Annotated in this window: 61 protein-coding genes and 3 tRNA genes (2 of these 64 running past the window's edge); 26 read left to right on the forward strand and 38 right to left on the reverse strand. The window is 44.9% G+C overall.

Going from position 1 to position 56,172, the window contains the following annotated elements; translation table 11 throughout:
• Positions 1–1,517, reverse strand: the 5' portion of a protein-coding gene (locus tag C2740_RS05295; RefSeq protein WP_215292037.1) for an NADH-ubiquinone oxidoreductase-F iron-sulfur binding region domain-containing protein. The gene continues 286 nt to the left of window position 1, outside the view; only the first 1,517 of its 1,803 coding nucleotides appear in the window; its start codon is at positions 1,515–1,517; its stop codon lies off the left edge, out of view.
• A 175-nt stretch (positions 1,518–1,692) separates the two neighbouring features.
• Positions 1,693–1,911: a hypothetical protein gene (locus tag C2740_RS05300; protein WP_215292038.1), complete on the reverse strand. Its 219-nt coding sequence runs from the start codon at positions 1,909–1,911 to the stop codon at positions 1,693–1,695.
• A gap of 146 nt (positions 1,912–2,057) precedes the next feature.
• Between C2740_RS05300 and C2740_RS05305 the strand changes: the two genes are divergently transcribed.
• Positions 2,058–2,651 (forward strand): DUF1080 domain-containing protein, encoded by a 594-nt coding sequence (locus C2740_RS05305; RefSeq protein ID WP_215292039.1) that lies wholly within the window; start codon positions 2,058–2,060, stop codon positions 2,649–2,651.
• 60 nt (positions 2,652–2,711) lie between these two features.
• Here C2740_RS05305 and C2740_RS05310 read toward each other — a convergent pair whose 3' ends face one another.
• Positions 2,712–3,017: a YciI family protein gene (locus C2740_RS05310; protein ID WP_215292040.1), complete on the reverse strand. Its 306-nt coding sequence runs from the start codon at positions 3,015–3,017 to the stop codon at positions 2,712–2,714.
• A 224-nt stretch (positions 3,018–3,241) separates the two neighbouring features.
• On the opposite strand from C2740_RS05310, the gene C2740_RS05315 reads away from it, so the two are divergent.
• Positions 3,242–3,418 (forward strand): hypothetical protein, encoded by a 177-nt coding sequence (locus C2740_RS05315; RefSeq protein WP_215292041.1) that lies wholly within the window; start codon positions 3,242–3,244, stop codon positions 3,416–3,418.
• Between the two features lie 49 nt (positions 3,419–3,467).
• Here C2740_RS05315 and C2740_RS05320 read toward each other — a convergent pair.
• Positions 3,468–3,558: transfer RNA gene (locus C2740_RS05320), tRNA-Ser, on the reverse strand.
• Positions 3,559–3,604: 46 nt separating this feature from the next.
• Entirely contained in the window at positions 3,605–5,578 is a 1,974-nt protein-coding gene (gene acs / locus C2740_RS05325; protein ID WP_215292042.1) for an acetate--CoA ligase, read from the reverse strand.
• 165 nt (positions 5,579–5,743) lie between these two features.
• Between acs and C2740_RS05330 the strand changes: the two genes are divergently transcribed.
• The 5 genes from C2740_RS05330 to C2740_RS05350 are packed head-to-tail and all read left to right on the forward strand — an operon-like array spanning position 5,744 to position 9,915.
• Complete coding sequence (locus tag C2740_RS05330; protein ID WP_215292043.1) at positions 5,744–7,267, forward strand: fumarate hydratase; 1,524 nt, start codon at positions 5,744–5,746, stop codon at positions 7,265–7,267.
• A 40-nt stretch (positions 7,268–7,307) separates the two neighbouring features.
• On the forward strand, positions 7,308–8,114 hold the full coding sequence (murI, locus tag C2740_RS05335) for a glutamate racemase (RefSeq protein WP_215292044.1): 807 nt from the start codon (positions 7,308–7,310) through the stop codon (positions 8,112–8,114).
• Entirely contained in the window at positions 8,111–8,797 is a 687-nt protein-coding gene (locus C2740_RS05340) for an energy transducer TonB (protein ID WP_215292045.1), read from the forward strand. The genes murI and C2740_RS05340 overlap by 4 nt, the downstream gene beginning before the upstream one ends.
• Positions 8,798–8,806: 9 nt before the next feature.
• Positions 8,807–9,499, forward strand: coding sequence for a MotA/TolQ/ExbB proton channel family protein (locus tag C2740_RS05345; RefSeq protein ID WP_215292046.1), 693 nt, complete (start codon positions 8,807–8,809; stop codon positions 9,497–9,499).
• 2 nt (positions 9,500–9,501) lie between these two features.
• A complete protein-coding gene (locus C2740_RS05350) occupies positions 9,502–9,915 on the forward strand; it encodes a biopolymer transporter ExbD (protein WP_215292047.1) in 414 nt (137 codons plus the stop codon).
• A gap of 25 nt (positions 9,916–9,940) precedes the next feature.
• On the opposite strand, the gene C2740_RS05355 is transcribed toward C2740_RS05350, so the two are convergent.
• Entirely contained in the window at positions 9,941–10,285 is a 345-nt protein-coding gene (locus C2740_RS05355; protein ID WP_251369599.1) for a hypothetical protein, read from the reverse strand.
• Positions 10,286–10,433: 148 nt separating this feature from the next.
• Positions 10,434–10,522: transfer RNA gene (locus C2740_RS05360), tRNA-Leu, on the reverse strand.
• A 134-nt stretch (positions 10,523–10,656) separates the two neighbouring features.
• On the opposite strand from C2740_RS05360, the gene C2740_RS05365 reads away from it, so the two are divergent.
• The 4 genes from C2740_RS05365 to purU all read left to right on the forward strand — a co-directional run bounded on the left by C2740_RS05365 (position 10,657) and on the right by purU (position 14,899).
• Positions 10,657–13,116 (forward strand): penicillin acylase family protein, encoded by a 2,460-nt coding sequence (locus C2740_RS05365; protein ID WP_215292048.1) that lies wholly within the window; start codon positions 10,657–10,659, stop codon positions 13,114–13,116.
• Between the two features lie 123 nt (positions 13,117–13,239).
• On the forward strand, positions 13,240–13,605 hold the full coding sequence (locus tag C2740_RS05370; protein ID WP_251369600.1) for a surface-adhesin E family protein: 366 nt from the start codon (positions 13,240–13,242) through the stop codon (positions 13,603–13,605).
• Positions 13,583–13,981, forward strand: coding sequence for a hypothetical protein (locus C2740_RS05375; RefSeq protein ID WP_215292050.1), 399 nt, complete (start codon positions 13,583–13,585; stop codon positions 13,979–13,981). The genes C2740_RS05370 and C2740_RS05375 overlap by 23 nt, the downstream gene beginning before the upstream one ends.
• Positions 13,982–14,044: 63 nt before the next feature.
• Positions 14,045–14,899, forward strand: coding sequence for a formyltetrahydrofolate deformylase (gene purU, locus C2740_RS05380; protein WP_215292051.1), 855 nt, complete (start codon positions 14,045–14,047; stop codon positions 14,897–14,899).
• A 5-nt stretch (positions 14,900–14,904) separates the two neighbouring features.
• On the opposite strand, the gene soxA is transcribed toward purU, so the two are convergent.
• Genes soxA through C2740_RS05410 form a run of 6 tightly spaced genes read right to left on the reverse strand, consistent with a single transcriptional unit; the run spans position 14,905 to position 19,658 of the window.
• The gene (soxA, locus tag C2740_RS05385) at positions 14,905–15,693 is read right to left on the reverse strand and encodes a sulfur oxidation c-type cytochrome SoxA (RefSeq protein WP_251369601.1); all 789 of its coding nucleotides are present in this window, start codon (positions 15,691–15,693) and stop codon (positions 14,905–14,907) included.
• 7 nt (positions 15,694–15,700) lie between these two features.
• On the reverse strand, positions 15,701–16,030 hold the full coding sequence (locus tag C2740_RS05390) for a thiosulfate oxidation carrier complex protein SoxZ (RefSeq protein WP_215292053.1): 330 nt from the start codon (positions 16,028–16,030) through the stop codon (positions 15,701–15,703).
• Positions 16,027–16,512 carry a SoxY-related AACIE arm protein gene (locus C2740_RS05395; RefSeq protein ID WP_215292054.1) on the reverse strand — a complete coding sequence of 162 codons (486 nt, stop codon included), beginning with the start codon at positions 16,510–16,512 and terminating at the stop codon, positions 16,027–16,029. The genes C2740_RS05390 and C2740_RS05395 overlap by 4 nt, the downstream gene beginning before the upstream one ends.
• Positions 16,513–16,523: 11 nt before the next feature.
• Positions 16,524–16,952 carry a sulfur oxidation c-type cytochrome SoxX gene (gene soxX, locus C2740_RS05400; protein WP_251369602.1) on the reverse strand — a complete coding sequence of 143 codons (429 nt, stop codon included), beginning with the start codon at positions 16,950–16,952 and terminating at the stop codon, positions 16,524–16,526.
• A 29-nt stretch (positions 16,953–16,981) separates the two neighbouring features.
• Positions 16,982–19,198, reverse strand: coding sequence for a xanthine dehydrogenase family protein molybdopterin-binding subunit (locus C2740_RS05405; protein WP_215292056.1), 2,217 nt, complete (start codon positions 19,196–19,198; stop codon positions 16,982–16,984).
• 10 nt (positions 19,199–19,208) lie between these two features.
• The gene (locus C2740_RS05410; protein WP_215292057.1) at positions 19,209–19,658 is read right to left on the reverse strand and encodes a (2Fe-2S)-binding protein; all 450 of its coding nucleotides are present in this window, start codon (positions 19,656–19,658) and stop codon (positions 19,209–19,211) included.
• Positions 19,659–19,811: 153 nt separating this feature from the next.
• Between C2740_RS05410 and C2740_RS05415 the strand changes: the two genes are divergently transcribed.
• A complete protein-coding gene (locus C2740_RS05415) occupies positions 19,812–20,159 on the forward strand; it encodes a CidA/LrgA family protein (protein WP_251369603.1) in 348 nt (115 codons plus the stop codon).
• Positions 20,152–20,880: an LrgB family protein gene (locus C2740_RS05420; protein WP_215292059.1), complete on the forward strand. Its 729-nt coding sequence runs from the start codon at positions 20,152–20,154 to the stop codon at positions 20,878–20,880. The genes C2740_RS05415 and C2740_RS05420 overlap by 8 nt, the downstream gene beginning before the upstream one ends.
• Here the strand turns inward: C2740_RS05420 and C2740_RS05425 are convergent, their stop codons facing one another.
• Entirely contained in the window at positions 20,881–22,224 is a 1,344-nt protein-coding gene (locus tag C2740_RS05425; RefSeq protein ID WP_215292061.1) for an aspartate aminotransferase family protein, read from the reverse strand.
• Positions 22,225–22,299: 75 nt separating this feature from the next.
• Between C2740_RS05425 and C2740_RS05430 the strand changes: the two genes are divergently transcribed.
• Both C2740_RS05430 and C2740_RS05435 read left to right on the forward strand, forming a co-directional pair.
• Entirely contained in the window at positions 22,300–23,289 is a 990-nt protein-coding gene (locus C2740_RS05430) for a tripartite tricarboxylate transporter substrate binding protein (RefSeq protein ID WP_251369604.1), read from the forward strand.
• A gap of 30 nt (positions 23,290–23,319) precedes the next feature.
• Positions 23,320–24,909 (forward strand): gamma-glutamyltransferase family protein, encoded by a 1,590-nt coding sequence (locus C2740_RS05435; protein WP_215292063.1) that lies wholly within the window; start codon positions 23,320–23,322, stop codon positions 24,907–24,909.
• Between the two features lies 1 nt (position 24,910).
• Here the strand turns inward: C2740_RS05435 and C2740_RS05440 are convergent, their stop codons facing one another.
• On the reverse strand, positions 24,911–25,159 hold the full coding sequence (locus C2740_RS05440; protein WP_215292065.1) for a hypothetical protein: 249 nt from the start codon (positions 25,157–25,159) through the stop codon (positions 24,911–24,913).
• Positions 25,160–25,637: 478 nt separating this feature from the next.
• On the opposite strand from C2740_RS05440, the gene C2740_RS05445 reads away from it, so the two are divergent.
• Positions 25,638–25,991, forward strand: coding sequence for a BrnA antitoxin family protein (locus C2740_RS05445; RefSeq protein WP_251369605.1), 354 nt, complete (start codon positions 25,638–25,640; stop codon positions 25,989–25,991).
• A 3-nt stretch (positions 25,992–25,994) separates the two neighbouring features.
• Here C2740_RS05445 and C2740_RS09455 read toward each other — a convergent pair whose 3' ends face one another.
• Positions 25,995–27,323: an ATP-dependent RecD-like DNA helicase gene (locus C2740_RS09455; RefSeq protein ID WP_215292067.1), complete on the reverse strand. Its 1,329-nt coding sequence runs from the start codon at positions 27,321–27,323 to the stop codon at positions 25,995–25,997.
• Positions 27,324–27,326: 3 nt separating this feature from the next.
• Positions 27,327–28,109, reverse strand: coding sequence for an SUMF1/EgtB/PvdO family nonheme iron enzyme (locus tag C2740_RS05455; protein ID WP_215292069.1), 783 nt, complete (start codon positions 28,107–28,109; stop codon positions 27,327–27,329).
• A gap of 116 nt (positions 28,110–28,225) precedes the next feature.
• Here C2740_RS05455 and C2740_RS05460 point away from each other — a divergent pair, with 116 nt between their 5' ends.
• Positions 28,226–28,741 carry a hypothetical protein gene (locus tag C2740_RS05460; protein WP_215292071.1) on the forward strand — a complete coding sequence of 172 codons (516 nt, stop codon included), beginning with the start codon at positions 28,226–28,228 and terminating at the stop codon, positions 28,739–28,741.
• A 29-nt stretch (positions 28,742–28,770) separates the two neighbouring features.
• Here C2740_RS05460 and C2740_RS05465 read toward each other — a convergent pair.
• The 10 genes from C2740_RS05465 to C2740_RS05510 form a co-directional block, all read right to left on the reverse strand.
• Positions 28,771–28,846, reverse strand: a tRNA-His gene (locus tag C2740_RS05465).
• 76 nt (positions 28,847–28,922) lie between these two features.
• Entirely contained in the window at positions 28,923–30,005 is a 1,083-nt protein-coding gene (gene dusA / locus C2740_RS05470) for a tRNA dihydrouridine(20/20a) synthase DusA (protein WP_251369606.1), read from the reverse strand.
• Positions 30,006–30,159: 154 nt separating this feature from the next.
• Entirely contained in the window at positions 30,160–30,420 is a 261-nt protein-coding gene (locus C2740_RS05475) for a hypothetical protein (protein WP_215292072.1), read from the reverse strand.
• Positions 30,421–30,441: 21 nt separating this feature from the next.
• Positions 30,442–30,825, reverse strand: coding sequence for a translational machinery protein (locus C2740_RS05480; protein ID WP_215292074.1), 384 nt, complete (start codon positions 30,823–30,825; stop codon positions 30,442–30,444).
• Between the two features lie 114 nt (positions 30,826–30,939).
• Positions 30,940–31,839, reverse strand: coding sequence for an EH signature domain-containing protein (locus tag C2740_RS05485; protein ID WP_215292076.1), 900 nt, complete (start codon positions 31,837–31,839; stop codon positions 30,940–30,942).
• Entirely contained in the window at positions 31,836–32,672 is an 837-nt protein-coding gene (locus C2740_RS05490; protein ID WP_215292078.1) for an OmpA family protein, read from the reverse strand. Before C2740_RS05490 ends, C2740_RS05485 begins: the two co-directional genes overlap by 4 nt.
• 32 nt (positions 32,673–32,704) lie before the next feature.
• On the reverse strand, positions 32,705–34,303 hold the full coding sequence (locus C2740_RS05495; RefSeq protein ID WP_215292080.1) for a hypothetical protein: 1,599 nt from the start codon (positions 34,301–34,303) through the stop codon (positions 32,705–32,707).
• A gap of 83 nt (positions 34,304–34,386) precedes the next feature.
• Positions 34,387–34,782, reverse strand: coding sequence for a surface-adhesin E family protein (locus C2740_RS05500; RefSeq protein ID WP_215292082.1), 396 nt, complete (start codon positions 34,780–34,782; stop codon positions 34,387–34,389).
• 66 nt (positions 34,783–34,848) lie between these two features.
• A complete protein-coding gene (locus tag C2740_RS05505; RefSeq protein ID WP_215292084.1) occupies positions 34,849–35,382 on the reverse strand; it encodes a helix-turn-helix domain-containing protein in 534 nt (177 codons plus the stop codon).
• A gap of 262 nt (positions 35,383–35,644) precedes the next feature.
• Entirely contained in the window at positions 35,645–37,243 is a 1,599-nt protein-coding gene (locus tag C2740_RS05510; RefSeq protein WP_215292092.1) for an EAL and HDOD domain-containing protein, read from the reverse strand.
• 275 nt (positions 37,244–37,518) lie between these two features.
• Here C2740_RS05510 and C2740_RS05515 point away from each other — a divergent pair, with 275 nt between their 5' ends.
• The gene (locus tag C2740_RS05515; RefSeq protein WP_215274061.1) at positions 37,519–37,908 is read left to right on the forward strand and encodes a surface-adhesin E family protein; all 390 of its coding nucleotides are present in this window, start codon (positions 37,519–37,521) and stop codon (positions 37,906–37,908) included.
• Between the two features lie 25 nt (positions 37,909–37,933).
• On the opposite strand, the gene C2740_RS05520 is transcribed toward C2740_RS05515, so the two are convergent.
• The 5 genes from C2740_RS05520 to C2740_RS05540 all read right to left on the reverse strand — a co-directional run bounded on the left by C2740_RS05520 (position 37,934) and on the right by C2740_RS05540 (position 43,472).
• A complete protein-coding gene (locus tag C2740_RS05520) occupies positions 37,934–39,511 on the reverse strand; it encodes an ATP-binding protein (RefSeq protein ID WP_215292102.1) in 1,578 nt (525 codons plus the stop codon).
• A gap of 61 nt (positions 39,512–39,572) precedes the next feature.
• A complete protein-coding gene (locus tag C2740_RS05525) occupies positions 39,573–39,947 on the reverse strand; it encodes a response regulator (protein WP_215292104.1) in 375 nt (124 codons plus the stop codon).
• Complete coding sequence (locus C2740_RS05530; protein ID WP_215292106.1) at positions 39,944–41,791, reverse strand: ATP-binding protein; 1,848 nt, start codon at positions 41,789–41,791, stop codon at positions 39,944–39,946. Before C2740_RS05530 ends, C2740_RS05525 begins: the two co-directional genes overlap by 4 nt.
• 41 nt (positions 41,792–41,832) lie before the next feature.
• Positions 41,833–42,327 carry a GAF domain-containing protein gene (locus C2740_RS05535; protein WP_215292108.1) on the reverse strand — a complete coding sequence of 165 codons (495 nt, stop codon included), beginning with the start codon at positions 42,325–42,327 and terminating at the stop codon, positions 41,833–41,835.
• A 35-nt stretch (positions 42,328–42,362) separates the two neighbouring features.
• A complete protein-coding gene (locus C2740_RS05540) occupies positions 42,363–43,472 on the reverse strand; it encodes a response regulator (RefSeq protein WP_215292110.1) in 1,110 nt (369 codons plus the stop codon).
• Between the two features lie 127 nt (positions 43,473–43,599).
• Here C2740_RS05540 and C2740_RS05545 point away from each other — a divergent pair, with 127 nt between their 5' ends.
• Complete coding sequence (locus C2740_RS05545) at positions 43,600–43,845, forward strand: DUF1902 domain-containing protein (protein WP_215292112.1); 246 nt, start codon at positions 43,600–43,602, stop codon at positions 43,843–43,845.
• On the forward strand, positions 43,842–44,105 hold the full coding sequence (locus C2740_RS05550) for a type II toxin-antitoxin system HicA family toxin (RefSeq protein WP_215292114.1): 264 nt from the start codon (positions 43,842–43,844) through the stop codon (positions 44,103–44,105). Before C2740_RS05545 ends, C2740_RS05550 begins: the two co-directional genes overlap by 4 nt.
• A 4-nt stretch (positions 44,106–44,109) precedes the next feature.
• Here C2740_RS05550 and C2740_RS05555 read toward each other — a convergent pair whose 3' ends face one another.
• The 3 genes from C2740_RS05555 to flhD form a co-directional block, all read right to left on the reverse strand.
• Positions 44,110–47,370: a hypothetical protein gene (locus tag C2740_RS05555; RefSeq protein ID WP_215292116.1), complete on the reverse strand. Its 3,261-nt coding sequence runs from the start codon at positions 47,368–47,370 to the stop codon at positions 44,110–44,112.
• A 183-nt stretch (positions 47,371–47,553) separates the two neighbouring features.
• Positions 47,554–48,117: a flagellar transcriptional regulator FlhC gene (flhC, locus tag C2740_RS05560; protein ID WP_215292117.1), complete on the reverse strand. Its 564-nt coding sequence runs from the start codon at positions 48,115–48,117 to the stop codon at positions 47,554–47,556.
• Between the two features lie 44 nt (positions 48,118–48,161).
• A complete protein-coding gene (gene flhD / locus C2740_RS05565; RefSeq protein ID WP_096672510.1) occupies positions 48,162–48,494 on the reverse strand; it encodes a flagellar transcriptional regulator FlhD in 333 nt (110 codons plus the stop codon).
• A gap of 257 nt (positions 48,495–48,751) precedes the next feature.
• On the opposite strand from flhD, the gene C2740_RS09440 reads away from it, so the two are divergent.
• Both C2740_RS09440 and C2740_RS05570 read left to right on the forward strand, forming a co-directional pair.
• Positions 48,752–48,880 (forward strand): hypothetical protein, encoded by a 129-nt coding sequence (locus C2740_RS09440; RefSeq protein ID WP_256437844.1) that lies wholly within the window; start codon positions 48,752–48,754, stop codon positions 48,878–48,880.
• 9 nt (positions 48,881–48,889) lie between these two features.
• Positions 48,890–50,149: a hybrid sensor histidine kinase/response regulator gene (locus tag C2740_RS05570; RefSeq protein WP_215292119.1), complete on the forward strand. Its 1,260-nt coding sequence runs from the start codon at positions 48,890–48,892 to the stop codon at positions 50,147–50,149.
• A gap of 4 nt (positions 50,150–50,153) precedes the next feature.
• Here C2740_RS05570 and C2740_RS05575 read toward each other — a convergent pair whose 3' ends face one another.
• Genes C2740_RS05575 through C2740_RS05585 form a run of 3 tightly spaced genes read right to left on the reverse strand, consistent with a single transcriptional unit; the run spans position 50,154 to position 51,723 of the window.
• Positions 50,154–50,762 (reverse strand): FlgO family outer membrane protein, encoded by a 609-nt coding sequence (locus C2740_RS05575; protein WP_215292121.1) that lies wholly within the window; start codon positions 50,760–50,762, stop codon positions 50,154–50,156.
• Positions 50,763–50,815: 53 nt separating this feature from the next.
• Positions 50,816–51,472, reverse strand: a complete 657-nt coding sequence (locus tag C2740_RS05580; protein WP_215292123.1) for a FlgO family outer membrane protein — start codon at positions 51,470–51,472, stop codon at positions 50,816–50,818.
• Positions 51,469–51,723 (reverse strand): hypothetical protein, encoded by a 255-nt coding sequence (locus C2740_RS05585; protein WP_215274076.1) that lies wholly within the window; start codon positions 51,721–51,723, stop codon positions 51,469–51,471. The genes C2740_RS05580 and C2740_RS05585 overlap by 4 nt, the downstream gene beginning before the upstream one ends.
• Positions 51,724–51,897: 174 nt before the next feature.
• On the opposite strand from C2740_RS05585, the gene C2740_RS05590 reads away from it, so the two are divergent.
• The 4 genes from C2740_RS05590 to C2740_RS05605 form a co-directional block, all read left to right on the forward strand.
• A complete protein-coding gene (locus tag C2740_RS05590; protein WP_215292125.1) occupies positions 51,898–52,710 on the forward strand; it encodes a bifunctional 2-polyprenyl-6-hydroxyphenol methylase/3-demethylubiquinol 3-O-methyltransferase UbiG in 813 nt (270 codons plus the stop codon).
• A 94-nt stretch (positions 52,711–52,804) separates the two neighbouring features.
• Positions 52,805–53,668 (forward strand): flagellar motor stator protein MotA, encoded by an 864-nt coding sequence (gene motA / locus C2740_RS05595; protein WP_215292127.1) that lies wholly within the window; start codon positions 52,805–52,807, stop codon positions 53,666–53,668.
• 3 nt (positions 53,669–53,671) lie between these two features.
• Complete coding sequence (gene motB, locus C2740_RS05600; protein WP_215292129.1) at positions 53,672–54,631, forward strand: flagellar motor protein MotB; 960 nt, start codon at positions 53,672–53,674, stop codon at positions 54,629–54,631.
• A gap of 59 nt (positions 54,632–54,690) precedes the next feature.
• Positions 54,691–56,172, forward strand: partial view of a methyl-accepting chemotaxis protein gene (locus tag C2740_RS05605; protein WP_215292131.1) — the 5' portion only. Its footprint extends 456 nt past the window's final position; only the first 1,482 of its 1,938 coding nucleotides appear in the window; the start codon lies at positions 54,691–54,693; its stop codon lies off the right edge, out of view.

The following is a 56,172-nucleotide window of genomic DNA, read 5'->3' on the forward strand; positions in this document are numbered from 1 at the left end:
CAACCATAGGGTTGCAGAGTATCGAAGTCCAAGGGAATGTCATTCATAGTGGCAGGTAAGATACCGCCCGATGCGCCACCTGGTAAGTAACCGTAGAACTGGTGGCCATCTTGCATGCCGCCACAATACTCATCAATCAGCTCTTGAATCGTAATACCAGCTGGGGCCAATTTGACTCCAGGCTTCTTGACGCGTCCACTAACGCTATAACTACGCAAGCCCTTACGATCATGACGGCCATAGGAGCTAAACCATTCAGGTCCACGCTGCACAATATCGCGCACCCAGTACAAGGTTTCAAAGTTGTGCTCTAAGGTTGGGCGTCCAAATAAACCAACTTGTGCAATATACGGAGGGCGCATGCGTGGCTCACCACGCTTACCTTCAATACTTTCAATCATCGCGGACTCTTCACCGCAGATATAGGCACCTGCACCGCGGCGCAATTCAATCGTGGGCAACTTAAATGGAGGATCGGCTTTGAGTTTTTCTAATTCTTTTTCAAGCAACTCACGACAACCGTGATATTCATCGCGTAAATAAATATAGCAAGCATCGATACCCACAACATTAGCGGCAACCAATAATCCTTCTAAGAAACGATGTGGGTCACGCTCTAAATAGGTGCGGTCTTTAAATGTGCCTGGCTCACCTTCGTCAATATTGACGGCCATCAGTTTAGGCGCCACCTGATCTTTCACAATACGCCACTTGCGCCCTGCTGGGAAGCCTGCACCACCAAGACCACGCAAGCCTGAGCTCTCCATAGCTTTAATGATGCTCTCTGCATCACGCTTACCTTCGACAATTTCTTTTGCAAGCGCGTAACCGCCTTGAGCACGGTAGACTTCATAGCCAACATAGTCAGGGGATAATGCTTGATTTACGCCTTGTGGAGAAACGCCCTGCTCTGCTAGAGATGCTGGATCAAAAATGGCATCATCTTTTGCCATCGGCTGAGTAGTCATTTTATTGTTCACTGCCGCTTGCACTTTGTCGGTTGTTGCAAAAAGCACAGGATATTGGTGCACTACCGCTACAGGAGCCTGCTCACAGCGACCCACGCATGGTGCTGCAATCACTTTGACATTTGGGTTGCCCAAAATAGCCGGCAACTTTGCTAATAGATTTTGGGCGCCAGCTAACTCACAGGCAATGCCATCACAAACTCGGACAGTGATATCCGCAACTGCATCATTGCCGCGCACCACTTCAAAGTGGTGATAGAAAGTGGCTACTTCATATACTTCAGCCATCGGCAAATTCATCTCTTTTGCCAGGGCTACTAAATGACGATCATGCAAAGCGCGGTACTCATCATTTAACTTATGAAGATTTTCGATGAGCAAATCGCGACGTTCTGCTGCGGCACCAATGAGTTGTCGCACTTCTGCCAATGAAGCATCGTCCGCTTGACGACCTTTGAGTTTGCTCTTGCGCCGAATGGTCTCCCTCAAATCATCTGCAGTAGCGATAGCAACTGCTTTGACTTCTCCGGAAGGCTTTGGGTGATTCATAGTTTGTAGTCTCTAATTTTTATGCTTGTAATGCTATTTGGGGTTATGCGTTGAATACCCGGACAAGAAAGATTTTGCCCTGCTAGACATGCAAATAATCTTTTGATTTTGGGTTATTTCACCCCTCAAGTCCTTGACGGCGCTCAAGGGAATGAATTAAGGGTTTACCCTAGTATTAAATCACCGATGGGGAAGGTTTGTCGCCTGGAGGGTTGGAGTAATCCAGCTTACGCTCATACACGCGGGCTTTAAAGCAATCTTGATAACCTTTGCTACCAATCTGCCAGCCAATTGAGGTGCAGTCGTCTTGGGCTGCAGATTCAACAGAGCCACAGCCTGAAAGCATGGTCAAAGTAATAGCAGCAATGAAAATGAGTTGTTTTCTTGAATTCATAGCTCAAGTCTACTAGATTCTGACCTCAACATCGAGAGGAGCGCACCCCTTAGCCAACCCTGGGAAATATCTACTTGTGTTGATCGAGCAATATCCATAACAATCAAAAAGATTAGAGAACATTCCATATACCCGCAGGAGACTTTATGAAAAACCTAAAACAATCTATCGCAGCCCTTGGCATCTGTTGCGCCGCCCTCTTGAGCACAAATTCTGCTTTTGCCCAAAATGCAGATGGCTTTGTAGATCTGATTGATGGCGTTAGCCTAGAAGGATGGAACATTGTTGGCACTGCAAGCTGGACTATTGGTAACGGGCTCATTGTGGGAAATAAACCATCGGGCTTTTTGGTAAGCAATAAGACCTATACAAACTTCATCATCAAAGCCGAATTTTGGGCAGAGTCAAATACCAACAGCGGTATTTTTATACGCTGCCAAGACCCCAATAAACCCTCTCAATACACCTGCTATGAAATCAATATCTGGGATACGCGCCCAGAGCAAGCCTATGCTACTGGTGCGATCGTAGACCTTGCTAAGGTAAATCCTGTGCCCAAGGCTGGTGGGCGGTGGAATGTAATGGAGATTGTTGCCAATGGTTCGCACTTTAAGGTCATCCTCAATGGTGAGGTTACTGTGGCCGACGGGCAAGACAGTAAATATGCCAGTGGCCCTATTGCCATTCAATCGGCAGGCGGCGTAGTGAAATTTAGGAAACTCCAAATTAAGCCGCTTTAATTTACGAATACCTAAACACAAAGCCACCGATCGGTGGCTTTTTAATTCTAAATTACTGACTTATTTTTCCGGTGGAAATCCAACCTTCTGTTCCCACATATTATTAAAGACATGGATGACAGGCTTTTCATATACCCCTGCCTTGGTAAATGGCTCATCCTTTAACCAAGCATCAGCGTCCGCTCTACTTGGAAAGTCGATTGCCAATAAGCTGCCAACGACAGTGAGTCCATCCTCCGATGTCAAAGGACCAGCAAAGGCCATACGATGAGAAAGTTTTGCCAGGTAAGCACGATGTTCTGGCCTGACTTGCACCCGCAACTCAGATGTACCTGGACGGTCCATTAATAAGATAGCAAAAATCATACTGCCTCCATTCATTAATCAGTTTTGTTGATATTACGCTAAGCAATAAGGCTGTTGCTTTTCCCCATCAATTGCAGCTTTTTTAACGTTGGCGATAGACATGTCAAATGAAATTCATCAGACTGCGCACAACTTACGGATAAATGGAGCGACATAGTTAATCACCACATCAATGAAATCGCTCTCTGAGTCCTTGGGCCAAAAACCTAAACTCCTTGGAGGTAATGATGAAGATCCACCATTACGTTGCTGAAGATGATGAGTATTTTGATGAGTATGCTGATTCGCTGAAGTACCCTTTGTTAAAAGATCGCCTGGTTTGGCAGCACCATACTCGCAAAGAAATCTACCTGGAGTACAAAATATTTGATGATGACTGTGATTTTGATTACATCAAGTAGCAGGTAGGCTGGCAATAAAAAACCACCCGAAGGTGGTTTAGATACTGCTTGGCGGAAGGGGCGGGATTCGAACCCGCGGTAGGCTATTAACCTACGCACGCTTTCCAGGCGTGTGACTTAAACCGCTCATCCACCCTTCCGGAACCCACAATTATACGGTTCCTAAAAGGGTTTAGCTTCAAAAGCCTACAAAGACTCCTTCAGCTGGTCCAAAATCGCGGGGTTTTCCAAGGTAGAGGTGTCTTGAGTCACCTCTTCACCTTTAGCAATCACTCGCAAGAGACGGCGCATGATCTTGCCGGAGCGAGTCTTTGGCAAGTTATCACCAAAGCGCACATCTTTTGGCTTAGCGATTGGACCGATTTCTTTACCAACCCAATTACGCAATTCAGTCGCAAGCTTTTTAGCCTCTTCACCTGTTGGACGTCCGCCCTTCAGAACCACGAATACGCAAATCGCTTCGCCAGTAAGTTCATCTGGACGACCTACAACCGCCGCTTCAGCAACCAACGGATTAGCAACTAGGCAAGATTCAATTTCCATGGTTCCCATACGGTGACCTGAAACGTTCAACACGTCATCGATACGACCAGTAATTGTGAAGTAACCAGTATCTTTGTTACGAATTGCACCATCGCCCGCTAGGTACAAAGTGCCGCCCAATTCTTCCGGGAAATAAGACTTCACAAAACGATCAGCATCATTCCAAATCGTACGAATCATGGAGGGCCATGGACGTTTGACAACCAAGATACCGCCCTGGCCATTTGGAACATCTACACCAGCTTCGTCAACAATGGCCGCTTGAATACCAGGTAATGGCAATGTGCATGAACCTGGAATCATGGGTGTCGCACCGGGCAATGGTGAAATCATGTGGCCACCCGTTTCGGTTTGCCAGAAAGTATCGGTAATTGGACAACGTGATCCGCCCACATTCTCGTAGTACCACATCCATGCTTCAGGATTAATTGGTTCACCTACCGAACCCAAAAGACGCAAGGAAGATAAGTTGTAACTTTTTGGATGCACTGCTTCATCATTGCTTGATGCCTTAATCAAAGAACGAATGGCAGTTGGTGCCGTATAGAAAATACTGGCTTTATGTTTTTGGATCATGTCCCAGAAACGGCCAGCATTTGGATAGGTTGGCACACCTTCAAATACAATCTCAGTGGCGCCTACTGCGAGGGGGCCATAGGTAATGTAAGAGTGGCCAGTTACCCAACCAATATCGGCGGTACACCAGAACACATCATTTGGCTTGATATCAAAAGTCCACTTCATTGTGAGAATCGCCCACAAGAGGTAACCACCAGTTGAGTGCTGAACACCCTTTGGCTTACCTGTTGAACCAGATGTATAGAGAATAAATAAAGGATGTTCTGCGCTGACCCACTCTGGCTCACAAGTAGTAGCTTCATTAGCTACAACTTCTTGCATCCAAACGTCGCGGCCAGCTGTCATCGTGATATCAGCGCCAGTACGCTTACTAACAATCACATGCTTCACCTTAGGACACTCACCAGTGGAAAGTGCTTCGTCACAAATTGCTTTTAATGGCAATGCTTTGCCACCTCGGAACTGTCCATCAGAAGTAATCACTGCAACTGCACCAACATCCATAATGCGATCGCGCAATGCTTGAGCAGAAAAGCCGCCAAACACGACAGAGTGAATTGCGCCGATGCGGGCACACGCTTGCATGGCAACAATGCCGTCAATGGTCATCGCCATATAAATAATGACGCTATCACCAGACTTGACACCCATCTTGCGCAATGCATTTGCCATTTTGCAAACGCGCTCCAGCATCTCTTTGTAAGTGACCTTAGTAACGGTGCCGTCATCGGCTTCAAAAATGATGGCGGTCTTATCGCCTAAGCCAGCCTCTACTTGACGATCCAAACAGTTATATGAAGCATTGGTCGTTCCATCTTCAAACCACTTGTAGAAGGGAGCTTTGGACTCATCCAACACTTTGGTAAATGGCTTTTTCCAATAGATATTTTCTTTAGCAAGACGCCCCCAAAAACCGTCATAATCTTTGTTAGCCTCTTCACAGAGCTTGTTATAGGCTTCCATACCCGCTATCGCAGCACCCTTGACAAACTCAGCTGGCGGGTTAAAAACGCGGTTTTCTTGCTTTAATGGTTCCATGCTTCACAGCCCTCTATCAAATAATCAATAATCTATTTTTGCCAAAATGTCGCAAAATAATGGGTTTAGACCCTCAAGACCTTAGAAGATAAGTGAAAACACCCGGGATTTGCTCTATGGCAAACCCTTAAAATAAGCCAAACCCGCCAAATTAACTAAAAAACCATGACAAATATCAAACAAAACGACCTCATTCAAAGCGTTGCAGATGCGTTCCAGTTCATTTCTTACTACCACCCTAAAGACTTTATTGACGCTATGGGCAGGGCTTACGAACTTGAACAAGGGGCAGCTGCTAAAGATGCTTTAGCACAAATTTTGACTAACAGCAGGATGTGTGCCGAAGGCCATCGCCCGATGTGTCAGGACACTGGTATTGCTGTGGTGTTTTTAAAGATTGGCATGAATGTGCAATGGCCAGATGCCACGATGAGCGTTTCTGAAATGGTCAATGAAGGCGTGCGTCGCGCTTACCTTAATCCAGAAAATACGCTCCGTGCTTCAGTATTGGCTGACCCTGCCGGCAAACGTAAAAATACTGGCGACAACACCCCTGCCGTAATCCATTACGAAATCGTTCCAGGCGATGGCGTTGAAGTGATTTGTGCAGCCAAAGGTGGCGGCTCTGAAAACAAGGCAAAGATGGTGATGCTAAATCCATCGGACTCGATAGTAGATTGGGTTGTCAAAACCGTTCCTACAATGGGCGCAGGTTGGTGTCCTCCTGGCATTCTTGGCATTGGGATTGGCGGCACTCCTGAAAAAGCCATGTTGATGGCAAAAGAATCTTTAATGGGCCCAGTAGATATTCAGGAGCTCATCGCTCGCGGTCCTAAAACACGCGCCGAGGAACTCCGCCTCGAAATCTATGACAAGGTAAACAAATTAGGCATCGGTGCGCAGGGGCTTGGTGGTTTGACAACAGTGCTCGACATTAAGATCATGGAATACCCAACGCATGCTGCATCTCTACCTGTAGCCATGATCCCAAACTGTGCAGCAACCCGTCACGTCCACTTCCATTTGCATGGTGATGGTCCTGCTAAATTAGAAAAGCCTTCCTTATCTGATTGGCCGGATGTTACCTGGACACCCGATGTTCAAAAATCAAAACGCATTAATTTAGATACCCTCACAGCAGCAGAAGTTGCAGGCTGGAAACCTGGCGATACCTTGTTATTGAATGGCAAAATTTTGACTGGTCGTGATGCTGCCCACAAACGTATCCAGGATATGCTGGCCAAAGGCGAAGAGTTACCAGTCAACTTTAAAGATCGTGTCATTTACTACGTTGGGCCAGTTGACCCGGTGCGTGAAGAAGCTGTTGGACCTGCAGGCCCAACCACTTCAACCCGTATGGATAAGTTCACCGAAATGATGCTTGCGAAGACTGGCCTGATTTCGATGATCGGTAAAGCTGAGCGTGGTCCTGTTGCAATTGAAGCAATCAAGAAACATAAATCAGCTTATCTCATGGCGGTCGGTGGCGCTGCCTACTTGGTATCTAAGGCAATTCAGACAGCCAAGGTTGTTGGCTTTGCTGATCTCGGCATGGAAGCGATTTATGAATTCGATGTCAAAGATATGCCAGTAACTGTTGCCGTGAGCTCTGAAGGTATCTCAATGCACGATACTGGCCCTAAAGAATGGCAAGCAAAAATTGCTGGCATTCCAGTCAACATTGCCTAATCATTTGATACGCCATCTTTAAGCAAACATTGGCACCGCATTGTCACTCATAGGAGTTTTTGATTCTGGCGTCGGAGGCTTATCCGTTTTGGATGAGGCTCTGCGTCAGCTTCCCCAGCACGACTATATTTATCTTGCAGACTCTGCGAATGCTCCCTATGGAGAAAAATCTAGTGCTTGGATTGCAGCGCGTAGTCTAGTCTTATGCAGATATCTAGCAAGCAAGGGTTGTGATGCGATTGTTGTAGCTTGCAATACTGCCACTGCCGAAGCAATTCAACAAATCCGTAGCGAGTTAAGTATTCCGATTATTGGGGTTGAACCTGGAATCAAGCCAGCAGCAATGCAGTCTCAAAATGGCATTGTTGGCGTACTCGCTACTGAAGCAACCCTTAAGAGTGATAAGTTCAATGCGCTATTGGCAACCTTACCACCTAACTGCCGTTTCATTAAACAAGCTGGCGCAGGTCTTGTACCCTTAATTGAAGCTGGCAAAGCAGATAGCGAAGAAGCTCTAGATCTCTTGGGTAAACATCTTGCACCGATTTTGGATGAGGGCTCAGACACTTTGGTGCTCGGTTGTACACACTACCCCTTTCTTAGAAAAGCGATCCGCAAACTCTTAGGTGACACCATCACCTTGATCGACACTAGTGATGCAGTAGTAAGACAACTGAAGCGACAGTTAGAGTCTTTAGATCAATCAGGCAATTCCGATGATCGCGGTGCGGTGCTATTTATCAGTAGCAAGAATGAAATATCACTTCTCGAGATGGCAAAAGACCTTATGTCTAGTGATCTGAATTTACATGCGATTCATTCATCATTGTTGGGTAAAGTGTCATGAGCGCTTTCTTGCAAAAACTGGATTCTCGCCTACCATTTACTAAATCAGAGCGAATCATCATTGGCATTGTTTTGCTCTTGCACGCTCTACCCGCTTTAGAGTTCATTCATTTAAGTGCACGCCCACCCAAGATGGATGATGATCGTGTGATGGCAAACTTGCTTAGCCCTTCTCCAGCCAAAAGCCAAGAAGCTCCAGCTGCCCCTAAAATGCCAGCACCAAAACCCAAAGAAGAGCTCAAGAAAAAGGTGGAGGAAAAGACAACTCCGCAACCAGCACCTGCACCACCCAAACAATCCAGCGCCCCCCAGAAGCAAGCTGAGTCTAAAAGTGAGTCTCAAGCCCAAAACGCTGCTGTTGCGCCTTCAAGTGCTGGCGGAGTTAGTGGCACGCCAATTCAGACCGACATTGGTAAACTGGAAGTACTCTACCAACCTGATGCAGATGCTTATTACCCATCATTTTCGAAACGATCTGGTGAGCAAGGCACGGTAATAGTACGTTTAATTATTGACCAGGCTGGTAACGTTGAAGATATTGCTCTTCTGCAATCGAGCAGCTTCCCAAGGCTTGATCGTGCTGCTAGTGAAATCGGAAGACGCTATCGCTTCAAACCTTTTGTAGTAAATGGTTCACCACAAAGAATTTCCACTAATCTTTTAATTAAATTTAATCTCAAGTAAATACTCATTATGAATACACCATTTGGCATAGCAAATCTTTGGATGGAGGGCGATTTCATTACGCGCTTTGTGGCCATCGCACTACTTACCTGCTCAATCATTACCTGGGTAATTTTGCTGACGCGCTTTTGGGAACTACGCAATCTTCGCAAACTCAAGCCTGAATTAGATGTATTCTGGCGCGCCACATCGTATGAGCAAGGTCTGCAATCCTTCAGTGACCATACCCTCAACCCTTACTACCTACTTGCCAAATCAGCCGCCACTGCTTCAGCCCATCACCAGAACCAGGCTCATGATCATCGTGAACTATTGCAAACACTCAACTACTCTGAGTGGATGGCCAGAAGCTTGAAGAATAGCGTTGATGGAATTGCTGCAGGTTTTCAGAAGGGGCTGACATTTCTAGGTTCTACTGGTGCGATTTCCCCATTTATTGGTTTATTTGGAACCGTCTGGGGTATCTATCACGCCCTCATCGCTATCAGCAGCTCTGGTAGCGCCCAGCTTGATCAAGTTGCAGGTCCTATTGGTGAGGCGCTCATCATGACTGCTCTGGGTCTGGCAGTAGCAATCCCTGCGGTACTGGCTTTTAATGCAATTAACCGCGCTAATAAATTAATGCTTGCCGATCTCAATCGCTTTGGCAATGACCTTCTTGCCTATTTCGTCACTGGCGCTCGTGTGAAATCTGGAGAATAAGTATGGCTTTTCATATCCAAGATGATCAGAGTGATGACAGCATCATGTCTGAGATCAATATGACGCCGATGGTTGATGTGATGTTGGTCTTATTGATCATCTTTATCATCACCCTACCAGTCATTCAGCAAGCAGTGAAGATTGAACTTCCAAAAGCCAATAGCGTACGTAATGAGGTTAAGCCAGAATCTGTGCAACTCACCATTGATGGCAAGGGGCAAATCTTTTGGAATAGCACCGCAATTGATTTAAAGACCTTTCATGGCTATGCAGAGAAAGCGGCTCAAAAAGAGCCTCAGCCAGAAATCAATTTACGCGCCGATAAGTCTGTTAAATATGAGTATGTCGCTCAAGTCCTTGCAGCCTCACGTCGTGCTGGACTGACGAAACTGGGCTTTGTAACCGAGCCTGATTAAACATTGCCTAGCGCAAACCTCTGCGCTACTGTGGCTTGAAAGGTATTTTGGCTGGGAAGCAAGTCTCTTCACTGACGTGAGTTCCGTTTCCCAGGGATGCGCCCAGAATGCCACCTTGAATTTTTTCCACTTTTTTTAGCTTACCCGTTACCGGGTCAAGGGTGATGTGCGTTGATACGCTCCCTGCAGGATAAGCAACCCCCATGATTTCTTCAGGAGCAAAACTGGCCTCTACCACGATGAAAATATTTGGGCGAGCCAGAGTGACACTTTTAACAACTTGCGTTCCGTAAGCATCAGACTGATCTAAGTCTCGCTCATCTAAATACATCTTTGCTTTTTGAGTCTTAGAGGCTAGCGTGAGTTGCATTGCATACTCTTCAACATAATCTTTTTCGGATCGTTTGCAATCAAAGAAAATAGATTGCCCCAGCACCGGAGTGACCGAACCAGAAAGCAGTAAGAAGAGGATTGAATATATTTTTCTCAAGATCTTAATGAGGAAAAGACTGAATTGATGGTGCCCGAGGCCGGAATCGAACCGGCACGACTTTTTTGAGTCGGCAGATTTTAAATCTGCTGTGTCTACCGATTTCACCACTCGGGCTCGCACAAACAGAAACTGCTGCGCTAAATAAATCAAGACAGTTGAAATTTTAGCATGCAAGCCCAGAAAGCCCCAGGATGGAGGCCTTGGGCAGACTTGGGGCTTGGATAGCCCAAAACCACTAAACTATTGCCATGAAATTGAATCGCAAATTGGTCAGACTCGGCAAACTCTTGCGCCCGCTCGTTTTGCTTATTGGCATTACCCTAGCCATCTGCCTAGTTACCACTATTGCCTATTTATATTCAGCACAAAGCTCCCCTTCTGGTAAGCGCGTTATTAAAGGCATTGGGGACTCGGTAGTCATCACATTTGATGAGGCTGATATCCCGCACATTAAAGCCAATAGCCAATCTGATGCATTATTTGCCCTGGGATATTTGCATGCATCTGAGCGCTCATGGCAGATGGAAATCAATCGTCGCCTTGCCAGTGGTCGCCTCTCCGAAATTTTAGGTAATGAGACCTTCAAAATTGATCGCTTTATTCGAACCCTTGGCATTAAACACGCTGCCGAACAACAATTCGACAAATATCCGGTTTCTACTAAGCGTTTATTGCAGGCCTATGCAGATGGCGTCAATGCTGGTAACGCTAATTTGGGCTGGGCTCTACCAATTGAGTATTTTTTAACCGGCTCTAAACCAGGGCATTGGTCGCCAACGGATAGTGTTGCCTGGATGCTGATGATGGCGCTCGATCTCGGCGGTAATTGGCATAAAGAATTACAAAGGCTTGAGCTGTCTCAATTTTTAACGACTAAGCAAGTTTGGGAAGTATTGCCACCTTTTGAACCCGATGAACCTGTCACGAATGTAGATTTTGCAAAAATCTATCGAGATATCAATCTCTTTAATCCCCCCTCCGACTCCAGTAATCGCCACTCCAATGCAATGCCTGTAACCGAACACTTGGCAATGGATCTTCCAGGTGGCAAGGATGGCATTGGCTCCAACAACTGGGCTATTGGCGGCAAACTCACCGTGAGTGGCAAGCCATTATTGGCGAATGACCCCCATCTGGGTTTATCTGCGCCAGCAATTTGGTATTTTGCCCGCTTAGATGCCCCGGGCATGAATGTCATTGGCGGCACCCTTCCCGGGATTCCGGCAGTCATTCTGGGTAGAACAGACAAATTTGCCTGGAGTTTTACCAACACCAATCCTGATGTACAAGATCTCTACATAGAGCAAATTGACACAATCAATCCTGGTATGTACCGTGGGCCAGATGGCTTGTTACCGTTTAAAGTTCGCCAAGAGATTATCGATATCAAAGGCGCGGCATCAATCAATTTTATTGTTAAAGAAACTCGTCATGGGCCAGTAATTTCAGACTCCTACGAGCGCGCTAAACGCGCCATTAATACGGATCGATTTGCTCTAGCATTTCGCTGGACTGCCTTGGATATTGAAAACCAATCCGTTGTCAGTTTGCTAGAGATGAATCGCGCCAAGGACCTCGACTCATTTAAACAGGCTCTCCGCAAGAACTATGCCCCAATGCAAAATGTGGTGATGGCCGATACCGACGGCAATATTGCATATCAAGCCGCTGGTGTTGCCCCTAAACGCGTTTTACACCATGGACTCTATGGTACTGCGCCCGCACTGGGATGGGAAAAGCAGTACGACTGGAACGGCTATGTGCCTTTTGAGCAATTACCAGCTAGCAATAATCCAGAGCAAGGATGGCTCGCCACAGCCAATCAGAGAATTATTGCCAGCAACGACCCTAACCCCCTAACGGCTGATTGGGATTTATCAGCACGCTATGACCGCATTGTAGATCTCATCAAATCTCGAGATTCTCATGATTTGGAATACATGAAAACAATGCAAGCAGATACCCTGTCTCTCTCGTCAATTCCACTGCTTGAGCTCTTTAAAACGAGCACCCCAAGTCATCCATTGGGGGCTAAAGCTTTAGAGCTTGCCAAAGACTTCAATGGCGATATGAAAGTGGATAGTGCCGCCGCTCTCGTCTTCAATGCCTGGGCAGACCAGCTGACGCGCAACCTATTTTCTCGGCTCGGTTATATATTTTCTGAAACCTATGGAGACCGAAATTATCGAGGCGCGCTGCTGGCACAGATTCGCAATCCCAATAGCCCATGGTGTGACAACCCAAAAACTGCTCTTGTAGAAACCTGTCTTGACGCTTCCAACGATGCCTTTGATAAGGCCCTCCAATATCTGAGCAAGGAATATGGCGATGACCCTAAAAAATGGTCCTGGGGAAATGCTCATATTGCCATTTCAGAACATCGACCGATGAGTAAGGTTCCTTTGCTTAGGAAGCTATTTAATTTAGAAGCGCCCTTCCCCGGTGACAGTAACACCGTTAACGTTGGTAGATTAGAGCTATTGCGTACAAGTAACCCCTACGAGACTAAGCAAGCCCCCAGTCTGAGAACTATTTACGACTTATCTGATTTAGAAAATTCCCTCTTTATCTATCAAACCGGCCAATCAGGTTGGGTGCAAAGCAAGCTATATAGAAATATGAACCCTCTTTGGGCCAAGAACGAATACCTTCCCCTGCAGATGAAGCCAGAGAACAGCAAACGCCAGCTCGAACTTGTTAGCAAATAGCACTTCTAAATAGTCACATGAAGGCGTTTAGAATGTCTTATTGATATAAAACAGTCACTATTGAGGACTATAGCTATGAAAAAAATAAATCCGCTTATTACTGCCGCCCTACTAACGTCTCTGATGTTACCAATCAGCAGTGCTTATGCCGAATGGAAAGAGTTAGGATCTAACGCAGTCATGGTTGTTTATGTAGACTTAGAAACGATTCGTGACAGCGGCGAGAAAGCCCAAATCATGTCAATGCTAGATTTTAAAAAACCTGGCAAAAATCCAAGCAACCAACAAACCGTGAACTCTATTGTTGGCTTAAATGAATACAACTGTCCTGATATTAGTTACCGTCCGATTGCCTTTAAAGAATTTTCAGGCAAAAAAGGTACAGGCAAAGTAGTTTCTGATAACAATACCCCTGACAGTAAGTTTGAACCTGTCATTAATGAATCCTGGACAGCTGGAGTATTTAATGTTGTCTGCCAGAAACGGTAGATTGCATACGCAAACCCAGCTCAATCTTTGGGTTTGTCTATTCATCATCTATTCTTGTCTAGGTTTACAAGGGTGCTTTGCCCCGATTGCCGCTGTTGGCGCATCAGGCTCTGCTGCCGCTAGCTCGGCAGGTGGTGCCGTGGTGAGTATGGCAGCCGCTAACCCGGTAACCGCCACGAGTCTGGCCTCCACTGCCGCTACGGGCAAATCACCTTTAGAGCATGCTGCCTCGGCCGCCACTAAAAAAGAATGCAACTTCTTTAACCCGCTCTCATCAAAGCCAATCTGCATAGAGATTGCAGTGCCCACGGTGACTGATAACAGCACCCCCTTATTAGGTCCTGCGGATAAAGCTGTTGATACCGCTCAACAGTAAAACATACCGCCTCTTGCTCCCAAGAGACTAAAATCTGTATTTATCAGCATTTTTTGATTAGACATGAGCACAGAAAACTATTACCTCACACTGACCTGCCCGAACAAACCAGGCATTGTTGCTGCAGTTTCAACTTATATTTTTCAGGCGGGTGGAGATATTGAAGAAGCTCAACAGTTTGATGACAAAGCTTCGAAGCGATTCTTTATGCGCGTTAGCTTTAGCTGCCCTACAGAGGGTAAGACTCTCAAGTCAGGCTTTGTAGAAATCGCTAAACGCTTTGAGCTCACTTGGGATTTGCGCGCCGTTAAAGATCTCAAGCGCGTCTTGATCATGGCGTCGAAGCTAGATCATTGCTTAGTCGATTTACTCTATCGTTGGCGTATTGGTGAATTACCAATGATCATCTGCGGCATCGTCTCTAATCATCCACGCGAGGTGTATGCCAGTATTGATTTTGCTGACATTCCTTTCTACCACTTGCCAGTCACCCCCGAAACGAAATCTGCACAAGAAGCCAAGCTTCTGGAGATCGTTGCTGACGCTAAGGTTGACATGGTGATTCTGGCTCGTTATATGCAAATTTTGTCGGATGACTTATCCACCAAGTTATCTGGTCGCTGCATCAACGTTCACCACTCCTTCTTGCCAAGCTTTAAGGGCGCTAAACCCTATCACCAGGCTCATGCACGTGGCATTAAATTAATTGGCGCTACTGCGCACTTTGTGACTAGCGATTTAGATGAAGGGCCCATCATTGAACAAGATGTGACTCGCGTTACTCACGGCGATACACCTGACGATTTAGTCCGCAAAGGTCGAGACCTTGAGCGCACCGTTCTTTCTAGAGCCCTGCGCTATTACTTGCATGATCGCGTCTTAATTAATGGCGCAACCTCAGTTGTCTTCTCCGACTAAAGGTATTAAGGCCTGACCCCTGGGGCTTCCAGGAGCATGCCCTTGGCTCGCCACATGAGGAAGAGTTCTAGTTGGGCCATTTCTGGCGAACCATACTCAAACTGCTGCGCCCTGACTCCACTCATGCAATTCCGTAAGCGGCGCTGTAGTGATCCCAAGGTTTGCCACTCTAAGCGGTAGATGGGATAAGCATTAGGATGGCCTTGTGGTATTGGGCTGCCGCCAAGCTTAAATCCTGCCCTATCCTCATGGCATTGAGCACAGGACAAGTTGAGTTGCCCCATTCTTTCGTTAAATGAATGTCGCCCCTTTTCTAACTCTGCTTTATTAGCTGAGGTTTCTCTCACGGCGATAGGCATGCCTTTGGACTGAAGGGCAATGTAGGCTGTGATTGCTAGCAATTCTTTGCTCTCATAAGCCAGCGCTGGCGAGCCTTGAGCTCCTGACCGACATTGATTGATTTGTCCTTCGAGAGTTTGTAACTTTCCTTTGACCATCTTGGGGTATTGTGTTGCTACACCGCGCATCGACTTTTTTTCATCACCATGACAACTAGCACAGGCAATATTTTTTGAGCCCGCTTTAGATTGCCATAAGCTTTCGCCCTCGGCAACCCAAAACATGGCAGGGTTTAGCGATGCGTCATCCTGCATCGCTTTAGTCTCAGCAGACATTAGTTCGTAACTAGATTGTTTTTTATTACCAGCTTCGTTTAGAGCAGCGAAGCAGTTTGATGCTAGCAACAATGATGAATAAGCAAGTGCTACAAGTTGGAGATAAATACCCTTGCTCACAAGACCCCTATGAAACAGTGATACGCGCTTGATGTACAGCCTCATACCCATCATCACCAAGCCATTTAAATTCGAGGACTCCTGATTCCGTTGCAATAGTTGTAAAGATAATCAGAGGATTGGCGCCTATACCAGGATAAAAGTCTGCTTTAAATATCTCGACATCGTTATAGCTGCAAGTAAAGGTGCGAATAATATCTCTTGGAATTAACTTTCCAGACTCGGTGTATCGAAAGCCCGATTCCATATCATGCTGAGCGATGGCGCGAATTTCAATAATGGATCCCTTCTTCGCGGTTACTGGGACTGTCACTTGGGTACGTGATGTTTTACTCATACCATCTCCGTGCAAGCTGAAAGCGTTACCAAAGTTTCAGCTGATCCCTGCCAAAAGCTTCCATTGTTCATTTGGACAATAGCCCAAACACGTTGGCTATCGGCCAAACGCACTCGCGTCGTAATGTTGGCAGTACCTGATCGAGGCGTTAAATAAGCAGTAAAGATATTTGGCAACGGATTACCTTCGGCAATCACATGAATAGACTTTACATAATCATTAGCGGTCATCGGGCTATCGACACTGACTTTTAGCACAACCAGATTACCATTTTCAACTAAGGGTGGGATGGTCAAAGTTACGCGTCCCTCCTGAATTTTTGCATTACCAGCGATTTTCTTAATCGCCTCTTCAGCCTCTTCCTTTTTAGCAAACACAAATGAGGGACTAAACCAAGCACCCAAAGTGAAAAGGCTAATCCGTTGGATTTGCCTTATCCAAGCACGGCGTTTTATTGCGAAGGGGAGATGAGGTTTGATCATGATGATGCGTTTCACTTATTTAAGCTTGCCAAGAAAGCGACAACATCCTCAATTTCTTGGCCATTCAATATGGTTTGTCCTGCAAATTTTGGTGCAACTCGATTTAAGTGTTCAGTTTTGAAATAAGCCGGCATGATCGTAGTCGGATTAAAGTGACTCGCATCAACGATGCGCGCCCGCAATTGAGGGATAGTAAGGCGAGCAACGCTGACCCCTAACTCTGGCGCCAGATTACCCTGGAAACGCTCCTCAGGAAATGGTCCGCTATGGCACAAGAGGCACAAACCAGTTTGACGACTGGCGACGATTCCCCTACCTCGAGTTGCGTCACCGGGAGCAGAAGAAAGGGATTCGAAAACCGAATCCCCCACTATCATTTGAGCGTTTGCGCAGCTGAGATTGAGGAAGACTAGCACGCATGCTGCTAATACAGACCTCATTCTCATTCCTGCATTTTCACAATTGCACTTTAAACCAACTTGATGCCGCTGTTTTTCAATGGCACTGTACGCAAGCGTTTACCGGTTGCTCGATAAAACGCATTGAGCACTGCAGGCGCCGCTACCGCAATCGTTGGCTCCCCTACACCACCCCATTCTTTGCCGCCACCTTGGATGATGATGGTTTCTACAGGAGGCATTTGAGATAGGCGAATCGAGCCAAAAGTATCAAAGTTTTTCTGAACAACAGCGCCTTTTTCGATCGTGATCTCTTCTTCAAATAATGCAGATAGGCCATAGACAAAGGAACCGGATACCTGGCGATTAATCTGCGCAGGATTCACAGCGTAGCCAGGATCGGTAGCAGCGACGATACGATGAATCTTCACTTCATTTCCATTTTTAACGGAGAGTTCACACGCCGCAGCAACATAGCTGCCGAAAGAGCGCATTTGTGCCACACCACGAAATACGCCAGGTGCAGCAGGTTTATTCCATCCAATACCATCAGCCACCGCATTTAATACTGCTACTGCACGCGGAAACTCTTGCATATGCTTGCGACGGAACTCCACCGCATCCATACCTGTAGCCTCAGCCAACTCATCCATAAAGGTTTCAATAAAAATGGCATTTTGGTTTACATTCACCCCCCGCCAGAATCCTGGTGGAACATGAGTATTTCGCATTGCGTGATCAATATTCAGATTTGGGAAGCTATATGTAATTCCATGCTCACCCAAGGGTTCAACGCCCTGGAAAGCCAAAGGATCCTTACCTTTGTTTGCCGCAACCACAGCAGGACGAACCGCTGCCAAAATAGACTGGCCAGATAAACGCATATTGAGACCGGTGACATTTTTCTTGTCGTCAATGGCTGCCGTCATCTTGCACATCATTACCGGGTGGTAACGACCTTGAGTCATATCTTCTTCACGCGTCCAAATCAATTTGATCGGCGTACCAGGCATTTGCTTAGCAATGTTGACCGCTTGGGTTGTGTAGTCCTGGAATGCACCGCGACGACCGAAACCACCGCCAAGGTTTACTTTATAAACATTGCATTTATCAGCAGGTAAGCCTGAAGCTGCAATTACTGCCGCCAAGGATGCTTCACCATCTTGTGTTGGAACCCACGCCTCACAAGAATTCGCTGTCCACTTTGCAGTAGCCGTTTGCGGTTCTAAGGTGGCATGGTTCAGGTAAGGGTAGAAGTAAGTAGCTTCGATTTTTTTCGATGCATTCGAAAGTGCAGATTTCACATCGCCATTGGTGTTGTGTGTAAATGCGTCATCCGCAGTCAAACCCTCTTCCAGCATCTTCTTAATTGAGGCACTAGAGACGTTGCCATTGGCGCCATTATCCCAAACAATATTCACTTGCTCCAAAGCAGTCTTGGCTTGCCAGAATGTATCCGCGACGACAGCAACTGCAGAATCACCCACCTGCACTACTTTTTTAACACCTTTCATGCTCTGGGCTTTAGCAGCATCGTAACTTTTTACCTTACCACCAAATACGGGAGATTCTTTAATGTTAGCAACCAACATACCAGGCATTTTCAAGTCGATTGCATAGATCTGGCGACCAGTAACCTTATCTGCAACTCCGTCAATACGATTGACTGACTTACCAATTAATTTCCACTCTTTTGGATCCTTCAGTGGAACTTCTTTTGGAACCTCTAATTGGGAAGCGGCAACAGAAACCTTACCAAAGGTCGTTTTACGACCAGACGGTGTGTGAGTAATGATGCTATCTTTCGCCACACACTCAGAAGCAGGCACATTCCATTGGTTTGCAGCTGCCTGAATCAACATCATGCGTGCTGCTGCACCACCTTTACGAACATATTGCTCAGAAGTGCGAATCCCGCGACTACCGCCAGTAGAGTAACTGCCCCAAGCCTGTTTACGCGCTAAGCTTTCAGCTGGTGATGGGTATTCATAAGAAACTTTTTTCCAGTCGCACTCTAATTCTTCTGCAACCATTTGTGATAAACCAGTAATCGTGCCTTGACCCATTTCTGAACGGACGATACGAACAACGACATCATCATTTGGCTTAATGACTACCCAAACACCAATTTCTGGTGAGGCCAGAGGTGTCATTGCGGTAGTACCAGTGCCCATTGCAGCATTTGCGTCGGACATGAGTGAAAAATCAAAGCCAATAGCTAGACCAGTAGCAATTGCACTGGAGCCGACGATAAAGTGGCGACGGGAAGTATTTGTATTTGTAGTCATCTTTATCCCCTTATGCCTTGCTAGCAGCATGAATTGCTGCGCGCACTTGTTGGAATGTTCCGCAACGGCAAATATTGGTAATGGATTCATCAATTTGCGCATCGCTTGGTTTTGGATTGTTGCGTAACAAAGCAGTTGTTGCCATTACCATGCCAGATTGGCAGTAGCCACACTGGGGCACTTGGTTATCAACCCATGCTTTTTGCACTTTCGAGAGTTGACCGCTCTTTTCTAAGCTCTCAATCGTCTCAATTTTCTTACCCTCTGCTGCTGCAACTGGCAATGAACAGCTCCGCATCGCTTGACCTTCAAATAAAACCGTACAGGCACCACATGCGCCAATGCCGCAACCATATTTGGTGCCGGTCAAGCCAATCTGTTCACGAATCACCCATAACAATGGGGTATCTGGATCAACGTCCACCTTGTATTTCTTGCCATTGACATTTAACTCAGCCATGAGTGATCTCCTAAAGATATTGTTATGCAGGGACTCTTCCTTCTGGAAGGGGTCCCTTGTGATGGTTTTTATACCTTACTTTTGTTGTGCCTATATTAAACAAGAATGAATATATTGCTTTGCAACATAAATCCGAGCCTGTAAGATCAGATCATGATCTCGGGCCTTGTACAAATTCTGCTCTTCCAAAGCATTGGTGAGCTAGTTTCCAAATTTCTATTGCCCACCTTGCCTGGCCCAGTGATTGGACTAGTTCTATTGGTTCTATGGCTAGTTCTACGCAAAGGCATCAATACTGAACTCGCGATGGTCGCAGATGGCTTTAGCCAGTATCTAGGTTTGCTGTTTGTGCCTGCTGCTGTTGGCGTAGTGCTATTTCTGCCTCAATTGCAGGCTAATGCATTGGCCATTATTGGCGCGCTTGTGGGCAGCGTGATTTTGACTATAGGCTCTAGCGCTCTGGTTGTCCGTCTTTTGAGTAGCAAAGATACTCATGACTAAGCAGCATTCTATTGTTGAGATTTGGGTCTATCTATCTGGCAGCCCACTATTTGCACTCTTTCTGACACTGGCCGCCTATCAGGTGGGGCTGACTATTTATAAGCATGCAAAGCAAAATCCATTGGCCAATCCTGTGGCCATTGCCATTATCTTGGTTGCCAGCATGATTCAGTTCATTGAAATGCCCTACTCCACCTATTTTGAGGGTGCGCAGTTCATTCACTTCCTACTAGGCTCAGCAACCGTTTCTTTAGCGATACCGATTTATCGCGGGCTGGCTAGCCTAAAGGGCCGCTCCATTCCTTTGATTTTTTCTTTAGCAACAGGCGGCTTGATTTCGATAGCGAGCGCTGTTGGCATTGCCACCCTCTTGGGAGCGGATTCTAATATTACTGGGGCTATGTATCCCAAATCAGTCACGGCACCAATTGCCATGGGTATTGCAGAGCGCATTGGTGTATCGCCAACACTAACCGCGATCTTTGCTGTTTGCACCGGAATATTGGGGGCAATCTTGGCGCCCTTTGTTTTGAATGTACTGGGTATGAAGGCGTGGTGGCAAAGAGGTTTTGCGATTGGTATAGGCGCTCATGGCATTGGCACCTCCAGGGCATTTAGCATCCATCCTGAAGCAGGAACTTATGCAAGCCTAGCTATGGGTATGAACGGTGTAATCAGTGCCGTTGCAATACCAGTGATCTATCACTTATTTAATCAGTAGTTAATTCACTTTCATCGCAGCATCTACTGCATCACCCAGCACGCTGCACAAGAACTCGACTTCTTCTGGTGTTGAAATAAATGGGGGACCTACTGCAATGCAGTCACCCGCTACACGCACAAGTGCTCCGCGTTCGATGCAAGCCTCTAGAACTTTTAAAGCACGTAGGCCAGGCTTTCCTGGTACAGGGTCTAGATCGACCGCGCCAGATAAACCAAAGTTTCGGATATCTAATATTCCTGCCTTACCCTTTAGGGCATGTAGGCCATTCTCGAGAACTGGTTCTAACGCTTTGGCGCGCTTGACTAAGTCATCTGATTCAAAAATATCGAGGACTGCATGGGCTGCTGCAGTTGGTATTGGATGGCCTGAATAGGTGTAACCATGAAAGAACTCAATCGCTTGTTCTTGCCCACCATTGCCGATGATATTGTCATAAATATCGCCTCGCACAAGTACGCCGCCCATGGGGATCACGCCATTGGTAATTGCTTTGGCAAAAGTGATCATGTCTGGCAGCACACCAAAACGATCGGCTCCAAAGTTAGCGCCTAAGCGACCAAAGCCAGTAATGACTTCATCAAAAATTAAAAGGATGCCGTGCTTCGTACAAATCTCGCGAATCTTTTGCAAGTAACCTTCTGGTGGCACGATCACACCGGTTGAACCTTGTACCGGCTCCAAAATCACTGCGGCAATCGTATTGGCATCATGCAAAGCGACGATCTTTTCTAATTCATCCGCCAGATGAGCGCCCCAAGTGGGCTGCCCTTTTGAAAAGGCCATTTGAGAAAGATTTAAGGTGTGCGGCAAATGATCAACGCCAGGAATCATTAGGCTCGTAAACATTTTACGATTGGCAACCATGCCCCCCACTGAGATGCCGCCCATTCCTACGCCGTGATATGCGCGATCTCTACCAATCATGCGAACTCGGGAAGCATTGCCCATCACGCGGTGATATCCAATGGCAATCTTAAGTGCTGTGTCTACCGCCTCAGAACCAGAGTTTGTGAAAAATACTTTATCCAGTCCCTTAGGCGCCATCTTAGCAATTCGAGTTGCGAGACTAAAAGTAGCTTCACTTGCCATCTGAAACGCAGGGCAATAGTCCATGGTTTCATATTGCTTACTAATTGCTGCACCAATACGTGGATCAGCATGCCCCAATGGGGAGCACCAGAGCCCAGAAAGACCATCAAACAACTTACGCCCTTGATTGTCGAAGTAGTAAGCTCCTTTGGCAGACTGCATTACCTTTGGATTTTGATGAAAGTAACGATTGGGAGTGAAGGGCAGCCAATAGGCTGACATATCAATATTGTTTGAACCGGAAGCTGCCATAAATCTTTCTGCTGATATCAATGAACCGATGATGAATATCTAATACTATATAACTGATTACCTTTGAGATACTGAATGGAACCCGCAATGAAAGTACTAAAACTCCTACTATCTGGTTTTATTGGCCTCCTCCTGGCTGCATCCGCATTAGCTGCGCCTGATACGGATTGGCCCAAGAAACCCATCATCGCTATTCTGGCATTCCCTGCTGGTGGCTCAACCGATGTATTTGCGCGGGCCGTCATGGCACCACTTGGCGAAGCTTTAGGTCAATCCATTGTGGTTGAAAATAAACCGGGTGCTGGCGGCATGATTGGTTTACAAGCTGCAGCAAAGGCTGCGCCAGATGGTTATACGATTCATTTCAGCGCCTTAACGAATCAAACGATTTCTCAGGCCTTATTTAAAAATCCACCAGCAGATTTACGGAAAGACTTTGAACCAGTTGCCTTAGTAGGAACCATTCCCCACCTCATTGTTGTCAATCCAACCGTTCCAGCAAAAAACTTACCCGAGTTAATTGCATTCATTAAATCTAAAAAGGGGGATTTCAATTATGCTTCTCAAGGTAATGGCAGCCTCTCGCACTTAGAGTCCACACTCTTTATGCAAAGAATCGGCGCCACTGGCACTCATATTCCTTATAAGGGCAGTAGTTTTGCCCTCCCCGATTTAATTGCTGGTAATACGCTAATGATGTTTGATAGTGTTACGGCTTCTTTACCACATATTCAGAGCGGTAAGTTGCGCCCTATTGCGATTGCAGCAGCAGAGCGCTCACCACTGATGCCTAATGTTCCAACACTGGGGCAAGATGGCATGAAGCAGTTTGATGTAGAAAACTTTTATGCAGTCTACGTACCTAAAGGCACATCCCCATTGATTGTTAGTAAATTGGAAAAAGAAATTCGCAAGATTTTAACCAATCCTGATTTCAAGGCGCGTATGGCAAATCAAGGTATTCATCCGCAATTTGCTAACTCACAGAAATTAGCAGAGATCACAACGGATGAGCATGCTAAATGGGAGAAAGTAGTAAAGTCAGCGAATGTCAAAGTTGATTGACGCATTCAATAACCCAATAAATAAGTCCCTATGTTGATTTCCCCTCCCTTTGGTGGCGGTCGCGCCCCTGTTCTTGCCAGGAATACCGTTGCTAGCTCACAGCCCCTTGCCACGCAAGCGGGCATTGAGGCGCTACAAAATGGTGGCAATGCCGTTGATGCTGCGCTGGCTACTGCCATTACCTTAACGGTTGTTGAGCCCACCATGAATGGTCTTGGTGGCGATGGCTTTGCGATTCTTTGGGATGGTAAGAAACTCCATGGTTTAAATGCTTCTGGACGAGCGCCTGCTGCTTGGACACCAGAATATTTTGCCGGCAAGACTGCGATGGATTTAATTGGCTGGAATACGGTCACTGTTCCTGGTATGGTGGCCGGCTGGGTTGAACTATCGAAAAAATTTGGCAAGCTACCGTTTGCGCAACTCTTTAAACGTGCAATCGATTATGCAGAAAATGGGTTTCCAATTTCTCCGGTGATTGCACGTCAATGGCGTGAAGCAATTCCAGTTCTCAAAAATCAACCGGGGTTTGCAGAATCATTTCTGATTGATGGCAAGGCTCCTCAAGCGGGTGAAATCTGGAAATTCCCTGCGCAAGCAAAAACACTCAAAGAGATTGCTGCCACTGAAGGACAGTCTTTTTACAAAGGTGCTCTTGCCCAAAGCATGGTTGACTTTGCTAAAATCTCTGGTGGTTGCTTTTCTATGCAAGACTTTGCAGATAACAAACCAGACTGGGTTGAGCCACTAGCGTTTGATTATGGCGACTACACCCTTCATGAAATTCCGCCTAACGGCTCTGGCATTGCTGCACAAATCGCATTAGGCATTTTAGAGGCTGCTAATGTTAAGCAATATCCAGCCAATTCTGCACAGCGTATTCATTTGCAAGTAGAGGCGATGAGAATTGCTTTTGCTGATGTATATGAATATGTATCCGATGCGCACTCAATGCAAGTTCCTGTATCCAGCTTATTAGATCGAGATTACTTAAGCAGCCGCGCTGCTCTCATTGATCACACTAAAGCCGGCACTTATGGGCCTGGTGATCCGCACTCTGGTGGCACCGTCTATCTTTGCGCCGCAGATGAATCTGGCATGATGATTTCGTATATTCAGTCGAACTTTAAAGGCTTTGGTTCTGGTGTTGTTGCCCCTGGTGGCATTGCCTTTCACAACCGCGGCATGAGCTTTAGCCTCAAAGCAGGACATCCCAATCAAGTTGCTCCTGGTAAGCGTCCTTTCCACACCATACTACCGGCCTTCTTAACAAAAGATGGAAAGCCCACTATGGCGTTTGGAGTGATGGGTGGCAATATGCAACCGCAAGGCCATATTCAAGTAGTCATGCGCTTTGTAGATGAATATCTCAACCCGCAAGCTTGTTCAGATGCGCCACGCTGGCGAATCGATGATTTAGGCAAGCTCACTTTAGAAGCAGGAATGCCAGCGAATATTGTTGAGGGCCTCAAAAATATGGGTCACGAAGTCATGGTGATGCCTGCGAACAGCTTAGATTTTGGTAGTGCCCAGGCCATTGCCAAAATTAGTGATGAAGCTGACTCTGCTTATATTGCTGGTAGTGATCACCGCAGAGATGGATTGGCGGCTGGGTTTTAAGTCAAAAACTAACCGTTAATTTAGTTACCCACCAAACCCAATCTTTGTCATGAATCTTGAGAAATTCATACGGTAGCAAATCATCAGCGCCATCTTTTTCTATGCGCTGAGTGTATTCTCGCCACCCTACTCTGACCTCCTTTTTAGATCGCTGTAGACGAAGTACTTGTTTATTGATCTGGCTAATGTGTTCAATCACATGAGTGAGATCATTTTTCATCAGAGCAGGACTGGGCAGTAAAGAGTTCATTTTGTAAATAACTCTACTTAAAAGTTCATCAATAAATTCCACTGTTTCGCTTGGGGAGATTAAAGCGCTTATCCATGTATTGGGCCACCTGTTTGATAAAATTTGTATATACTATTTTAAGGTGAGTGCATGAAAAATCTGATCATCAGTCCAGCGATTCAAGAAAAGTTGGCACTAAAGCACGGCATAAGCCGTAGCGATGTTGAGCAGTGTTTTCGCAATAGAACCCGCTCATACCTGATAGATAATAGGCTAGATCATCAAACAGAGCCTCCAACCGAATGGTTTATCTCAGAAAATGATCGTGGAGTATTGATTAAGGTCGTTTTCCTATTCGACGATGGAATGATCTATCTAAAAACTGCATTTACACCAAATTCATCAGAAATTCGTATATACAATACAATATCAATACCTTACTAACAGTGTCATATCTGTGGAATTGACGAAATATTAAAGCTTACAAGCGAGGAAAGCGATGATCGCAAAAAAAATGAAGAAGGTAAAGATTCAAAATACTGCTGATTCCTGGGAAAGCGGTGAAGTTGGCAGGGACATCAAGTACGCCAAAGCTGTAGACAAAAAAATTGGCATCCAAATCGATGATGCACTAGGCTTGCAAATGATCTCCATTCGACTTGAAAAAGACTTAATTGAGTCATATAAGCTCTTGGGTACAAAATATGACATGGGATACCAACCCCTCATGCGTGAGGCTTTAAAAAGATTTGTTGAAGGTGAATTTAAGTTAATTGCTAGCGCAGCGCTTGAAAAGCAAAAGGGGATCAAACCAAGAGTCAACCCGATTAGAAAAATGAGAAAGGCTGCTTAAGCTTTATTTGGCTGGCAAGCAATTCATATAAAAACGCTTGATCTCTTGATCACAGCTCACATCCCTAGGCTCAATCGGCCTTTGCAATGATATGCCTTCAATGGTTTTACATCTACTCAGCGCCACATAGACTTGGCCTGAGGCAAATGCACCAGACGATAGATCTACTTTGACTTTATCAAGCGTCTTGCCCTGGCTCTTATGAATGGTAACCGCCCAAGCTAGCATTAAGGGAATCTGCACATAAGTACCAATAATGCTAGGCGAGATCTTTCCAGACATCATGTCGTGATCGTAACGATAGGATTCCCATTGATGTCCGGTGACTTCAACGGTATTGGAATAAGGGCCGTTTTTTACCATCACTTTTACTTTATCTGGGAGCATCTCTCGCACAACACCAATAGTGCCGTTCACCCAGCGTTTCGGAAAACCTGGATCTGCGGCGGTAAACATCACCTTTGCGCCCACCTTGAGGGCCAGATTATTGGCTGAAGGTAAGTTACGCTCATCGACATTGAACTTACCAGTCGTTTTGCCTGCATATACTTTGACTTCATTCGTAATAGCACGCAATCCAGCACCATTGATTTGATCTGCTCTGGCATTGGTAGTGGTGAGTGTGATGGTTTCTTCATCTGCCTCAATATCTTTGCGATAACACTGGGCATTCAGAATATCAATGGCTTCATCTACGTCGTGATTAATACGGATACGATTGAGAAGATCAGCAAAGTGTTCATCTTTTTGACGGAAGATCTTGGATAACTCCACCATGGTGACATCTTTACGATGCAGAGCCATGGCGCAGAAGAAATAAGGCCCCTCGTAACCACGATCAGCAAGTACTTGCATATCACTGCTCGACACTACTGGTGGCAACTGAAACAAATCCCCCACAAACATCACCTGAATACCGCCAAAGGGTTTACCTTTTTGTGGCCCGTTCTCGCGCAAGAACAAGTCCATTGCATCGACTACGTCTGCGCGCACCATCGAAATCTCATCAATGATGAGTAGACGTATATCTTTATAAAGGCGCTTATCGCGTAATGGCTTGATATCCTCTTCTGGAAAGATCAACCGAGGCGGCAATCTGAAGAAAGAGTGAATGGTAACGCCCTTCACTTGTAATGCCGCTACACCAGTTGGCGCTACAACGACAACATTACCGGGAATAGTGTCTCGAAGATAACCAATGAGGGTTGTTTTGCCAGTGCCCGCTTTGCCGCTGACAAAGATATAGGGATCATGGCGCTCAATGGCCTCGATCACCGCCTGGTAATCAGGGGTGACTTCAATCTCAGATGAATCTATTGCAGTACTAGTCATCCCCTATTGTTTCACGGCATCGGCAACACACCGAAATCCGATATACACCACCGCGATATCACCTGCTTTAGATTCCACATCAGACTCTTGCTGACGTTCTGGGCCATACCACCAGGAAGCGCCGCGAGTAATATAGCCGCCGTTACGCTCAGTAGCCGTCCACTCCCAGACATTGCCACCCATGTCATACATGCCATTGACCCCTGGCTTAGTAGTCTTTGTGGTGACGTGCCCTGTGCCACGATTCAGAGCGCCCGCGGGCGCTAAACCTTGATAGTCACCACAGCCGCTTAAGCAATGAGAAACCGTGGGAGCGCTCCCACCCGGAAATGGATAACGCTGTCCTTTGGCATACCCAGCAGGAGGATTGGATCTTTGCTCCACGAATGCAGCGGAAGTCCACTCAGCATCCGTTGGTAAACGTTTGCCATAGTAACGGCAGATGGATTCTGCTTCCTTTTGATTGAGATGGGCTGCAGGCTCAGAATCTCCTGCAGGAACTCCGTAAGGAGTCTTCCAAGTCCAACCCGGCTTTTGCACAAAGCCGCCTTCATAAGAAAGGCCGCCACCCTTTTTCTCGGCAGCACTCACAAAACCAGTAGCAGCAAAGCCTTTGACATCAGCAATATTCATCTCAGTTTGATCCCAAATGAGATTGCCAATTTGCACTGTTGGAATAGAGGATGCAGGGGTACTTTGACCAGTAGATGGGCGCAACATGAAATAAGCTGCAATAGCAGTTAGCAGCAGGCCAAACAGAATGGCCGTGAAATCAAAATTTTTCATGACAGGAGCGCTCCAAGTGACTCAATTGAATGGCTTTTATTTTAAAGAGATTGGCGAATTCATACATTATGAGAAATGCTTGATATTCAGTGCCATGAGGTAGATTATCAAAGGATATGAAAGAAGATATAGACAAGATTTATGCAAAACTGCTGAGCCTAGAAACTGAAGTTCAGAATTTACGCCAAGGCTATGTCACACTGAACCAGCAATATGCTGCCGCAGTCAGCACCCTGAATTCCCTTACGATAAGCGCTCTGGAAGCCTCCAAGCGGGCAGCTATTGCTGCAGAAAAGGCCTTATCAGCAGCGCGTAATTCCGCAAAAGCTGCACATCTTGCTGCCTCTAAAGATGCTATTGAGGCAGCTGAAGCGGCTGCGGAAGCTGCGGCAGCTTCCGCTGAAGCCTCTATTGAAGCGGCGGCTGCATCCTCTGCTGCGGCGGCTACTGCAGCAGTTGCAGTAGCGAATCATGCGGAAGAGTCTTCCATCAAGGCAGCAGCTGAGGCATCAGAAGCAACAAAGCGAGCAACTGAAGCCGCAGCAGAAGCAGTCAGAATGTCGAATGCTGCGGCTGAGTCGGCTCGCAGCGCAAGAACAAAAAATATCCAAGAAAAAAAGCCCCTCAATTGACATTGGGAGCTTTGATTTACAGAATTTGGTGGGGCGAACGACGGGGCTCGAACCCGCGACAACCAGAATCACAATCTGGGACTCTACCAACTGAGCTACGTCCGCCGTTGTAGAGGTGACATTATAGCTTTTTGCTCAAAAACCTGTCAAAAATGGCCTGTTTGCTCACTTTGGGCTTTTCTTAAGCGACTTCATAGTCAAAGGCTGCCCAATCTCCCAGGGTAAGGCTGGCATCGATGAAGAAATCCACAATCGCTGCTTTACTCTGAACTTTGGCCAGAGCGTGGTGATCTGAAAGGCGCTGGCGCCAATATCGTGAACCTGCTCTACCGTGAGCTAACCCCAGTATGTGTCTTGTGAATGCGCCTATATAAAACGGTTTTTGTTTTGCTTGGCATTCATCAAACCAGTTCTGTACTTGAGTCACCAAGGCGATCTGAATTCTGTGCCACTCAGTTTCGCTAAATAGATAGCCAGCTGCATCACCATGAGTATTGATCAAGTCATCCCAGCCCAGCAGCATCGCTGGAAAATGATATGCGGCCCTACCCACCATAAAACCATCAAAATCGTTCCAATGCCCTGCAATTTGCTCATTAGATTCTAGGCCGCCATTGAGCAAGACTTTAAGATTCGGAAATTGTTTTTGCGCATCCGATCTTAGCTTGGCAGCAACTTCATAACGCAGTGGTGGTTTGCTACGATTCTCTTTCGGCGAAAGTCCCTTGAGCACGGCATTACGTGCATGAATGGTGACTTGACTTGCACCAGCATCAGCTACTGCCAATATAAAGTTGAGTGCAAATTGATAATCTTGTTCAGAGTTAGCGGCATCCATAGAATCTAAGCCTAGGCGATGCTTTACTGAGATCGGAATATCCACCGCATCCCTCATTGCCTTGACGCAGTCAGCGACCAAAGTAGGCTCAGCCATGAGGCAAGCTCCAAAAGCACCGCGTTGCACACGCTCTGAGGGGCAACCGCAATTTAAATCAATCTCATCGTAGCCCCACTGCTGAACCAGCACTGCTGATTTTGCCAAATCATTTGGCTCTGAACCACCTAACTGCAATACAACGGGATGCTGATCCTGTGAATAATCTAAGTGTCGCGGTACATCGCCATGCATCAGCGCTCCTGTAGTCACCATCTCGGTGTATAGAACTGCCTCTGTAGTGAGTGCCCGATGAAAAGAACGGCAATGACGATCTGTCCACTCCATCATGGGAGCGACTGCTAGGCGTTTCTTTGGACTATTTTTCACGGATATTTTTTAGTCGATATTTCGAGTGATGATGCTATCTATATTTTAAAAAGGTGATGTCTCATTCATCCCTAAATACCCGCCTGAAGAGTAGTTTAGGTTTTAGAGATCTGTGCCTTAGTGGCTCATCACTAGATGCGACTTTCAGAACTTACTAAAACTTACTAAGCTTTGTTTCTAACTCCACGGCTAGATCAAGAGCTCCCATGTAGCCAGACTTCAGGTGGGCTGGCAAATCAGGGTCGCCCACCATAGTCCCAAGCGTCTCTACTAGACTATAGACAATGCCTTTTGCTGCACCAATGGCAATTGACTTGTTGGAAACCGCCTCATCAATATGGTTCACAGCATCTAAGAAATAGTCGTGACCCGGAAGACCATCTGGACCCAGCTCTGTATTTAATTCTTTAGTCATATTGTCCCCTGTATAGCTTGCTTAAAGCATCTGATCTACTTTGTAGAAAAACTTTCGTGCATATGCCAGAATTTCTTTATCACTAGGATGATCAACGGTTTCTACGCCAACAATCTTTTCAGCAATTATGGCGTCGTGTTGATGTGCATACTTGATTAATTCTAGCTTAGCAGAGCCTGGTCCGAGAATCAGAATTTCTTTGGATTCGTTTACGGCTTGAAGCACCGAGTGAAGATATTTGGAATCTAGCGCTACTTTTCCGCTACCCATCTCATTTGCCTTGTGATGTAAGTGGGTATGCGTTGATTTGCTGTGAATGATTTCTGCCTCGCTAGCAGATTCACTTAAAAACATCACGTGCGCTTCTTGATGGTCGATCCAAATAACTGCATGATTTAATGACATATTCTTCCTATGGGTGATCCTAATTGTGGCCTTATTAATATATAAGCTACTGGGCCAGCATACTCCTGCTATGAGGAAAAAACATGTCAAGATTTGATTTAAATCACTAGAAAATTACTCACTAGATTTTGTATTGAGCCAGCCCACCAGCACCTGAACCGCTTCACTACTGATACCCTGCCACTGCTCTTGATCAACCCTGGGGTCACCAAGGACACTCGTCAGTTTTGCGCTCATAGCTGTTTTGAGGTCCTCTGGTGGCTTAACCCCTTTCCAGGCCAGCAGCAAGGCATCGGTAAAAAGTATTTTGGTTTCGGGATGGCGAAATTGATTTTGGGCTTGAATGCCCCAATCAAATGCCAGGTGGATATAGTCTGTCTGTCGTCTTTTTTCTTTAGGGAACTTCAACAATTCAATCAAGGCACTTTGGGCAAAGACAGTTGCTGGAAATCCTGGCCATAGATCAAATTGATTAATCCACCCCATCAACCCCCGTTTTGTTTTGAGGATGGATTCAGCAATGCATTTAGGTCCATCCGCAGTACTGAAGAGATTTAAATCATGGGTCAAGGAGTTGAGGGCAGTGCCAGATTTAATGGCACCACCGGTAAAAAAACCTTGCGCTACGTGCGCTAGCTTTTCAAACACAGGGTCATTGGGCTTAAAGTGATAGAGATAAACATAGAAAAGGGGCTCAGCCCATTTCATAGCCCTCTTGGCGATCTTGAGAGAGCGTGGCAGATGCATCTCAAAATATTCGTTTAAATAATCAGCTCGATTGGATAGGCTGCGCTCTGGCTCAAGCCAAATGGCATAGGGAAAATAACGCCAATAGCGTTGATCTACTTGATGACCCGAAAGCTGCGCCAATGAGAAGCGAATAAAAGTACGCTCACCTACCGCAAAAATATCGGGTGGGAGGCCCATTCTTTCAATCGATATTTTTTGTGAAGCAATCCTTTGCGCAGCGCTAGCTAGCAGAGGAAAATCTTCTGGTAATACCGCTAAGTTCATTTTGACAATATAGGCTTGCTATTCGGAGCCTGAATTGCATTACTGCTTGGTGTAGGAGTAGCTGCAGGCATTGTTGGGGCTGTTGGAGTGCTAGCAGCATCTAAAGCCTCTCTAGCCGCTTTGCCTTTTTTGGAATCCGGCTTGAACGCTAAGATAAAGCGCAACTCTACCCGACGGCTTTTTTCTGCATCTTCTAAGCCGAAGCTTTTGACTACCCGCTTATCGGCATAAGAGCTAATGCCAAAAACATCTAACTTGCGCTCATTTTGATAGGACTGAGGCTTGCCCTCAGTCAGCACTTCGTAAACTGCACGTGCGCGATCTAAACCCAGGTGCCAGTTGGTGTAATTACCCTGTTGAAGCGGCTTAGAATCGGTATGGCCTTCAATAAAAATGGTTTCAATCTCTGCCTCCTCATCATTGGGTGGGCAGTCTAATGGTCTGGCCGCTCTTTCTGAGTGGACATAGCAAGGCAGAATCTTAATTAAAGACTCTCTTGCCTTTTTTAATGTCTGAGTGGAATTGTCATTCAGAACAGCACTGTTAAACCCAAACAAAGCATCTGCTGGTAAACCAATGACGCCCGATTGTGGATCAATCACCACATTCAGGCCGGCCTCTTTAAACTTTTGCCCGATGATCAACACGGCGCTAGCAAGGGGATCATTCACACTCTCGCCTCTTTGAATAGAATCGACCCGCTGAGAGAGCATCACCACCATGATGATGAAAACAAACAATAAGCCAATCATCAGATCACTTGCCGAAGCAAGATAGCCAGCTTCTTCAACCTTTTCAGATTGTTTATTGTGGCTTGATGGTAAAAAAATCATGGTGCTGTTCTAACTTTGATGGAGATATCCGTTTAAGTCTTTGGCAGTGACTCAACAAAATCATCCATGGTTTGCTCTAAGGTCGTGATTGTTGTGTGAATTGAGGAAATCGCCTGGGCTAATTTTTCATCTAATTTAAAGTGCAATTGCACTACCTTATTGGAATAATCCGATACACCCGTCGTCAAATGATTGACAGTTTGATCAATCGAGCTCTTGGTTGATTCAAACTCGGCCCTTAAAGAACTGAGCGCCGCACGAGAAGCATCGGTTCCAAGCTTAATTTCATTTACAGCGTCTTTGAGGGCGCTGGACATTGCAGGAATGCCTACCCCGAACTCTTTGCTAATTATTTCTTGTGAAGCCACAGTGCCATCCAAACTGCGGGCTATCAAACCAAGAGACTCAGTGCTAGATTGGATTTTTTGCACAAAGGAATCAACATTGACAATCACTTTATCAATACCATTTACAGAGCCAATCAATCCACCCAATACAAACTCCAATTTGGTAGCACCTTCGCTGGTGAACTCTTTCGCCCTTTGCAAACCAGACTCTAAGCCAAGCATAGTTTCATTGGTCTTGGTAACTGTCTTTTCTAGGGCGCTAATAGCACTACCAAAAGAATCGCCCGCATGCGCAAGAGAGACTCCAGCCCCTACGCCAGCAATATTGAGTTTTTCAGTGACCTCAACCAGGGTTTTTCTGAATTGTTCCATTTCTTTTGCAGAGTCACCTTTAATCGCTTCTAAGAATTTCTCCATGATATTTTTCAAGGCTTCTTCATTAATACGACTAATCCGCTCCGTTAAATTATCGAATGCATCAATTAACTTCACGCTAAGATCATTAAATAAAGGCTCGAGTGCATTGCCGATCGCCTTGGAGATGGACAGTGCAAAATCTGTTTCAAATCGTTTTAATTGATTAACTTGTTCACGGTTTTGCAACAGCATTTCATGGAACATTCCAAGCTGCGCTTGAATGACTGCTTGTGGAGCATTATCAGGAATCATTGCTCGGAGCTGAGTCTGTAAATCATCAATTGCTGCTTCTAGCTTTTCAAGCGTGAGTTTGGCGGCCCAGTTCCAAACTAAGGAAGTGAATAAGCCAGCAATCGAGGTAATGAACTTACCACCTGCTGTTGCAATCAAACCCTTGAGAGCGGCATCGCGAGACTCTTGATTACCCGTCATCGCCTGACCTGCGTCATTTAATGCTAATGCCAGAAAGATGAAGGTGAACATCAAACCTACACCGATCAAAATATTCGGCATGGTTTCATACAGCGAGAGATTAATTTTGCCAGCCAGGATATTTCTGGCTGTCCAAATATCTGAGTAAGGCTTTAAGCAGTATTGCTTAGAGCCCGAATCCCCTCGAATGGTAATAAGGTTTCTTGCGCTCTCTTGAAGTAAATCGATAATTCGATTGTTTGTTGTGGATCCAATAGCCGCTGTAAAAATATCTCCGTGAACCGCTTCTTTGCCATTGAGCTCACCACAAATGTCTTGAATTTGAGCACTAGATTGGTATATTACTTTTGACCAAGACCAGTACAAAAAAGCAGCTACAAGAAGAATACCCATTGCAATGCCGATGGGTAGGTATAGATTGACTGGTGTTTGCATGGTTTAGCGGAAATTAAAAGAATAAAGAGATGTTACAAGATAGATTCATTGTGAACTTTGAGCGATATTTTGCATAAAGCTAGTCATGAAGCGCCCTTACAAACGCGCTTCATCACAACCAGGCCAAGTGTGCCCTCTGCAACCGGAGCAAAGGAATAGGGGTGTTTATCTTGATAAACCACATTGCCCTCACCCATCGACTCTGAAAACCACTTAGTAGAAAGAGCTCTTTGGAGCTCTTTTTTGCAGTTGTACTCAATATAAGTTCTGAAGGATTGATAAGGGTAACGATCTTTATCAACAACCAAATCCTTGCTTTCATTGACCAATACCTTGACCTTGACAAGGCTTATATTTCTTTGAATAGCCTGAGCATCAATATAAACAGAAATATCTTGATTGGCCGTCACCTTGGTCCAATCAGCGTTAGCCTGACCAGCAAGCAAAAGCATCCAAAGTAAAACAAGTTGCTTAATCATGCAGCAATTTTTCTGCGAATTCATTGTACTGAGGATGCTGGACATAAATCTCAGTTTAGCTTCACTTTAAGCAACATTAAGGTATGGGTTGAGCAGCCAATATCCGAGTCCGAGCGCCGCAATCAAAACCAATAAAACAGCAATGCGCTTGAAGCTTGGATTGGGTCGGCTAGTTTGCGGCAGCTCAATACCTTGAATTGGTAATTGCGCAGAGCTTTTTTTGCGAATAATCTTTTGAATCAAGCTTGGTTTTTCAAACTTTAGCTCATTGATCATTTTTTGAGCCAGCATGGCTTCGATCTCTTTGAGCTCTTTTTGCTCCCTGAGCGCTTGAATGTCATCATCAACTACTTCTTGGCTTGCATCAAATGCTTGGTCATCAGGCAGTCCCAGGATTTTGGCAACCTTTTGAGCGCTTGAATATTTAATCAGCGGCGAATAAAACGCGCCCTGCTCTTTGCCTTCAATTTGCCGAATTTGACTATTCGAAAGTATGGCTTGATTTGCTAACTCTTCTATAGATAGGCCACGCTTTTCTCTAGCAACTTTAAAGTTCTCGCCGAGTATTTTTGGCAATGGATTATTCTGCTTGTCGGACACCAAAATCTCCTAAAAGGGTTAGCAAAAAATGAATTGCATACCCAACAACGCCATTACTTAACCAAACAATATCGAATCATTTTTATGAGCAGTATCGACGATGAATAGTTGGCCCTGAAATACTAGCCTACTGGACATTGCCCATAATAATCATGAACTTAGGATAGTGTATACACTAATTATCACAATGCAAGTATTTCAATTGGATGACAATTTCGGGCCAATTAAGCAGCCGTCTACAAGCGTTGGGCCCCGCTAGCCCTTAAGCCAACTCCTCATCTGCCGAATTAGCACTCTCCCAAACATCCTCTTCAGGCGCAAACTGGGTTTGGGAAACAAAGTTTTTAATTGCCAATAGTGAATCTTGGGCGACATCATCCAAGGTCACCGTCTTTAACTCATCAGAGCATAGATGGCGACATTTCTCTAAATCGCCCACTTCCGCAGCTTCAGCTAGGGATAGCAGTTGCCCCAAAATACCGGAACGATCGACAATCGCATCTACGACGACACCGGGGAGATTGAAGTGGGATAGCAGTTCGCGAGCTGGCTCATCAAAGAGGTTGTCAATTAAAGATAGTCCACCAACCAAGAAAGCTAAATCAGTAGAACCCAAACCCCCACCCGCACCCAACTTGGTGGATAAGGACTCCATAAAGAAGGCTCGAACACAAACGAGCTGTAACAAGGGGGTCGCATCTAAAGCCACCTTAGCTTTAGCATCCGCATAGAGCAAGAGCTGAGTCCAGCGGGTAATACGCTTGATGCCAGAAATGACTGCAGCATCTCGGATATTCTCAGGCTTTTCACGTTTCCTGCGTGAATCAATCTCAGCAATAACCATCAGATGCTTAGCGACGACTGGGTTAGCCTCAATTGAGGCTACCAAGTCTTTAAGTTCCGGGGATGACAGCAGCAAAGTTAATAGCTGCAATAACTTGCGATACTCCTCACCCCGATGCAAAGAAAGTTCAGGGTCGGGTTTCACAAAGTAAAAGCCTTGAAATGCATCGCATCCCAAATCTCTTGCTTGATGGAAATCCTCTGGCACATGGACATTGGTCGCAATGATTTGCAAAACCTTGCTACCATCCTTTGATTTTTCATCGCGCGGCAAAGGTATACCTTTGCAGTAATCAATCAGACTAAATGGCTTAGCAACCTTTTGCAGGTCTAATTTGACATAACGAAATTTAGGCAAAATATCATCTATGCCATCAACCACTTCCGTTAAGCCGGTTAAAACAAATTTATAGCCAGCACTTCTCAATCTCTCAAGCTTTTGCAGAATTTCAGGAACCGGAGGACCCTCAGCGTCGTCAAGTTCTTTTTTAGCCTCAGAAGCTTGAGCAGTCTCTTCAGTCTGTTTCGCTTCAGCGTCAATAGCACCCAAAATTTCTGCAAGATCAATTTGCAAGGGAAACTTCATTGCCGGAAAACCTCTAAGCTCATCACCCAGCTGGTCTGCACGAATATTGATAAAACCCAAATGTTGTCCCAGGGATTGAGTTACCCCCTTGGTCTTTAAAGAATAAAAGATTTCGGAGAGGGTAACTTGAGTCACTTCCTTGCCATCATCATCCCTGAGATTGACATCAGTCACTTCTTCTGGATAGCTAACTTCTGCCTTGGGGTCATCCGCTAAGCGCTTAGCAATTTGCGCTAAGACCTCAGCGCGATCGTTCAGTCGTTTAGCTTTCAGAGTGGTGCCTGGCCGAAAGAAAAGTTCATAGCCAATAATCGCCTGCTCTCTATTAATAATCGGCTCACGTCCAAGATAAGGATTTTCAGGCGCAATTTTCTCAGGACCTCTAGGGGCCTGAATCGGTGCAGATTGTGCTTTTTTCTTAAAAAGTGCCATGGCAAAAGGGGGTGTCAAACAAGTGATGCGATCGCATCATTTTTACCACAATTATATGCAGCTTTAACCCCTGATCCGCACCAAAACGAGACGCTAAGGCCCCCATGAGAGTCTTTCTAGGTGATCTTGTATACCCATTTTTTATATAGGGGAAAATAAGAGTATAAGTTTAACGATAACCCAAGCTATTGAGAATTCTGTATTTCATATTCATCATAAAATACAGAATAGAATATTTTTAGTCGTACGCTCTGACGGTAAATGAAAGTACATCAATGAAAAAATTAGCTGCAATGATTCTGTGTTTCTTTAGCTCTGTGGCTATGGCCAATTGGCTCGAACTTGGTAGCAATGATATTGCTGTTGTCAAAGTTGATACAAGTACGATTAAACGTGGCCCCTACTCCATTCAAGCATGGGTTTTATTTGACCTTAAAAAACCGCAACAAATTTTTGAAGGTGATCGAGATGTGTATTCTGGGGTGGCGTTTTATGAATACGATTGCACCGAGAATAAGGCGCGTTTTCTAGAAAAATATGCCTACACTGAAAAAAATGGCCAGGGCGATCGAATCTTTTCATCCAACAAACCAGAAAATTGGCTGAGCATCCCACCCAACGTATTAAATTTCAAAGTGTTTAATTATTTGTGCCGCCCCAAATAAGCCGCTAAGCTTGGTTGGCCATGGTTTAATTGCGACGCTCTTGAACTAGCACCAAATCAAAACTAAATGTTGAACCCTGCCCTTCAACGCTTTGGATATCGAGCTTGCTGCCCATCATCTCCAAAATGCGATTACTAATTGTCAGACCCAATCCAGTGCCACCGAAACGCCGAGAAATTGAGCCATCGGCTTGAGCAAATGGCTCTAGTATTTGCTCCTGAGCTTCTGGCGAAATACCAATTCCGCTATCTTTGATAGTAAAGCGCAGCGTTAGAGTGGAATTTTCTAGTTTGAGTTTCTGAATCGATAAATCTACTGAACCAAATTCGGTAAATTTAATCGCATTACCAATCAGATTATTAATCACCAAACTCAGATTAAAAAAATCGCCAATTAGTTGAGCGTTGGATTTTAAGTCGCAAGTAAGATTCAACTGCAAACCCTTGGCCTTGGCACCTTCTAAAAACAGACTGCGCACTCTAGAGAAAAGATCTTCAATAGAAAATGGCGCAGTATTGATATGCCCTTTATTAGCCTCTAATTTAGAGAAATCGAGGATCTCATTCACAATTTCAAGCAAGAGCTTGGCGGAAGATTCAATTCCAAGAAGATAATCTCGCACCACTGGACTTAATGGCTCGTATAAGGCCAAAGCAGATAGACCGATAATCCCAGTCATAGGAGTACGTATCTCATGAGACATGTTCATGAGAAATTGAGTTTTGACATTCAGGGCAGCTTCGGCATCCATCCTCGCCTTGAGCAGTTCAGTAATATCCCAATTGGTGCCGACCATGCGTAGTGGTTTATTGTCAGCATCTCTTTTAACAACAGCTAAGCCTCGGATAAAGTGAATGCTGCCATCAGGCCAAACAACTCTAAATTGGGTATTAAATTCACTGGCGCCTTCGAGGGCCTTGGTAATACGCAACTCGGCAGCCGCTCTATCGTCATGATGCAGTCTCTTTGTCCAATCATCATATGAACCACCGAATTGGTCTCGAGCAATGCCATACAAAATGCACATCTGGTCATCCCAAACCAAGCGGTTATTAAAAAAGTCAAAATCCCAAATACCGACAGCGCCAGCCCGGGCCGCCAGTTCAAGGCGATTCTTGGTTTCAATAATGATCTGCTCGGATAATTTGCGCTCAGTAATGTCCCGCTGAATTGATACCCAATGGGTAAACCAACCCGCTTCATTGGCAATGGGAAAAATATTGAGTTCTTGCCAAAACTCTTCACCATTTTTTTTGTAATTGATTATTTCTTCACGTATATGCTTCCACTCCTTAAGAGCTGCAAAAATTCTGCCCTTAGTCTCTGGGTCAGATCTTGGGCCTTGAAGAATTCGAGGATTTTTTCCCAACACCTCATTTGCCAAATATCCTGTTTCCCGCACAAAAGCCTCATTCACATACACAATCCGTGGCTCTTGGCTGTCAGTAGGAATATCAGTAATGACAACAATATCATTTGTATTTGCAATAACAACACCAGCTAGCTTTGCAAATTCCTCACGACCCAATATAGAAAAAGATTGCTCTTCGGCTAACTTTGCCGCTGGAACGGTGATATCTGAAGAATGATTGGAGCTAGTCATACTGTCAAATTATAGGTTGGCCTATCAATTTGGTAAAACTTTATTCTAGGGAATTGATCATTTAGGAAGCGGACTTTTGCAGTGCAGATGCAATCGTGCTGAGGAAGTCTTTAAACCCGATGGGTTTCTCTATTAGGCTATTAAAACCAGCATCCATAATGGCTTGCTTGTCCTCTTGCATGACTGAAGCAGTAAAAGCAATCACAGGAATGGCAGCATAGCGATTATCAGAGCGCATAAGCTTCAAACAATCAAAACCACTCATACCAGGCAGCTGAATATCCATTAATACCAAATCTGGAACTTGCTTTTCAAGTTGTCCTTGTAAATCCTCGCCACAGTCAATTTCACTGGTCTCGTAACCTGAAGACTGCAAAATGTCTTTAGCCAAACTCAAATTTAACAGGCTGTCATCGACTATTAATACATGGGTCATTCTGAAGCCTTTGATTCCACTTTAGGAATAAAGAATGTAAAGCTCGAGCCCTCACCCAATGCTGAGTCAAGCTTGAGCCAACCATTTTGTAGATCAATCAGGCGTTTCACAATCGCTAAGCCAAGGCCAGTACCCTCAAGCTTTCTGGTGTAATTATTTTCAACCTGCTTAAATTCTTCAAAAATCTTCTCTTGATCCTTAGGAGCAATGCCAATGCCAGAGTCCTTAACTATGACATGGATGCCAGCCTCAGTACTTTCTGCTTGCACCACAATCTCACCACCTTCAGGGGTAAATTTAACAGCGTTAGTTAAAAGATTGAGCAAGATTTGTTTCATTTTTCGCTCATCAGCATAGATCAGGTTTTCACCTTCGCCAATATAAACATGGAGTTTTAATTTATTCTTCTTGACTCGTTCAGACACAATCGCGACACAAGATTGAATGGCTTTATTGAGTGAAAAAATTTCCCTGAAGACATTGACTTCACCAGATTCAATCTTAGATAGATCCAAAATATCATTGATTAAATCCAGCAGATGTTTGCCTGAGTTATAAATATTTTTGACATATTCAGTCTGTTTGGGATTGATATCACCAAAGATTTTTTCTTTGAGAAGCTCTGAGAATCCAATAATGGAATTGAGGGGGGTTCTCAGCTCATGCGACATATTGGCTAAGAACTCAGATTTATGTCGATTTGCATTTTCTAATAAAAGATTACTTTCTTGTAAGCGAATTTGATTTTTCTCAAGCTCCAAAGTGCGCTCACGCACCTTACTATCAAGCTCCAAGTTCTGATTCTCAATAATTTTCTGGGACTCTCTTAGAGCACTTTCAGCCTTACTAATTTGAATCAGCTCATTATGAATTTGCTGATTCCGATTCAAAATCATTTTGATAAAAATGAATAGCAAGATTAAGTTGAGAATGGCGATCAGCCAAATTGAATAGAGCGCTCTGAGCCAGGTCTTGAGGTAGATAGTGTCAGCAACTACGGGCGTAACAATAAAAGGGAAATTGGCTACGCGCCTTGGAGCCACGATGCGAACCTCAGAAAGTCCATCTTGAATGACCCTCTGAGAACTCACTTCTGCAACCACGTGATCAATCCCTTGTTCTGACATCAGTTTCTTAGTGCTACTGGTCAAAATTTGTTTACCAACTAAATCTTCCTTAAAGGGATATGAGGTCATTAAAGAGAAATCGTCGCGATACAAGGCAACCGAGGCACCATCCCCTAGATTGCTAATCACCTTCTTATAGAATTCAGAAAAATTCTCTGCTGAGACTCCAATTTGTAAAGTGCCAATAAAATCTCCATTGGTAGACTGCAGTCTCTTAGCTACATAAAATACCCATTTACCGGTGCCTTTATTTTTAACAGGGATACTGAAATAAATTTTCGCTTCTGGGTGGTCTCTAAGCCACTGAAAATAATCACGCTCCGATAAGTTAATTGATGGTGGCGGATAAGATCTTGAGAAATTAGCCACGCTTCCATCTACTAGAGCAATTGAGGCCACATCAATTAAGGGGTTTGAACTAATTTTTTCCGCAAGCAATAAGTGCACTGCTTTTTGGGAGGCATATTGCTTTAATGCTGCCTCACTAGTAAGACTACTTTGCGGCAAGGCACTATAAATACTCTTGAGCGCAACTTCTGCCGAGATAAACGTTTGCGCCGCGTGCTCTGATAATGTCAGGGAGATATTATCTGTTTGTTTCTTCCAGTCTGATTCCGCATTGAATTTCAAATAAAAACTGGCGGCTATAGCAATCGCAACAATTAACAAACCCAGCGCTACACCAGAGGCGATAATAACTAAGCGGTTACTTTTCAATTGATCGCCTGCAATTCAGAGATTTTTTGGGACTATCACGCTTAGCCGGCAAAGTGAGATATGAGCTCTTGCTCAACTACCAGCGCAAGATCTTTTAGATGTTCCTGCTCTTTTTCAGAAAATATTCTTGGCTCAGTATCGATAATGCAGAGCGTGCCAGCGGCCAAACCGCCGGGTAGATAAAGCGGTATTCCAGCATAGAAACGGATAAATGGTTTGCCAATCACTAAAGGGTTATCTTTAAAGCGGCTATCCTCTAGTGCATTAGGGATCAGAAAAATACCCTCACCTAAAATCGCATGCCCACAAAAAGAAATATCCCGCGGGGTTTCTGAGGCATCTAAACCGCAACTGGATTTAAACCACTGCCGGTCTTTATCAACCAATGAAACGAGTGCAATCGGTACATTAAATACGGATCGCGCTAATTTAGTAACCCGATCAAAACGCTCTTCAGGTTCAGTATCTAGAATTTCTAACTGGCGCAAGCCGGCAAGTCTTTCTGCTTCATTTTGCGGATTTTCGGGTGTCTGCATTTCTTACTCCCAATCAAATGGATTGAAGTGGATTGCTACTGAGCGATTTTGAAAGCCTCAATGGACTTATCAATATCTTTAAACATAATAGACCCACGGGGTTTAACACCAGAATCTGCATTTAAGCGAGACTGAGTCCGCATATCCAAGAGGATTTCACCAGCCCTGGCTTCACGGCATAACCGAGAAACAATTTCAGTGACTGCGCCAATCGCTGTATAGTCCTCCCGCCCTTCAAAACCCATCATACCCAAGGTGGCAAAGCCAGTTGCAACACCAACCCCTAGTGATAGAGATGGGTTGTAGCCCTTTTGGACCCAGCGAGTTTTGAGATTACTAAAAGCAGTTTGAAATCGTTTTGCAAGATTGATTGCCTGCATTGGGGCGTTATCAACTGGAATGGGATCATTAAAAAAGATAACGATTTCATCGCATGAAAAACGCTGTACCGTACCGTTAAATTGACTAATGAGTTTGCCTAGAATTTGATGAAACTCACTCAGAATGATCATGACCTCTTCAGGCTCTCTTTCCATTACCAAATTACCAAAGCCACGCAACTCAAAAAACACAATGGTGATTTCTTTACGATGCGGCTGTAATATATCTTCTTGTTTATCAGCCACAATTTTGGTGGCGACTTCAGTGGGCAAGGATCTCTTTAACTTATTCAAGCTTTCGATTTCTTGTACTTGCTGCGCTACTTTCTTCTCTAAATCTTGATTGAGTTGCAGTAACTCACTATTTTTATCAGCAATCTCTTTTTGCAAGCCGGCAATGCGCAGCAAGGAATCGACGCGCGCCAGTAACTCGGCCTGATTAATCGGTTTGCTTAAAAAGTCATCTGCTCCAGCTTCTATGCCCTTGACCTTCTCACTGGAAGGATCAAGCGCTGTCAGCATGACCACTGGCAGCAATGCAGTTTGTGGTTTCTGACGGATAGCTTGGCACACTTCATATCCAGACATCTCCGGCATCATCACATCTAGCACCACGAGATCTGGAATGGATTCCTCTATTGACTTAAGAGCCTCGGCCCCACTAGATGCCGCTTTTACAGCGTAGTCACGGCTCTCCAATACAGCCTTTAATAAATCAATATTTTCGGCAGTATCATCAACAATTAGGATATTGGTAGGTTTCATAGCTTAGTGACTGATTTATATAGGAAATTTAGACCGAATAGGCGATTTTCACCTCATTCTATTATATTATCTTTGCAGCATTATTGAATGTTTTGAAGTCGCACCAATCTGGTTACTGGAGGAGCACATGCAAAAAGTATTTTTTATCCGCGCAGAATGGGACAACGATGCGAGTATCTGGTCTGCGACCTCAGATGATGTGCAGGGATTAGCAACCGAGGCTGACTCGATTGAAATCCTCTTTAATAAGCTCTCTTCCATGATTCCAGAACTCATGCTTTTGAATAAACTGACTGACCAAGCTGAAATTGTGTATGAAGTGCTAGCCCGTAAATCCTCAATAGCTCACATACCATCTGAGGCGTCATCATGACTAAAGTTATCGGATCTTATCGAGGCAACTCTTTTTCTTCAGATTTACTGGCAATACTGAAAGAGGCTGGCTGCAACTATCATGCGCCAGCTCACCGTGGTAACCACGATATTTGGTTCTCACCAATTACAGGGATTTATTTTCCATTTGATAGCAAAATACTCTCGCACCATACTGCTAATGCCATTTTAAAGATTGCCGGCCTTCCGGAACAATTTGTTGCTCATCAAGAAGAAGATTCCGAAGAAAACCCAGACTAAGTTATTACCTAAAAATTGACAGAAGAGAAGAGGCTGCAGAATTCAGCTGTGAAACTACCTGAAAGTCTAAACTTTGCTGAACACTTAATTTCTGTAGATCTGCTTGCAAAGCAGTCAAGTCAATATTTTGAATCTCATCCGCTGCAGCCTGCGAGCTTGTCTCTAATGCAGTGCTGCTATCAAACGCAGTAGTCAGATTGGTACTGGCAGCCGTCATAGATGCCTGAGTAGCAGAAATATGCGAAATAAATTCATTAATCAAGGTAATTGCTGTTGAGGCATTGTCCTCCCCGGAAATTACCCCAGTCACGCTGACAGCATCCATCGGTCCATAAGAAGCACCCGTTAATGTCAATACGTCACCAGAGCTGGTGGCATTGAAATCAGCGCTAAATGTGGAGCCAACAAAAGATCCTAATGAAGAAGATGGATCGGTACCTGAAGTAATTTTGCTAGCAAAGATTGCAGCAACTTGCGTCGCCGTCAGAGATGACGCTGCAGTAAATTCTAAATCACCAATAGTAAGATAATCGCCAGCATTCATAGCACTCAGAGTTACTGTCTGCTGGGCATATACACCTTCAGTCCCGGCAGAACCAGCTTCTACAATGTTAACGTTAGAGGATGATAAGGCTACTCTATTAGTAACAGCGCCACTTACTGTCACATTGTCCTTCGGTCCATTCGTTGAACCGGTTAAGGTCAGGACATTGATAGCGCTGGTAGCAGTAAAGCCGCCAATAAATGAAGTGCTATTAAAAGATCCCAAGGAAGAATCTGGATTAGCGCCTGCAATCTTGCTAGCAAAGATTTCCGCAACTTGTGTGCTGGTTAAATCCGCAGCTGCAGTTAAGGTTAAGCCGCCAATCGTAGCAGTATCACCCGCATTTAATTTATTTAGACTGACTGTCTGCCGAGCAAGCACACCTTCAGTCCCGGCAGAACCAGCTTCTACAATGTTAACGTTAGAGGATGATAAGGCTACTCTATTAGTAACAGCGCCACTTACTGTCACATTGTCCTTCGGTCCATTCGTTGAACCGGTTAAGGTCAGGACATTGATAGCGCTGGTAGCAGTAAAGCCGCCAATAAATGAAGTGCTATTAAAAGATCCCAAGGAAGAATCTGGATTAGCGCCTGCAATCTTGCTAGCAAAGATTTCCGCAACTTGTGTGCTGGTTAAATCCGCAGCTGCAGTTAAGGTTAAGCCGCCAATCGTAGCAGTATCACCCGCATTTAATTTATTTAGACTGACTGTCTGCCGAGCAAGCACACCTTCAGTCCCGGCAGAACCAGCTTCTACAATGTTAACGTTAGAGGATGATAAATATGCACTGCTATTGGTAATTGAACCTGAACTACCGCTTACCGATATTGCGCTTTGCGGTCCGTAATAAGTGCCCCTAATTGATAAAGCGCCATTAGAGATAGTTCCAGGTGTGAAGTAATTGTAAAAATACCCACTAAAGTACCCTCCCGAAGGCGAACTGGAGGAGTTACTCATACGAGCAGAAAAATTGTTTGCCACAGTAGTGGCATTTACAAAACTGGTGGCTGTGAAAGTTAAGTTACCGCCAAGATTTACTGTTTCTCCAGTGAACATATCGTGAAATTGCACAGTTTGTTGTGCATAAGCGCCAGCCGAACTATCAGTTCCGGTTACCAGCGTGGTAACGTCGGACGCACTTAAAGAAGTATTTCCACTTGCTCCAGTAACGCTACCGGATGCAGGAATTAAATCTTTGGACCCCGAACTAGAAGCATAGGCATAAAGTTGCCCATTGGTTATGTTGTAGGCATTCAAAGAGAACTGCCCACTATAACTAAAGCTAGTTCCATTGAAGGAGCCTGCGCTTGATGGGGGATTTGAGTTGTATTGCTGTTTATTTAAAAATGCAATAGCAACCTCAGTTGCTGTCATATTTGAATTGGCTGTAAGGGTAAGCCCCCCTAAAGTTTCAGTTTCGCCAGCAGATAAAGCGCGCATCTGAATTAACTGCTGCGCATTGGTACCTGAGGTGGATGAACTACCAGTTACTGAAGTAGTGACATCTGAGGCCTGGGTAATTGTTGCATTAGCAGTGCGACCACTAACGTCCAAAGTTCTAGCCCCATTAGAACTTCCCGTTAATGTCAAAACGCTAGATGCTACTGCACTAAAACTCCCTACAAAAGAACCACTAAAGCTACCATAATCACTGCCAGTATTTGAGTTAATTTTTGCAGCAAAGATACTAGCAAGTTCAGTCGGGGTTAAATTGCGGCTCGCCGTAAAGGTCAGACCACCTACCGTAGCAGTATCCCCGGCTACAACCGGCGGAAATGATACCGCTATCAGCGCTGCTGAAGAATCGCTACCAAATGATCCGGATACATTTGATGAACTCAGCGGGGTTCTTGCTGATAAGGTTGCACCAACAGCAATAGAACTCATGGGTCCAGTAGTCGCGCCTGTAAACGTAACGCTACTACCCGATCCTGGGCTTGTTAGGTTATAGCCACCCTGAAAACTACTGACACCAAATGATCCATAGCTACTAACGTAACTACTATTAGCAATCTTTTGATAAAAGATATTTGCTACTTCTGATGCAGTTAAATCGGAGTTGGCGGTAAATGTCAGACCACCTACTGTGGCAGAGTCGCCATTGGCCATGGCGTTAAAGCTGATACTTTGTTGGGCGTAGGTTCCCACCCCCTCATCAATACCTGTTACTGTTGATATTGTTGTCGTATCAATGTTGGCAACCGCAAAAGATAAAGCGTTGAGATCTGCCTGCAAGCTCTCAATATCAATACCCTGTACGGATATAGTTTTATTATTTACACCATCCGATGAGCTCACCACAGAAAGAGTTTCATTGCCTGACAAGAGGTTATTGCCATTAATTCCTGTGGTAGCGGCAATTTTTGTTATCTCTGCATTTAATTTTGAAAAAGTGTTGTAAAGATTTGTTTGATCAGTGCCGTTGTAAAGACCGTTCGAGACTTGAGTTGCTAAAGATTGCATTTGGGTCAGAATCGATGCAATTGAACTTAAGCCGCTTTGGGCAACGCTAATAATGTTTGTCGCGTTTGTGATATTGCTTTGCACCCCTGATTGACTAGATGCTTGCGCAGATAATCTAGCAACAACGCTACTTTCTTCCGTGGACAGTGTGCGCTTGCCATCAGCGATCTGTGTGTGCGTTGTTACAAGACGTGCCTGAACATCATTGACTGCACTTTGCAGATTAGATGCTAAGGTAGCGATCGAATTATTCATAGAAACAAAAAAACACAATAAAATTAATGGCTTAGCTAACTAATCCATATTAATTAAATTATGTTTTTTTAATGGGTAGAAAAAAGGCACTTAATAGCCTTATTTCCAAATCTCCACGAGGAATACTGCTTTGAGAAGGCTTTACAGCTTGGTAAAGCCTATTAATTCAAAAATCTTAGGCAGTTAGGCAGCTAGCAGATACTTCTTGTTCTTCTGGTACTTACCTGCTCTTGAGGGGACGTTGCATAGATTGCACTCGTAGTCTTCGTGTAGGTCATACACATCAACTACAAACTTACCCTTGCAGCAAGAACACGTTTCAGTTTTGAGCAGTTTTTGCTCTACAAAACGAATGAGCGTCCATGCACGAATCAAGCTGATAACTGGCTCATCGCTGATCGGATGGTCGTCTGCCTGCTCAATGATGTGGTACTGCTCAAGGTAAAGTTGGTAGGACTTAATCAGCGCCTGAATACCAGTAACACCAGTATTCTCTTTTAAGAAATTGTAAATATTGAGAAATAAAGAAGAATGAATATTCGGTTGCCAAGTCAAAAACCAGTCGGTTGAGAATGGCAGCATGCCTTTTGGCGGCGAAATCCCTTTTAATTCTTTATAAAGCTTCGTCAAACGCTCGCGGGATAAAGAGGTGTGTGACTCCAGCAACTGTAAGCGGGCACCTAAATTAATTAACTGAATCGCTAATTGCAGCTGCTCAGTTTCACCAACAATGCTTTTGACTTTCATATTCTAAATTCCGCTTTCGCTAAAGATATTGGATATTGCAGAACTTAGGCAATGGCTTCGGCTTTTTGGCCAGCCATCAAAATTGAACTGTGGACGATAGATTGGGATAAACCCTTAGTATTTTTGGTCAGCATACCCAACATAGCAGCATCATCAAAGCGAAAGCGCATCAACATCATGTTGGAGCTAGCCAGCTTAATCAGTTGAGAATTGCTTAAATCCCCAATTAAATCAGCGATATCCTGGCTGACACCAAGGCGGAAAACAGCCTGATCCTTGTCTGCTTGAATCATCTGTTGAGCCAGCATCAAATAATTCAGATTCGCTTCACGAATTTCTGTCATAATGCTTTCTTGTGATTTATCAATCAGTTGCATGTTCTATCTCACTTAATTTGTGCGATTTAGTACTTTCGCGATGGATGTAGTTTGCCCGACCCAATTTTTTTCTAAATGAGATAAATGCTACAAATTTAGTAAGGAAATTACTTACAAGAGCGTATAGAATGCTTCTCAAAGAGTAATTGTTCAGCTTCTAAATCCTGCTGTAGATCTTGGCAAGCAATCAAAAGTAGCCATTCAAATGGCCAGCAAAAGCCCAAGTTATAAGGCTTGAGTACAAACGGAGACTAGATTTGTTAGCACCGCAAAGCATTCAAACATTAGGCGATGTCATGGGCATGGATCAACCATTACACCGCCCCACTGCTGACACAGCAGATCAAGATATCAAGATGTACCGCGCTGATTTCACAAGAAATTAGAGTGAATCTGTGAATATAAACAACACAATATCTGCCGGAGATTTAAAAAATCACCCCCATTTGGTGTTGGCAAAATCTCAAGTTCTGATTGTTGAAGACAACCTCATCAACCAAACAGTAATTAAGCAATTTTTATTGCGTGCGGGTGCGCGTATCGATGTTGCCAGTAACGGCCAAGATGCTTTAGAGCTATTAAAAACCAAGCAATATGATGCGGTCTTAATGGATATTCAGATGCCGGTATTAGATGGCTTGCAAGCCTGCAAACAAATTCGAGCACAAGAACATCTAAAGTCTTTACCGATTATTGGGTTGAGTGCGGGCGTATTTGCCGATGAAGTTCAGAAATGCTTTGATCATGGGATGAATGACTTCATTAGCAAGCCTATCGATCCAGAAAAACTGTACCAAGTATTAGCAAATTGGATTTTTCAATTGCAGGTCTCTAGCTCTGACTCAAACATCTCCCTCCGGGATATTGCGCATGAGCAAAGCACCACCGGTACATCGCTGGAAGATTTGCCAGGCTTTAAGCTCAAAAACCTAGTGCATTTACTGGCCGATATCCCACTGACTCATAAACTACTTAATCTGTTTATATTGGATTGCCGCGATTGCAGCGCAGGTCTGCAACATGACATTGCCATGAATGATTACCATTCTGCATCAAGTCGTATTCATACTTTTAAAGGGTCTGCCAGTGCTATCGGCGCCGAAGAACTATTTGCCGCCAGTGAATTTCTAGAAGCGGACTTAAGGCTTGGTCAACTGCAAACTCAGAACTATCATGATTTTTTAGAGATGCTTGCATCAACTCGCATTCGCTTGAGGCAATACCTTGAAAATTCTGAATCAAACCCAAATAGAAAACCTCTACAGCAAGATCTTCAAGCTAAGCCTTTGCAAGACTGGATGATTCTCTTAACTGAAGATAATGTGATCGCTCAAGCAGCACTCAAAGAATTTTTAGAAATCTTTGGTGCGCGTATCGATGTTGCCAGTAATGGCCAAGATGCTTTAGAGCTATTAAAGACCAAGCAATATGATGCGGTCTTAATGGATATTCAGATGCCGGTATTGGATGGCTTGCAGGCCTGCAAACAAATTCGAGCACAAGAACATCTAAAGTCTTTACCGATTATTGGATTGAGTGCCAGAGTATGCGCAGATACCTCTCAGCAATGCCTTGATCATGGCATGAATGGCTGCATCTCTAAGACTGTTGACCCTAGAGAGCTGATAAATCAGCTCTCTCAATGGATTAAATAGCAGACTATTTATCTAGCCTTAATTTGCCGCCGCTGCATGAGTAGTTCAACTCTCGCACAATGGCTGCGCTAATAATTTGATTGCTTGGGTCAATAGCCTTGACATTAATGACCAACTTATTAGGCAGATTCAGGTAAGTTCCAACAATCACCTGACTTGCACCAACTTTCGTATTGCCAGTTTGGCCAATCTTGCGAGTCAAAGACACAATGCCGGTATCACTAATCCGAATATCTTTCCCAAATTCAACCTGCACCACCTTCTTACCAGGAATGCGCGCAAGATAACTACGCATCATCTCGCTCATCACCAAAACATTAGGTTCTGTTTTGAGGGTATTGACGTTCACAAAATCGGCAACAAGCAGAACCCCGTATTCATCCGGGCCATTAGGATCAAATTTAGGTAAGGAGGTATTGAGTTCGGTTGCCATACCAGATACCAAGACAGTCAAATCAGTTGCCTGCAGCTTATCTTCAAAAGTAAGGCACTGCGCATCACCACGGCCAGCAGTTCCACAAGCTGAAAGGCCCAGAAGCGCACAGAGCAAAACAATAGCGAGTGGAAAATTGGTTAAGCGATGGGCTTGGTGAAGTTGTTGGCGAATAGACATATCGATTCAGAATATCAATAAAAGTCGTATTCTACTAGTGAGTGCTAGAACAATTAATTAGTAAGATTTAGAACTGGCATGGTTGGCGGTCTTGGGGGGCCATCCAACAAATGCGAGATCAGACGATCAGCGGGTAACTTCACTTGTGCCGTAGAAACGACTGCGCCGCTAATCACTTGAATCATTCTGACGTTCAATATTAAGCCCTCGGCAGTGTTCACATAAGTACCAGTGATAATGCTGCCAGTTTGAACCGGGGGCTTCAGCTGCTTAACATCCCTACTCAGAGAAAATTCACCGCTAGCCTCAATCAGAATATTTTTTCTGAAGGTAATGTCTGTGACAGACCAATTTCTTAACTGCATTTCATGCATTAAGTTTTGCGCCAAGAGTCGGCCCAATTGAGAAGTCTCATTCAAAGTATTGAGCGCCACAAAATCAGTTACCACTAAGGCGCGGCTTCTCATCTCTGGAGAAAGATTGCGTTCTAACTGCTCAGCAATAAACATCGATGCTGTATTTAGTGCCCCTGTCGAGGAGGTGCTGGGCACAAGAGAAATAGTCTCATAACGAAATGGGTAAGGCGAGACAGTCTTTTCTTGGCCGGCTTGGGTTTGTGCATGCACACCAAAGGAAAACACTGCGGAAAACACGGCGCATGTAAGTGCAACACGAACTAAAAATACGAAAGGATTCAAATGTAATTTCATTGCGCAACCGATCTAGAGCTCACGGTCTCAGTTGGCGCCATTTTATTGAGTTTGGCATTGCTTTCTGGCAATCGAACGCGATAACTCACCGGAAAATCACTGGACATCCCTGGTTGAATAATCATGACTGAGTAGTAAGGCTGTGAGTTGCAGTTATCACAATTGACTGCGTAAGGCGAGCTCGCAGGAGTGCATCCCGAACAAATCAGAAGACTCACAATCAATAATGAAAGATAATTTAAGCGCAACATAACCCTAATCCAAAATTCCTACACTGCTTCACTTGAATACTTCAATGCCCACAAACGTTTAGATGCCGCACTTATTAATACAGCCCGCTTGTATGGATCCTATATCCCCTTTACGGCTCAAAATTGCGATTGATGAGGATTTAGCGAAATGATTTTTCAGAAGCTTCTGATTTGATGGCAAAGCATTTTTCATTTAGCAAGTTTCCGCCTGCGCTAATCGCCCTGCTCATACAAGGCTGCGCTTTTGTAATGGCTGCCGGCCTGTGCTGGCTACTAATACAGATAACTCTTCATTTCCCAGATTTGTTACCTCTTTTTTTCCCTAGCCTTGGAACCCTGCTCATAGCGCAAGGCATATTTGCCTATTTTTTAAGCATTCGACTGAAAATGGCGCACTGGTGGCGCTATATTCACCTGCTTTTTCCCTTGGCCATCTGGGCGGCGCTCGCTCTGCAAATTCCGACTAGCTACTTTTTGCTTGGTTTTATTCTCACTGGAGCCCTCTTTTGGTCGGTTTTTTTAACTCAAGTGCCTTTTTACCCCTCCAAACCAGAGGTTTGGAATGCCGTTTCTGAACTTTTGCCGGGTAAACAGCTCAGAATTTTAGAAATTGGCAGCGGCCTAGGTAACTTTGCCATCCGCATGGCTCAGCTGCGACCAGAATCTTGCGTTGAAGGCATTGAAATAGCCCCTTTACCCTGGCTGATTAGCGTCATTCAGTCTAAATTCTTCGCTTCACGGGTTCGTTTTCGCCTTGGCAACTATGAAAAAGTGGATTTTGCTAACTATGATCTGATTTTTGCCTATCTTTCACCCGCTGCTATGCCTGAGCTTTGGGAAAAAGCTCTAATAGAGATGGATGGTGAAAGTCTCTTAATTAGCCATGAATTCCCTGTGCCTGGCATTGCTGAATCCCAGAAAATACGCTTTAGCTCCGATCAGCGCCAATGCTTCGTCTACCAAATGGGTCAATATCGCCCCACGTAACGGAAAGACAGGCACCATAATCTTGCTTTATTCAGGCAATTAAATGTCGTAATTACAGGTATTCTTCTGTTATTCAGGCAAAAAGGGGCTTCTTGTGTTTGTCATCATTGGTTACGTAGTCGTTATTTTCTCAGTCTTCGGCGGATTTATGATGGCCGGCGGCCATCTTGCAGCCCTACTTCAACCAATCGAGCTATTAATGATTGGCGGCGCAGCATTTGGCGCCTTTCTGGTTGGCAATGATCTCAAAACAATTAAAGCAACGGTTGCAGCCTTGCCAACTGTGCTGGCTCCATCGAGCTACAGCAAAGCGCTCTATCTAGATTTGCTAGCCATGATGTTTGAGTTTTTGACCAAAATTCGTAAAGACGGCATGATGGCCATCGAAAAAGACGTTGAGAATCCAGAGAACAGCGCCATCTTCACCAAATACCCAAAGATTATGAAAGACCATCATTTGATGGACTTTTTATGCGATTACTTACGCATGATGCTCTCCGGCAATATGGAGCCATTTCAAATTGAAAACCTTATGGATGTGGATATTGAGACCCACCACAATGAAGGTCACGCAGTATGTCATGCTGTTGCAAAAATGGCTGACGGTATGCCGGCCTTTGGTATTGTGGCTGCTGTGATGGGCGTGGTTCACACCATGTCATCAGTAGGTCAAGTGTCAAACAATGAACTGGGCGTCATGATTGCACACGCCCTTGTGGGAACCTTCTTGGGCATTTTGCTCTGCTATGGATTCGTTGGCCCGCTGGCAACCATCCTAGAACAAAAACTGAATGAATCTTCCAAGATGCTCCAAACCGCTAAGGTGATTTTGCTAGCGAGCTTAAACGGTTACGCGCCAACCATTGCCGTTGAGTTTGGACGTAAAGTATTGAATTCAACTGAGCGTCCTGAGTTTCTTGAACTCGAAGAATATATTAAGGGCGCTAAAACGCGTTAATTCATGGCCGGCAAAGAAGATAAGCCCCTCATTGTTGTAAAACGTATTAAAAAAGTTGCTGGTGGGGCACACGGGGGTGCATGGAAGATTGCTTATGCAGACTTCGTAACCGCCATGATGGCCTTCTTCTTGCTGATGTGGCTCTTAGCATCGGTATCCAAAGAAGAGTTAAAAGGCATCTCTGAATACTTCAAGATGCCGATTGAAAAAATCGTATCCACTGGCCCTAGCGCCTCTGGATCAAGCGGCATTTTTGTTGGTGGCGGCAAAGATCTCACTCGCAAAGATGGCGAGGTTTCCAAGGCAGATGACAACAGCGATAAAGCGCCGCAAAAAATGCTTGACGAAGAAGGTCTCAAGCAACTGAAAACCAAAGTGGAATCGGTTGTTCAAGAAAATCCACAACTCCAAAGTTTTAAGAAACAAATCTTGATCGACATTACTGAAGACGGCTTACGTATTCAGATTGTGGATAACCTAAAAAGGCCGATGTTCGCCTTATCTGATGACGAGCTTCAACCCTATGCTCGCGAGATTATGAAGGCGATTGGCAAGTCCCTCAATGGTGTTGAAAATAAACTTACCTTATCTGGTCACACTGACGCACACCAATTTCCGAATAAAGAAAAGTCTTATAGCAACTGGGAACTCTCTGCTGACCGGGCAAACGCCGCAAGACGAGAGTTAGTCAGTGGCGGCATGGATGAAACCAAATTGCTTCAAGTGATTGGTCTATCTTCTGCCGTTCTCTATGACAAAACAGATCCGCTCAACCCCATTAATCGCCGTATTTCGATTATTGTGATGAACAAAAAAGCGCAAGAGCGCCTCGAGAGAAATATGTCTATTGAAGCCGGCAACGCTGAAGGAGTCCAAAAGGGCATTCAGGCTGCTGCCCCTGAGGCAAAGCCAGCTGCCAAGCCAGATGTGAAGCCTGAAGTTAAGCCGGCTGCTAAACCCTAAGGATCTGCTCTTTTAACTGAAGGTGTTTACCCTTTCGCTTATTTGTAATAATGTAGATCATGATGAAACTCAAGACCGGCCTTCCTACAATCCCTTACTTGCCAGTCAAGGTTGGCTTAATTGGGATGTTATTGACCGCCCTTCTAATGGCAGGCCTGCTCTTAACGAATACCCAAGCTTGGACCCCTGAATTCAAAATAGTGATCAAGCCGTCGAGCTCTGCATCATCCGCTAATTCTTCTGCAGAATCTGTGAAAACTGAGGCACCTGCACCTGTCGATTTAAATAAACTCAAAGAGTTGATTGCCCAAAATCGCATCTTCTTGAATACCGCTTATGCAGAGAAAAAAGCCCCTGATCCTGTTTCAGATGAGGTGCGCAATCTAGCGGACCGTGTTACTCAAGATCTCGCAGATATGAATGCTCTATGGCAGTCCTATTTAGCAGGTCCATTAAGCGCCGAAGAAAAAACTCTCGCTGCGCAATATACAAGCGATTTTGACAAACTGCTTAACCAATCTATCAAACCCACTGTTGATCTTTTGCAGGTGAACTACTTATCGCAAGCTAGTGCACTGCTTGCTCGCACCCAAGGCCTGCAAACACAAGTGATGGCTGATTTAGATGCGCTCATCAAAGCACAGGCGAGCACAAAACTCATTGCCCTGCAAAAGAAAAGTGTGCCAGAAGTTGCTCCAGCAGCACCCTCAGCTCCTGTAACTGCGACAGTTAATTCGCCTAGTGAAGCTTCTTTAGATGCTCCCCCAGCAAAATCAAATACTCCTTCTTCTATTGGCGACTTACCCACTGATAAGCTGATGATTATTGCCGTCGGTATGCTGGTTATGCTGAGCTTGGCCCTACTGATCCTAAGAACCCTGAAACATAGCCTAGGCGCTAGCCCTGAAGAATTAACTAAGGCTGCGGGCTATATCGCCAGCGGTCAATTGGATTACCGCATTACTTTAAGCGCTGGAGACCACAGTAGCGCAATGGCTGCCATCAAAGCAATTCAAGGTGAATGGAAGCAGTTCATGCTCGATACCAGCATATTGAATGCTGCCCTGCAAGACGGCAAGCTCTTAGGTCGCCGCGATCCTGATCAGCATCGCGGTGCCTTCTATGAATTTGCACAAGAGCTCAACACCACCATTGACCTGGCAATGCAAAAGGGTCAAGTCTCTGAGTCTGCCCAACGCAATGTTCAACAAGCACTCCAAAAAGCCTTAGAACAAGCCCAAGAAATACCTCGAGCGCTACATAATCATGATTTGAGCAAACGACTTTCGGTCGATAGTGAACTTGAAGAAGTGAATTTACTCAATAAAACCATGAATCAACTCCTTGATAAAATGGAAGAGCTTGGTAGCTTTGCCCAAGGTCAAGGGGTAGAAATTCAGAAGTTGGCTAAAGACTTAACGCTGTACCATGCAAGCCTGATCAAGGGAGCCGAAGAGCAGGCTCAAGTACTGCAAGGCTCTAACCTCAAGATGCAAAACTTGGGTGATAGCACCAAACAAAATGCTGAAAATGCCAAACAA

Source organism: Polynucleobacter sp. MG-5-Ahmo-C2 (assembly GCF_018687735.1).
In the GTDB taxonomy this organism is placed as follows: Bacteria; Pseudomonadota; Gammaproteobacteria; order Burkholderiales; family Burkholderiaceae; genus Polynucleobacter.

Bases quoted from the DNA above. Each gene is read 5' to 3' on its own strand.
- C2740_RS05300 (WP_215292038.1), bottom strand. From the start codon at position 1,911: ATGAATTCAAGAAAACAACTCATTTTCATTGCTGCTATTACTTTGACC.
- C2740_RS05305 (WP_215292039.1), top strand. From the start codon at position 2,058: ATGAAAAACCTAAAACAATCTATCGCAGCCCTTGGCATCTGTTGCGCC.
- C2740_RS05310 (WP_215292040.1), bottom strand. From the start codon at position 3,017: ATGATTTTTGCTATCTTATTAATGGACCGTCCAGGTACATCTGAGTTG.
- C2740_RS05315 (WP_215292041.1), top strand. From the start codon at position 3,242: ATGATGAAGATCCACCATTACGTTGCTGAAGATGATGAGTATTTTGAT.
- acs (WP_215292042.1), bottom strand. From the start codon at position 5,578: ATGGAACCATTAAAGCAAGAAAACCGCGTTTTTAACCCGCCAGCTGAG.
- C2740_RS05330 (WP_215292043.1), top strand. From the start codon at position 5,744: ATGACAAATATCAAACAAAACGACCTCATTCAAAGCGTTGCAGATGCG.
- C2740_RS05340 (WP_215292045.1), top strand. From the start codon at position 8,111: ATGAGCGCTTTCTTGCAAAAACTGGATTCTCGCCTACCATTTACTAAA.
- C2740_RS05345 (WP_215292046.1), top strand. From the start codon at position 8,807: ATGAATACACCATTTGGCATAGCAAATCTTTGGATGGAGGGCGATTTC.
- C2740_RS05350 (WP_215292047.1), top strand. From the start codon at position 9,502: ATGGCTTTTCATATCCAAGATGATCAGAGTGATGACAGCATCATGTCT.
- C2740_RS05355 (WP_251369599.1), bottom strand. From the start codon at position 10,285: ATGCAACTCACGCTAGCCTCTAAGACTCAAAAAGCAAAGATGTATTTA.
- C2740_RS05365 (WP_215292048.1), top strand. From the start codon at position 10,657: ATGAAATTGAATCGCAAATTGGTCAGACTCGGCAAACTCTTGCGCCCG.
- C2740_RS05370 (WP_251369600.1), top strand. From the start codon at position 13,240: ATGTTACCAATCAGCAGTGCTTATGCCGAATGGAAAGAGTTAGGATCT.
- C2740_RS05375 (WP_215292050.1), top strand. From the start codon at position 13,583: ATGTTGTCTGCCAGAAACGGTAGATTGCATACGCAAACCCAGCTCAAT.
- purU (WP_215292051.1), top strand. From the start codon at position 14,045: ATGAGCACAGAAAACTATTACCTCACACTGACCTGCCCGAACAAACCA.
- C2740_RS05390 (WP_215292053.1), bottom strand. From the start codon at position 16,030: ATGAGTAAAACATCACGTACCCAAGTGACAGTCCCAGTAACCGCGAAG.
- C2740_RS05395 (WP_215292054.1), bottom strand. From the start codon at position 16,512: ATGATCAAACCTCATCTCCCCTTCGCAATAAAACGCCGTGCTTGGATA.
- soxX (WP_251369602.1), bottom strand. From the start codon at position 16,952: ATGAGGTCTGTATTAGCAGCATGCGTGCTAGTCTTCCTCAATCTCAGC.
- C2740_RS05405 (WP_215292056.1), bottom strand. From the start codon at position 19,198: ATGACTACAAATACAAATACTTCCCGTCGCCACTTTATCGTCGGCTCC.
- C2740_RS05410 (WP_215292057.1), bottom strand. From the start codon at position 19,658: ATGGCTGAGTTAAATGTCAATGGCAAGAAATACAAGGTGGACGTTGAT.
- C2740_RS05415 (WP_251369603.1), top strand. From the start codon at position 19,812: ATGATCTCGGGCCTTGTACAAATTCTGCTCTTCCAAAGCATTGGTGAG.
- C2740_RS05420 (WP_215292059.1), top strand. From the start codon at position 20,152: ATGACTAAGCAGCATTCTATTGTTGAGATTTGGGTCTATCTATCTGGC.
- C2740_RS05425 (WP_215292061.1), bottom strand. From the start codon at position 22,224: ATGGCAGCTTCCGGTTCAAACAATATTGATATGTCAGCCTATTGGCTG.
- C2740_RS05430 (WP_251369604.1), top strand. From the start codon at position 22,300: ATGGAACCCGCAATGAAAGTACTAAAACTCCTACTATCTGGTTTTATT.
- C2740_RS05435 (WP_215292063.1), top strand. From the start codon at position 23,320: ATGTTGATTTCCCCTCCCTTTGGTGGCGGTCGCGCCCCTGTTCTTGCC.
- C2740_RS05440 (WP_215292065.1), bottom strand. From the start codon at position 25,159: ATGAACTCTTTACTGCCCAGTCCTGCTCTGATGAAAAATGATCTCACT.
- C2740_RS05445 (WP_251369605.1), top strand. From the start codon at position 25,638: ATGATCGCAAAAAAAATGAAGAAGGTAAAGATTCAAAATACTGCTGAT.
- C2740_RS09455 (WP_215292067.1), bottom strand. From the start codon at position 27,323: ATGACTAGTACTGCAATAGATTCATCTGAGATTGAAGTCACCCCTGAT.
- C2740_RS05455 (WP_215292069.1), bottom strand. From the start codon at position 28,109: ATGAAAAATTTTGATTTCACGGCCATTCTGTTTGGCCTGCTGCTAACT.
- C2740_RS05460 (WP_215292071.1), top strand. From the start codon at position 28,226: ATGAAAGAAGATATAGACAAGATTTATGCAAAACTGCTGAGCCTAGAA.
- C2740_RS05475 (WP_215292072.1), bottom strand. From the start codon at position 30,420: ATGACTAAAGAATTAAATACAGAGCTGGGTCCAGATGGTCTTCCGGGT.
- C2740_RS05480 (WP_215292074.1), bottom strand. From the start codon at position 30,825: ATGTCATTAAATCATGCAGTTATTTGGATCGACCATCAAGAAGCGCAC.
- C2740_RS05485 (WP_215292076.1), bottom strand. From the start codon at position 31,839: ATGAACTTAGCGGTATTACCAGAAGATTTTCCTCTGCTAGCTAGCGCT.
- C2740_RS05490 (WP_215292078.1), bottom strand. From the start codon at position 32,672: ATGATTTTTTTACCATCAAGCCACAATAAACAATCTGAAAAGGTTGAA.
- C2740_RS05495 (WP_215292080.1), bottom strand. From the start codon at position 34,303: ATGCAAACACCAGTCAATCTATACCTACCCATCGGCATTGCAATGGGT.
- C2740_RS05500 (WP_215292082.1), bottom strand. From the start codon at position 34,782: ATGATTAAGCAACTTGTTTTACTTTGGATGCTTTTGCTTGCTGGTCAG.
- C2740_RS05510 (WP_215292092.1), bottom strand. From the start codon at position 37,243: ATGGCACTTTTTAAGAAAAAAGCACAATCTGCACCGATTCAGGCCCCT.
- C2740_RS05515 (WP_215274061.1), top strand. From the start codon at position 37,519: ATGAAAAAATTAGCTGCAATGATTCTGTGTTTCTTTAGCTCTGTGGCT.
- C2740_RS05520 (WP_215292102.1), bottom strand. From the start codon at position 39,511: ATGACTAGCTCCAATCATTCTTCAGATATCACCGTTCCAGCGGCAAAG.
- C2740_RS05525 (WP_215292104.1), bottom strand. From the start codon at position 39,947: ATGACCCATGTATTAATAGTCGATGACAGCCTGTTAAATTTGAGTTTG.
- C2740_RS05535 (WP_215292108.1), bottom strand. From the start codon at position 42,327: ATGCAGACACCCGAAAATCCGCAAAATGAAGCAGAAAGACTTGCCGGC.
- C2740_RS05540 (WP_215292110.1), bottom strand. From the start codon at position 43,472: ATGAAACCTACCAATATCCTAATTGTTGATGATACTGCCGAAAATATT.
- C2740_RS05545 (WP_215292112.1), top strand. From the start codon at position 43,600: ATGCAAAAAGTATTTTTTATCCGCGCAGAATGGGACAACGATGCGAGT.
- C2740_RS05550 (WP_215292114.1), top strand. From the start codon at position 43,842: ATGACTAAAGTTATCGGATCTTATCGAGGCAACTCTTTTTCTTCAGAT.
- C2740_RS05555 (WP_215292116.1), bottom strand. From the start codon at position 47,370: ATGAATAATTCGATCGCTACCTTAGCATCTAATCTGCAAAGTGCAGTC.
- flhC (WP_215292117.1), bottom strand. From the start codon at position 48,117: ATGAAAGTCAAAAGCATTGTTGGTGAAACTGAGCAGCTGCAATTAGCG.
- flhD (WP_096672510.1), bottom strand. From the start codon at position 48,494: ATGCAACTGATTGATAAATCACAAGAAAGCATTATGACAGAAATTCGT.
- C2740_RS05575 (WP_215292121.1), bottom strand. From the start codon at position 50,762: ATGTCTATTCGCCAACAACTTCACCAAGCCCATCGCTTAACCAATTTT.
- C2740_RS05580 (WP_215292123.1), bottom strand. From the start codon at position 51,472: ATGAAATTACATTTGAATCCTTTCGTATTTTTAGTTCGTGTTGCACTT.
- C2740_RS05585 (WP_215274076.1), bottom strand. From the start codon at position 51,723: ATGTTGCGCTTAAATTATCTTTCATTATTGATTGTGAGTCTTCTGATT.
- C2740_RS05590 (WP_215292125.1), top strand. From the start codon at position 51,898: ATGGCAAAGCATTTTTCATTTAGCAAGTTTCCGCCTGCGCTAATCGCC.
- motB (WP_215292129.1), top strand. From the start codon at position 53,672: ATGGCCGGCAAAGAAGATAAGCCCCTCATTGTTGTAAAACGTATTAAA.